Genomic DNA, 57,085 nt, shown 5'->3' on the forward strand with positions numbered 1-57,085 from the left:
GCAGGCGGCGCGACCAGCGGGGCTTCACGTAATCCGCGTGGTAATGCGTCGCCCCGCCCACATCGGCGAGGTAGGTGCGGCCCTCGACCACCGCGTGGGCAACGCGGGTCGCGGTCTGCCACGAGGCGTCGTCGGTGATGCGCAGGGACTTGCCCTCGCAGGCGAAGGAGAACTGGCAGCCCATGTAGCGGTGGCGGTTCTGGTAGACCACGCCGCAGATATTGGCCGGGTAGAGGCCGCTCTTGGCCCGGTTCAGCACCACCTGGGCGACCGCGGCCTGGCCCTGCTCGGGCTCGCCGCGGGCCTCGAAATACACGGCTTCCGCCAGGCAGCGCTGCTCCTTCTCGGCGTTCTCCGGCGTGATCAGGTCGGCATAGCGGCGCTTCGCATCCTCGCCCGGCAGGGCCTCCGGGGCGATGCGGGCCGCGGTGGTGACGGCGGCGCGGGTGTCGCGGTCGAGGCGCGGCGAGATCTGGCCGCCGGCCGCGATCTCGACCGGGGTCGCGTCGGCCGGGGCCGGCGTCGTCGACGACAGGGCGACGGCGCGCGGCACCGCCGGGGTGCTGCCCTCGCGGCCGATGTCGCGGACCTTGGCGGCGGTCTGGCCGCCGGCGGCGGCCCCGCGGGTCGGCGCCGTGGCGCCGGCCGCCGGCGAGCTCGTGCCGGCTTCGCCCCCGGCTTCCGCGAAGGGCACGAAGCCCTCCTGCGCCTCGGCCTCCGGGTTCCAGGTCGCGGTGCCCGGGGTGAAGGTCGAGGCGATGCTCGGGCCGGTGCTGCCGAGCCAGCCCGCATTCGCGGACGCGGCAGGCGCGGCGCCGGCCACCCGGGCCGGCACCAGGGCGTCGCCCTTGTGGCTGCGTTGCGCCAGCGGCCGGGTGCGGGCATCGGCCTTCAGGTCCGGGCGCAGGGGCTCGGCGTCGAGGGCGAGGCGCAAGGGCCCGGCGAGGCTGAACTGCGAGAGGCTGACCGGCGTGATCAGACCGCGCTCGGGCAGCGGCGGCATCCCGCGCGGCACGAGCCGTGCGACTGCGTTCGAGCCCAGCGAGGTCTCGTAGCCGGCCGACGCCGTGAACGAGACCAGGACGCCGAGGCCGACGGCCCAGGGCGCGACGGCCGCGCCGAGCCAGCGCATCCCCTTCGTCCGCCGCTCCTGCCGTCTGCGCAGGTCCCGCTTGCGCAAGTACCGCCTGGCCAAGGTCCCAACCCCACTCCGCACGAGCCCGCCCGGCCCGCGCGGGACCGAAAACCTGACGGCGAGTGTCGCGGGGTATGGTTGAGCGTTGGTTAAGCCGAGGCGGGGCGGCGCAACCGTCCCGCGAGATCGCCGGCCCGTGGGGCGTAGACCACCGGCAGGGGCGCCGCCACGCCGCGCACCGAGACGGTCTCGATCCGCAGGCCGTCGAGGGCGAGGCCGGCCCGCCGCGCGGCCTCCTCGGAGGCGACGAGCTGCATGTCGGCGGCCTTGGCGAGGGATTCGAGCCGGCTCGCCAGGTTCACCGCCGGGCCGATCACCGACATGCCGCGGCTCGCGCCGTAGCCGAGGCGGCCGAGCACCAGGGGGCCGGCATGCAGCCCCATCGCCATCCGGAGCGCCGCCGGCAGCTCGGCGGCGAGCTGGCGGTTGAGCTCGGTCACCGCGGCGTCGACACGGCCGGCCGCCGCGAAGGCGGCCCGGCAGGCCGGGCCGATCCCGTCCGGATGGGTGAACAGGGCGAGCAGCCCGTCGCCGGCATAGCCGCCGATCCACCCCCCCGCCGCCTCGATCTCGCGCCCCGCCGCCTCGAAGAAGCGGTTGAGGATGAACACCACGTCGAAGGGCAGCTTGCGCTCCGAGAGCGGCGTGAAGCCGCGGATGTCGATGAACAGGATCGCCACCTCGCGCTCGATGCCGGCGACGTCCGTGTTGGCGAGGTGCTCGCCCGCCGAATCGCGGCGCGGGTCGAGGATGCGGATCACCGCCACGTCGCCGGCGGGCTTCGCCTGGCAGGCGAGGCGCACGTTGGCCGGCGCGCCGATCGCCCGCAAGGCCGCCGCCTCCTGGGCGCCCGGCGGCGACAGGTGATCCTCGCCGCTCACCACCAGCACCCGGCAGGTCGAGCAGCGCCCGCGCCCGCCGCAGACCGAGACATGCGGCACCCGGTTCGCCCGGCTGATCTCGAGCAAGGTCGGCCCCTCGAGGCTGCGCACGGTCGGGCCGCCGACATAGGTCACGCCGAAGCGCCGGGCCCGCAAGGACGCGGCCGCCCGGACCAGCACGATGCCGAGGGCGAACGCCACGGCGGCGTAGATCGCCCCCGTCACGGTGTCGCCCCAGGCCGCGACCGTCGCATCGAACGGCGGCACCTGCCAGCGGGCGCCGAGATCCGGCGCCTCGAAGCGGCGCGCCAGCACCAGGTCGCGCTCCATGATCCGGCCCTGCGTGACGATGCCGGCGAGCGCCGCCGCCGGCAGGCCGAAGGCCGGCACCGCAAGGAGCGGCGCCATCCGCCGGTAGAGCGGCGACAGGCGCAGCCAGGCATGCAGGCCGAGGCAGCCGTGCAGCCACACCACCAGCAGCAGGGCGGTCTGGAACCCCATGCCGTCGGGCCAGATGCGGACGATCACGTAAGCGTAGTTGGTCCGTGTCCCGTCGACGAGGTTGGCGATCCGGGTGCCGAGCACGTGCGGCACCAGCAGGAACGGAATCGCGAAGCCGAGGACCGTCTGCATCGCCTCCCAGGGCGGCATCCGCAGGGTTCGGCGCTCGGCGAGCCGCACCAGCGAGAAGGCGACGTGGGCGAGCAGCGCGAGGCCGAGAACGAGGCTGCCGGGCATCGAGCGCGTGACCGCGACCCGCCAGCGGGCCACGTCCATCATCGTGTCGAGGCCGACGAGGCCGAGCGCATGGTTGGCGAAATGCGTGGCCGCGAAGGCGAACAGGACGAGGCCCGAGACCAGCCGCAGGCGCTGGGCGAGCGAGCCGCGCCACAGGCGGGCGCCGGCCTCCGGAGCCGGACCGACGGCGGGAGGCGGCTCGCGCATCAGGGTCTCTCTCAGGGCGGCCTGCGCTGACAACGATGTCCGCACGCCTGCGCACGAATGTTAGGCGCTCCCCCTCCCCTTGTGGGGAGGGGGAGCGCTCCACCGTCAAGACCCGCGCGGTTACGCCTCGCCGCGGCCCTTGACCTTCAGCGCCGCCTGCGCGGCAGCGAGACGCGCGATCGGCACGCGGAAGGGCGAGCACGACACGTAGTCGAGGCCGGTCTCCTGGCAGAAGGCGATCGAGGCCGGGTCGCCGCCATGCTCGCCGCAGATGCCGAGCTTCAGCTTGTCCCGCACCGCCCGGCCGCGCTCGGCGGCGAGCCGCACGAGTTCACCGACGCCCTCCTGGTCGATCGACACGAACGGGTCGGAGGCCAGGATGCCGCGCTGCGTGTACGGGCCGAGGAAGCGGCCGGCATCGTCGCGGCTGATGCCGAGCGTGGTCTGGGTCAGGTCGTTGGTGCCGAAGGAGAAGAACTCCGCCGTCTGGGCGATGTCGCCGGCTCGCAGAGCGGCGCGGGGCAGCTCGATCATCGTGCCGACCTGGTACTCGACCGTGGTGCCGGTCTCCGAGGCCACGGCCTTCGCCATGGCGTCGATGCGCTCCTTCACCAGGTCGAACTCGGTGCGGGTGAAGACCAGCGGCACCATCACCTCGGCGATGATCGGCGTGCCGGTCTGCTTGGCGGCCTCGACGGCGGCCTCGAAGATCGCCCGGGCCTGCATCTCGGCGATCTCCGGGTAGAGGATCGCGAGCCGGCAGCCGCGGAAACCGAGCATCGGGTTGAACTCGTGCAGCTCGTTCATCCGGCGCCGCACCTTGTCCTCCTGGACGCCGGTGGCGGCCGCGACCTCACCGATCTCCTTGTCGGAATGGGGCAGGAACTCGTGCAGCGGCGGGTCGAGGAGCCGGATCGTCACCGGCAGGCCCGACATGATGGTGAACAGCTCGACGAAGTCCTGGCGCTGGTACGGCAGGAGCTTGGCGAGCGCCGCACGGCGGCCCTCGGCGTCGTCGGCCAGGATCATCTCGCGCATCGCGACGATGCGCTCCTCCTGGAAGAACATGTGCTCGGTGCGGCACAGGCCGATCCCTTCCGCGCCGTACTTGCGGGCGGTGCGGGCGTCGAGCGGGGTCTCGGCGTTGGTGCGGACCTTCATGGTGCGCACGGCATCCGCCCATTCCATCAGCGCCGCGAAGTCGCCGGACAGCTCGGGCTCGATCATCTCGACCGAACCCTGCATCACCTGGCCGTTCGAGCCGTCGATGGTGATGCGGTCGCCGGCCTTCAGCGTCACGCCGCCGACCGACAGGGTGCGGGCGGCGTAATCGACCCGGATCTGGCCGGCGCCGGAGACGCAGGGCTTGCCCATGCCGCGGGCGACCACCGCCGCGTGCGAGGTCATGCCGCCGCGGGTGGTCAGGATGCCTTCCGCGGCGTGCATGCCGTGGATGTCCTCCGGCGAGGTCTCGATGCGGACCAGGATGACCTTGCGCTCGGCCTTCTTGGCGGCCTCGGCCTCCTCGGAGTTGAACACGATCTCGCCCGACGCCGCGCCCGGCGAGGCCGGCAGGCCGGTGGCGATGACCTTGCGCTCGGCCTTCGGGTCGATGGTCGGGTGCAGCAGCTGGTCGAGGGAGGCCGGCTCGACGCGGCCGACCGCCTCCTGGTGGGTGATCAGGCCCTCCGCCGCCAGCTCGACGGCGATGCGGAGCGCGGCCTTCGCCGTGCGCTTGCCGTTGCGGGTCTGCAGCATCCAGAGCTTCCCGGTCTCGACCGTGAACTCCAGGTCCTGCATGTCGCGGTAATGGTGCTCGAGCATCCCGTAGATGCGCACGAGTTCCGCGTAGGCCTCCGGCATCGCCTTTTCCATCGACGGCTTGTCGGAGCCGGATTCGATGCGGGCGACCTCGGTGATGTCCTGCGGCGTGCGGATGCCCGCCACCACGTCCTCGCCCTGCGCGTTGATCAGGAACTCGCCGTAGAGTGCCTTCTCGCCGGTGGAGGGGTTGCGGGTGAAGGCGACGCCGGTCGCCGAGGTCTCGCCCATGTTGCCGAAGACCATGGCCTGGACGTTGACCGCGGTGCCCCAGCTCGCCGGGATCGCGTGCAGCTCGCGGTACTTGTTGGCGCGCGGGTTCATCCACGAGCCGAACACCGCGCCGATCGCGCCCCAGAGCTGGGCCTGCGGGTCCTGCGGGAAGTCCTGGCCGAGCTCGCGCCTCACCAGCGCCTTGTACTCGCCGATCAGGTGCTTCCAGTCGGCGGCGCCGAGCTCGGTGTCGAGGGTCAGGCCCTTCTCGTCCTTGTAGCGCTCCAGCACCTCCTCGAAGGAGTGGTGCTCCACGCCGAGCACCACGTTCGAGTACATGGTGATGAAGCGGCGGTAGCTGTCATAAGCGAAGCGATCGTCGCCGGCGCCGCGGGCCAGGGCCTCGACCGTGGTGTCGTTGAGGCCGAGATTGAGCACCGTGTCCATCATGCCGGGCATCGAGGCCCGGGCGCCGGAGCGCACCGACACGAGGAGCGGCGCTTCGGCATCGCCGAAGCGGCGGCCGGTCAGCTTGCCGACGGCCTCCAGGGCGCCCGCGACCTCGCTTTCCAGCTCCGGCGGGTATTGCCGGCCATGGTCGTAGTAGTAGGTGCAGACCTCGGTCGTGATGGTGAAGCCCGGGGGCACGGGGAGACCGAGATTCGACATCTCGGCGAGGTTCGCGCCCTTGCCGCCGAGCAGGTCGCGCATCGCCGACTTGCCCTCGGCCTTGCCGTCGCCGAAGGTGTAGACCCACTTCGCCATATCGCTCGTCCGTTCGTAGCGGCTGCCGCCTGACATTCCCGCCGGGTTGGACCATTCCCCGGCCCAACGCAAGCTGAACGGGAATGCCGTCCAAAAGTCTTAGGTGCGTGGTATTTTGGGGGCCTCGGATCCCAGAGCCCGGACGCGGCACCAGATGTAGCGCCCGGCGGGCCGCCGGCGACCGGGTCAGGCGAGCTGGACGATGAGCCCGTTCTGGATCGTCACCCGCCGGTCCATGCGGGCGGCGAGATCCAGGTTGTGGGTCGCGATCAAGGCCGCCACCCCCGAGGCCCGCACCAGCGAGACCAGGATCGCGAAGACGTGACCGGCGGTCTGCGGGTCGAGGTTGCCGGTCGGCTCGTCGGCGAGAAGCAGCCGCGGACCGTTGGCGAGCGCCCGGGCGATGGCGACGCGTTGCTGCTCGCCGCCCGACAGCTCCGCCGGCCGATGGCTCAGGCGATCCTTGAGGCCGAGGAACGACAGGAGCTCGCCGGCCCGCGAACGCGCCTCACCGGCCGACAGGCCGCGGATGAGCTGGGGCAGCACCACGTTCTCCAGCGCCGAGAACTCGGGCAGCAGGTGGTGCGACTGGTAGACGAAGCCCATCTCCTCGCGCCGCATCCGGGTGCGGGCGGCATCGTCCATCCGGGCGCTCGGCTGGCCGCCGATATAGACCTCGCCGGCGTCGGGCCGCTCGAGCAGGCCGGCGACGTGGAGCAGGGTCGACTTGCCGGTGCCGGACGGCGCCACCAGCGCCACGATCTCGCCGGGCCAGATCGCGAGGTCGGCGCCGCGCAGGATCTCGAGATGGCCGGCACCTTGGGCGTAGCGACGCTCGACCTGGGCGAGGAAGAGCGCCGGGACCGGCTGCTGCGGGGTGGCATCCATCGGTGTCAGGCGCCCCTCGCGGGACTGCGCGAAGCGGGCTTTGAGGAGGGGACGTGCAGCGGCATCCGGACGGTACTCGGGTACGGGGTCGGGCGGGAGACGCCCGAGGGATCAGCCGTAGCGCAGGGCCTGCACCGGGTCGAGCCGGGCGGCGCGCCAGGACGGGTACAGCGTGGCGAGCAGCGACAGCACTATCGACATCGCGACGACGGCGACGACCTCGCTCGCGTTGGTCTCGGACGGGATCTCCGACAGGAACCGCACGGTCGGGTCCCAGGCACCGGGAAACAGCGTGCGCTGGATCACCGTGAGGTTCGCCGAGAACACCAGCCCGAGGACGAAGCCGGCGAGCGTGCCGAGGATGCCGATCGAGGCGCCGGTGATCAGGAACACCCGCATGATCGCCCCCCGCGTCGCCCCCATGGTGCGTAGGATCGCGATGTCGCTCGACTTGTCCTTCACCAGCATGATCAGGCCGGAGACGATGTTGAGCGCCGCCACCAGCACGATCAGCGTGAGGATGATGAACATCACGTTGCGCTCGACCTCGAGGGCGGAGAAGAAGGTGCGGTTGCGCTGGCGCCAGTCGGTGATCAGCACCGGGCGCTCGGCCGCAAGCTCCAGCTCTCCCCGCGCCTCCCCGACCGAATCGGCGTTGTCGAGGAAGATCTCGATCACCGAGACGTCGCCGTCGCGGTTGAAGAAGGCCTGCGCCTCGGTGAGCGGCATGTACACGAAGGTGCCGTCGAACTCGGACATGCCGACCTCGAACACCGCGGCCACGTTGTAGCTCTTGATCCGCGGCGCGGTGCCGAACGGCGTCGTCGCGCCCTTCGGCGTGGCGAGCGTGATGGTGTCGCCGGCCTGGAGGCCGAGGGATTCGGCGAGCCGCTTGCCGATGGCGACGCCGCCGCCGCCGTCGAAATTCTCCAGCGTGCCGCCCCGGATGGTGCCCGCGACCGACGGGATCTTCTTCAGGTCCTCGGCCCGCACGCCGCGCACCAGCACGCCCGAGCCGCCGAATTGCGACGAGGCGAAGGCCTGGCCCTCGACCATCGGCAAGGCGAGATGGACGCCCGCCACCTTGCCGAGCCGGTCCGACAGGTCGGCGAAGTCGGTCAGCGGCCGGTCGATCGGGGCGACGAAGATGTGGCCGTTGATGCCGACGATCTTGCTGAGCAGCTCCTTGCGGAAGCCGTTCATCACCGAGAGCACGATGATGAGGGTGGCGACCCCCAGCATGATCCCGAGGAACGAGAACAGGGCGATGACCGAGACGAAGCCCTCTTTCCGCCGGGTGCGCAGGTAGCGCCCGGCGATCGTCCACTCGAACGGCGCGAACGGCAGGGTGCCGCCCCCGCTCTGGGTCCGCCCGCCGAATTTCGGCAGGCGCTCGCGGATGGCGGCGAGGGCCATCGGGTCAGGCCGTCCGGTTCTGGCGCAGGAACGCCGGCACCGCGTCGGGAGCGACGGTCTCCCGGGCGCCGGTGGCGCGGCGCTTCACCTCGACCTTGCCCTCGGCCAGGCCCTTCGGGCCGACGATGACCTGCCAGGGCAGGCCGATCAGGTCGGCGGTGGCGAACTTTCCGCCCGGGCGCTCGTCGCGGTCGTCGTAGAGCACGGTCAGGCCGGCGGCCTCCAGCTCGCCCTGGAGCTTGGCGCAGGCCGCGTCCGTGCCGGCATCGCCGACCTTGAGGTTGAGGAGCGCGACGTCGAACGGCGCCACGGCGTCCGGCCATACGATGCCGGATTCGTCGTGGCCGGCCTCGATGATCGCCGCCACCAGCCGGCTCGGGCCGATGCCGTACGAGCCCATATGGACCGGGCGCTCCTGCCCGTCCGGTCCGGTGACCTTCGCGCCCATCGGCTCCGAGTACTTGGTGCCGAAATAGAAGATGTGGCCGACCTCGATCCCGCGGGCCGCCATCTGCTCCGGGTGCGGCACCTCGGCGAAGGCGGCGGCGTCGTGCATCTCGGAGGTGGCGGCGTAGCGCGAGGTCCAGTGGTCGACGGTCGCCTGGAGGCCCGCGACATCGTCGAAATCGGTCGTCGCGTCGGGGGTCGCGAAGTCGAGATAGGCGCGGTCGCAGAAGACCTCGCTCTCGCCGGTCTGGGCCAGGATGATGAATTCGTGGCTGAGGTCGCCGCCGATCGGCCCGGTCTCGGCCCGCATCGGGATCGCCTTGAGGCCGAGCCGCGCGAAGGTGCGCAGGTAGGCCACGAACATCTTGTTGTAGGAGTGCCGGGCGCTCGCCTGGTCGAGGTCGAACGAGTAGGCGTCCTTCATCAGGAACTCGCGCGAGCGCATGGTGCCGAAGCGCGGCCGCACCTCGTCGCGGAACTTCCACTGGATGTGGTAGAGGTTCTTCGGCAGGTCCTTGTAGGAGCGCACCGCCGAGCGGAAGATCGCCGTGATCATCTCCTCGTTGGTCGGCCCGAACAGCATGTCGCGCTCGTGCCGGTCCTTGATGCGCAGCATCTCCTTGCCATAGGCGTCGTAGCGGCCCGACTCGCGCCACAGCTCGGCCGACTGGATCGTCGGCATCAGCAGCTCGATCGCGCCGGAGCGGTCCTGCTCGGCCCGGATGATGTCGGCGACGCGGTTGAGCACCCGCAGGCCCAGCGGCAGCCAGGCATAGATGCCGGCGGATTCCTGGCGGATCATGCCGGCGCGCAGCATCAGCCGGTGCGAGACGATCTCGGCTTCCTTGGGCGTCTCGCGCAGGATGGGCAGGAAATAGCGGCTGAGACGCATGTCGGACCTTGGCGTGGCAGGCGGTGGCGTAGCGCGGGGCAGGGCCCCGCCGGGGGCGACCCCGGGGAACGCCCTTTTGCACGCTTCCGGCCCCGTTCGCAAAACATGAAACGCGCAGGTCCCGTGCCGCTCGGGCGGCTGCGAGCGCGCCCGCTGCGGGGCGGAGCAGAAAAATGCGCCGGCCATGCAAAAAAACGCATCAACCTGCTCAAAGCCACGTGACAATGCGAATTCTTATTCCTATAAGCGGCATCGCGATGATGCGCAGGCAGGCCGAACGGCGCCGCGCAAGGTCCGAGTCTCGGGAGGAAAAGCCAGCTTCAACGCCCTAACGGGTGAACAACAGATCATAAGCTGGTCAAAACATTCAGAAAGCTAATAAGCAAGGCTTCCGAGCCTTGCTTTTTTATTTTGGACTTCCGGTATCGCGTGCCGTGCGGCAGTCATGCAGGCGGCCGAGCCCCGCTACAGGCCGGCAAGGGGAAACGCCGCCACGGCGACGATGAACACCACGTCCGAGACGAGCGTGGTCCATACGGCCTTGCGGCGCATCTGCGGCTTGTGCGGCGCGCCGAGATCCTGCCCCGGCACCACGACCTCGGTCCCGTCGGGCGCGGCCCGGAACGGCAGCACCGCGAACAGCACGATCCACCATACCACGAAATACAATGCGCCCGCCCCCAAGCCGCTGAGGCGGAAGCCCCAGACCGCCAGTGCCAGCACCGGCAGCATCAGCAGGACGCACACGGCGAGGGTGCGGGGGATCGACGCGGTGGCGCGCGCGAGGAGGGCGTCCACGCTCACGCCTGCTCCAGCTCGACCAGGGTGCCGAGGAAGTCCTTCGGGTGCATGAACAGCACCGGCTTGCCGTGGGCACCGATCTTCGGCTCGCCCGAGCCGAGGATGCGGGCGCCTTGCGCCTTCATCCGGTCGCGGGCCGCCAGGATGTCGTCGACCTCGTAGCAGACGTGATGGATGCCGCCGCCCGGGTTACGCTCCAGGAAGGCGTTGATCGGCGAATCGACGCCGAGCGGCGCCAGCAGCTCGATCTTGCTGTTGGGGAGTTCGACGAAGATGACCGTGACGCCGTGCTCGGGCTGCGGCAGCGGCGCCGACAGCGTCGCCCCGAGGGTGTCGCGATAGACCTTGGCTGCCGCGTCGAGATCCTTCACCGCGATGGCGACGTGGTTGAGCCTGCCGATCATGGGGGTGTTCCTCCGGTGGTCGTTCGGGACGGTCGATATCGTGCGGCGCTGACCGATTCTCTGCGGCCTGGACCCTACTTCAAGTCGGGCGCCGGAGCCCTCCCCCGCAGAGGGGGGGAGGGTTCCGGCGTCGTCCTCAGGAGCGTCCGCTGGGGACGCCCGCCACCCTCACACCTCCACGACCATCACGTGGCAGGCCGGCTTCTTGCCCCAGACCTCGTTCACCGCCGAGCGGATCGACCGGTCGACGGCGTTCTCGACCGCCTCGGAATCGCGCCGCTTGACCCGCGACAGGCCGTTGATCGTCCGCTCCACGGCGTCGCCGATCACGTCGATGATCACCTCGCCCTTGCGGCCGTAGCTCGGCAGGCCCATCAGGTCGATCGAGGGCTCGCCCTTGACCTCGCCGTTCTTGTCGAGCGCGATCGCCACCGAGACGATGCCCGTGAAGGCGAGCTTGCGCCGCTCCGGGATCGCGCGGTCGTTCGAATCGACCAGGACGTTGCCGTCCTTGAAGATCCGGCCGCTCTTGACGTGGGTGACGATCTCCGGCTCGCCGGGCGCCAGCCGGATCAGGGTGCCGTTGCGGGCCTTGACCACCTGATCGACGCCCTGCTTGCGGGCGAAGGTCGCGTGCTCGGCGAGATGCAGCGCCTCGCCGTGGACCGGCACCGCGATCTTCGGCTTGGTCCAGCGGTACATCGCCGCCATCTCGTCGCGGCGCGGGTGGCCGGAGACGTGGACGAGCTCGGTGCGGTCGGTGATGACCTGGATGCCGGCCTCGATCAGGTCGTTGATGATCGCGCCGACCGCCCGCTCGTTGCCGGGAATGGCGCGCGAGGAGAAGATCACCCGGTCGCCGGGCGAGAGCGCGATCTCCGGGTGCTCGTCGCGCGAGACCCGGGCCAGCGCCGCCCGCGCCTCGCCCTGCGAGCCGGTGAGGAGCGCCACCACCTTCTCGCGCGGCAGGTAGCCGTAGGCCTCGGCGCCGCGGATCTCCGGCAGACCGTCGAGGTAGCCGCATTCGCGGGCGACGTCGATCACCCGGTCCATGGCGCGGCCGACCGCCACCACGTCGCGGCCGCAGGCCTGGGCGGCGAGGCAGACGGCGCGCATGCGCGCGACGTTCGACGCGAAGGTCGTCACCGCGACCCGGTGCGGCGAGTTGCGGATCAGCTCGGCGAGGTGCGCGGCGACCTCCGACTCGCTCGGCGAGCGGCCCTCGCGGGTGACGTTGGTCGAATCGCAGACCAGCGCCAGCACGCCCTCCTCGCCCAGCCGCGTGAAGGTCTCCTCGGAGGTCGAGTTGCCGGCCACCGGCGTGTCGTCGAGCTTCCAGTCGCCGGTATGGAGCACCAGGCCGAGCGGCGTGCGGATCGCCAGCGCGTTCGCCTCGGGGATCGAGTGCGCGACCGGCACGTACTCGATCGAGAACGGGCCGAGATCGAGGCGGCCGTCGGCCGGCACCTCGCGCATGTCGACCTTGGGCGCGCCCGGCTCGCCGAGGCGGCGCGCCTCGATCAGGTTCTTGGTGAAGCGGGTGGCGTAGATCGGCACCTTGAGCTTCGGCCACATCTCGCCGATGGCGCCGATATGGTCCTCGTGGCCGTGGGTGATCAGGATGCCGAGCAGGTTCTCACGCTGCTCCTCGGCGAAGCTGAGGTCCGGATACATCAGGTCGACGCCCGGCAAATGTTCCTCGCTGGCGAAGCCCATGCCGAGATCGACCATGATCCACTTGCGCGCCTTCGGCGGCCCGAAGCCGTAGAGGCCGGCATTCATGCCGATCTCGCCCACCCCGCCGAGGGGCACGAAGATCAGCTCATCTCCCTTGTTGGACATCGTTTTCCATCACTGCATGGACCGCCGTCGCGGTCCCACTCGAGGAACGGCCTCGTCTGCCGTCACGGTCACGGCGCCGTCATGTCTCATCCGCGGCCGGAAACGGCCGCGCGGCGGCGGCGCCCGGGGGCGCCCCGCCGCATCATTTCGCATTGTCCGGGGATGCGCCGTCGCCGCTCCGGGCGCCGTGTCGCCTCCCCGTCACGCCGCCGTGGCGGCCGCCCCGAAATGCACCTCGCCGGCCGAGACCGCGACGCGGCCGCCCTCGGCCAGGCGGACGACCAGCCGGCCGCCCTCGTCGATGGTCTCGAAGGTCCCGGCCTCGGTTCGCCCGCCGGTCTGGACCCGGACCGGCCCGCCGAGGCCCGCCGCGGCGGACAGCCAGGCGTCGCGGATCCGCGCGAAGCCGCGCCCTTCGTCCCACAGCCGCTCGGCCTCGACCCAGGACGCGGTGAGCAGGCGGAACAGCCCGGGCGCGTCGACGGCGTAGCCGGCTTCGGCGAGCGAGGTCGCCGCGTAGGGCAGCCCCTCCGGCGCCCCGGCGACGTTGATGCCGATCCCGACCGTCACGACGGCGCCCTGCCCCGGCAGGGTCTCCATCTCGAGCAGGATACCGACGAGCTTGGCGCCGCCGAGGAGCACGTCGTTCGGCCATTTGAGCCGGAAATCCGGAGCGGCGCCAGCGGTTCCCGGGCCGCAGGCCCGGCGGAGCGCCCGCTCCACGGCGACGCCGGCGACGAAGCCGAGCGTCGCGACCCGGTCGGGTGCGAGGCCCGCCGGAACCGGCCAGAGCAGGCTCGCCGCGTGGTTGCCGGGAATCCAGCTCCAGCCCTTGCCGCGCCGGCCGCGGCCGCCGGTCTGTTCGCGGGCGACGACCCAGAGCGGCCCGGGCTCGCCGGCCCGGGCGCAGTCGAGGGCCTGCGTGCTCGTCGAGCCGAGGCTGTCATGGACCTCGATACGGTGTCCCGCGGCCGTGGCCGCGGGGTCGAGCACGAAGGTCATGCGCTAGAACAGCGACTTCGCGGCGGTTCCGGCAATCCCGACCAGCGGCGCCGGCATCAGCCAGAACAGCAGAACCACCACGCTCGACAGGCCGAGCACGATCCGCAGGCCCGGGCCCATCGGCTCATAGGATTCCGCCGGCTCGTCGAAGTACATCACCTTGACGAGCCGCAGGTAGTAGTAGGCGCCGACCACGCTGGTCACCACGCCGATCACCGCCAGGGTGACCAGGTTCGCCTTGATGGCCGCGGCGAAGACGTAGAACTTGGCGAAGAAGCCGGCGAGCGGCGGGATGCCGGCGAGCGAGAACATCATCATGGCGAGCAGGAACGCGACCCAGGGGTGGGTGCGCGACAGGCCCGACAGGTCGTCGATGGTCTCGTACATCTGGCGGCCGCGGCGCAGCGACAGGATCACCGCGAAGGCGCCGAGGGTCATGGCGAGGTAGATCGCCATGTAGATCACGACGCCGCGCACCCCCTCCTGCGTGCCGGCGGCGAGCCCGATGAGCGCGTAGCCGACATTGGCGATCGAGGAATACGCCATCAGGCGCTTGAGGCTGCGCTGGCCGATCGCCGCGAAGGAGCCGAGCGCCATCGAGGCGATCGACACGAACACGATGATCTGCTGCCATTCCGGCGTCACGACCGGGAAGGCGCCGATGAAGACGCGCACGGCCATCGCCATGGCGGCCATCTTGGGCGCCGAGGCGAAGAAGGCGGTGACCGGGGTCGGCGCGCCCTCGTAGACGTCCGGCGTCCACATGTGGAACGGCACGGCGGCGAGCTTGAACGATACGCCGGCGGCGACGAACACGATGCCGAGGATCACGCCGAAGCCCGAGCCCTCGCGGAGCGCCGTGACGATGTGCGGGAACGAGACCGTGCCGGTGAAGCCGTAGACCAGCGAGGCGCCGTAGAGCAGCATGCCGGACGAGAGCGCGCCGAGCACGAAGTACTTGAGGCCGGCCTCGGTCGAGCGAAGGTTGTCGCGGTGGAACGAGGCGATCACGTAGGCCGCGAGGCTCTGCAGCTCCAGGCCCATGTACAGCGCGATCAGATCGTTGGCCGAGGCCATGATCATCATGCCGATCGTCGAGAGGACGATCAGGATCGGGTACTCGAACCGGGCGATCCGCTCGCGCTCGAAATGCTCCTTGGCGAGCAGGATCGCGGCGGCCGAGCCGATCAGGGTCAGCGCCTTCATGATCCGGGCGAACCCGTCGACGATGAAGGAGCCGTTGAAGGTGGTCACCTTCGTGGCGAAAGGCTGGCTGACCACGGCGAACAGGGCCAGGATCAGCAGGATCAGGGCGCCGACGCTGACGCCATCGGTGGAGCGCTCGCCCTTGAACGCACCGTAGAGGATCAGCACCAGGACGCCGACCGACAGGATCAGCTCCGGCAGGGCGGGCCCGATGGCGGGCAGGACGATCTGAGCGGCGTTCATCGCGAAAAACTCAGTGCGGGACCGGCAGAGCCGCGGCGGCGGTCTGGGTCGTGGAGAGGGCGGCCCGCATGCCTTGCATCAGCGCGTCGGTCGAGGGCGCGAAGACGTCGAGGATCGGTCCGGGATGGACGCCGTAGTAGATCGTCAGCACCACGAGCGGCGCGAGGATCAGCATCTCGCGGCGGTCGAGGTCGGTGATCCCCTGCAGGCTCGGCTTCTCGAGCTTGCCGTAGACCACCCGGGCGAACAGCCACAGGGCGTAGGCCGCCGACAGGATGATGCCGAAGACCGAGAAGAACGACACCATCGGGTTGGCCCGGAAGGCGCCCAGCATCGCCAGGAACTCGCCGACGAAGCCCGAGGTGCCCGGCAGGCCGACATTGGCCATGGTGAACACCATCATGGCGACGGCGTAGAGCGGCATCCGCTTCACCAGGCCGCCATAGGCCGAGATCTCGCGGGTGTGCATCCGGTCGTAGATCACGCCGACGCAGAGGAACAGCGCGCCCGAGACGATGCCGTGGGAGATCATCAGGAACAGGGCGCCCTGGATGCCCTGCTCGTTCATCGTGAACAGGCCGAGCGTCACGAAGCCCATATGCGCCACCGACGAGTAGGCGATGAGCTTCTTGATGTCGGTCTGCACCAGCGCGACCAGCGAGGTGTAGATGATCGCCACGACCGACAGCGTGTAGACCATCGGGGCGAAATAGTGCGAGGCGTCCGGGAACATCGGCAGCGAGACCCGGATGAAGCCGTAGCCGCCCATCTTCAGCAGGATGCCCGCCAGGATGACCGAGCCGGCGGTCGGCGCCTCGACGTGGGCGTCGGGGAGCCAGGTATGGACCGGCCACATCGGCATCTTCACCGCGAAGGAGGCGAAGAAGGCGAGCCAGAGCCAGATCTGCATGTTCGCCGGGAAGCGGGTCTGCAGCAGGGTCGGGATGTCGGTCGTGCCGGCCTGCCAGTACATCGCCATGATGGCGAGCAGCATCAGCACCGAGCCGAGCAGGGTGTAGAGGAAGAACTTGAACGACGCGTAGATCCGGCGCTTGCCGCCCCAGATGCCGATGATCAGGAACATCGGGATCAGGCCGGCCTCGAAGAACAGGTAGAACAGCACCAGGTCGAGGGCGCAGAACACGCCGATCATCGTGGTCTCGAGGACCAGGAACGCGACGAAGTACTCCTTCACCCGGTGCTCGATCGAGAGCCAGGAGGCGCCGATGCAGAACGGCATCAGGAAGGTGGTGAGCAGCACCAGCGGCATCGAGAAGCCGTCGACGCCGAGCTTGAACCGGATCGTGTCGGTCAGCCAGGCATGGGTCTCGACGAGCTGGAACTGCGCCGTGGTGGCGTCGTAGCGGCCCCAGGCGACCAGGGACAATAGGAAGGTGGCGAGGGTGGCGATGAGCGCCGCCCAGCGGGCGTTGCGCCGGACCGAGTCGTCGTCGCCGCGGAGCGTCAGGATGAACGCGGCGCCGACGAGGGGCACGATGAGGAGGCCGGAGAGGATCCCGAGGCCGAGCATGATTCTCTGTTCTCCGGTCAGGTCAGTGGGTGGCCGCGGAGACGCCGGTAATCAGGTACCAGCTCACCAGGGCGGCGACGCCGACCAGCATCACGAAGGCGTAGTGGTAGACGTAGCCGGTCTGGAGACGGACCACGCCGCGGGTGATGTCGACGACGCGGGCGGCGATGCCGTTCGGACCCATCCCGTCGATGATGCGGCCGTCGCCGACCTTCCACAGGAACTCGCCGAAGCCCTTGGCCGGGCGGACGAAGATCCGGTCGTAGATCTCGTCGAAGTACCACTTGTTGAGTAGGAAACGGTACAGCAGCGGCTGGCTCGTCGCGAGCTGGTGCGGCAGTTCCGGCCGGCGAATGTACATCCAGAAAGCGAGCAGGAAGCCCAGCACCAGCATCACGAAGGGCGAGTGCTGCACCCAGGCCGGCGCATTGTGGATGTCGTGCATGATGTGGTTGTCGGGCCCGTGCGCCAGCGCGCCCTTCCAGAACTCGTCCATGCCCTCGCCGATGAAGCGGTTCTTGAACACCATCCCGGCGAAGATCGCGCCCAGCGCCAGCACCGCCAGCGGGATGGTCATCACCCGCGGGCTCTCGTGCGGGGTGTGGGCGTGATGGTCGTGGTGCTCGATCGCCGAATGCGAGGCCGGCTCGACGTCGTGACCCTTGTCGTCGTGGGCAACGCCCTCGTGGTGGCCGGGAGCGCCGTCGGCGATGGCCGAGGACGCATGAGCCGGGGAAGCGTGAGCCGAGGCATGGGCCACCGCGTGATGGGCGTCGGCGTGGTGGTCGTCATGCCCATGGCCATGGGCGTTCTGCCAGCGGGCCCGGCCCTCGAAGGTCATGAAGAACAGGCGCCAGGAGTAGAACGAGGTGAAGAAGGCCGCGATGACGGTCGCCAGGAAGGCCAGCACGTGGCCAGGCCGGGTCGACATGTAGGCCGCCTCGATGATGGCGTCCTTCGAGTAGAAGCCGGCGGTGAACGGGAAGCCGATCAGCGCCAGGGTTCCGATCGCCATCATGGCCGTCGTGAAGGGGATGTAGCGGCGCAGCGCCCCCATGTTCCGCATGTCCTGCTCGTGGTGCATCGCGTGGATGACCGAGCCGGCGCCGAGGAACAGCAGCGCCTTGAAGAAGGCGTGGGTGAAGAGGTGGAACACGCCCGCCGCGTAGGCGCCGACGCCGAGCGCGACGAACATGTAGCCGAGCTGCGAGCAGGTCGAGTAGGCGATGACGCGCTTGATGTCGTTCTGGACGAGGCCGACGGTGGCGGCGAAGAAGGCCGTGATGCCGCCGATCACCGTGACCACGATCAAGGCGTTGGGCGCCGCGTCGAAGAGCGGCGACAGGCGGGCGACCATGAACACGCCGGCGGTCACCATGGTGGCGGCGTGGATCAGCGCCGAGACCGGGGTCGGGCCCTCCATCGCGTCCGGCAGCCAGGTGTGCAGCAGGAACTGCGCCGACTTGCCCATCGCGCCCATGAACAACAGCAGGCAGCAGATGGTGAGCGCGTTCCAGTCGTAGCCGAGCAGATGGAACGTCGCGTCCTTGAGCTCCGGCACCTTCGGGAAGATGGCGTCGAAGGACACCGCGCCGAACAGCACGAAGCAGAGGAAGATGCCGAGGGAGAAGCCGAAATCGCCAACGCGGTTGACGATGAACGCCTTCATCGCCGCGGCGTTGGCCGAGGGCTTCTCGTACCAGAAGCCGATCAGCAGGTAGGAGGCGAGGCCGACGCCCTCCCAGCCAAAGAACATCTGGACGAGGTTGTCCGACGTCACCAGCATCAGCATGGCGAAGGTGAACAGCGACAGGTAGGCGAAGAACCGCGGCCGGTGCGGGTCCTCGTGCATGTAGCCCATCGAGTAGAGGTGGACGAGCGCCGAGACGCTGTTGACCACGACCAGCATCACCGCGGTGAGCGTGTCGGCCCGGAAGGCCCAGTCGATGGTCAGGCCGCCGGCGGTGAACCACGTCGCGACGTGGTGCGTCGTGGCGCCGTGGCCGTGCCTGCCGGTCACCTCGAAGAACGCGATCCACGACAGGAGCGCCACGAAGACGAGGATGCCGGTGGTCACCACCTCGCTGGCCCGCGGGCCGATGCGGCGCCCGAACATGCCGGCGATGAGGAAGCCGATCAGGGGCAGGAAGACGATCGCGTGGTACATGCTCGGGGTCCGGCCTCGCGTGATGCCGCTGCGGCGCTGGTTCTGGGGAAAGGGCGTAAGGGCGCTGAGGCCGCGTCAGCCCTTCATCATGTTGACGTCCTCGACGGCGATCGACCCGCGGTTGCGGAAGAACACCACCAGGATGGCGAGGCCGATCGCGGCCTCCGCGGCGGCGACCGTCAGCACGAACAGGGCGAAGACCTGGCCGACGATGTCGCCGAGATGGGTCGAGAACGCCACCAGGTTGATGTTCACCGCGAGCAGGATCAGCTCGACCGACATCAGGATGACGATGATGTTCTTGCGGTTGATGAAGATGCCGAGCACCCCGAGGGTGAACAGGATCGCGGCGACCGTCAGGTAATGGCTCAAACCGATCATCGTGCCTCTCGACCGCGGGCGGCCGCCTTCGTGTCGCGAGGCTCAAAGGCGCCCCGCCGTTCTTGCCATCAGCATTGCGGGATCCGCGGATCCCGCACGAACTCGCGTCGGACCTCGCGGCCGATCAGACCTCGACACCCTGGCCGGTCGGCACGTGGCGGACCTCGACGGCATCGGCCTGGGTGCGGGCGTTCTGGATCGCGATGTCCTGGCGCTTCACGCCCGGCCGGTCGCGCAGGGTCAGCACGATCGCGCCGATCATCGCGACCAGCAGGATCAGGCCGGCGACCTGGAAGAAGAAAAAGTAGTTGGTGTAGAGAACGAGACCGAGGGCCTGCGTGTTGGTGACGGTGTCGCCGCCCGGCGCCACCGCCAGCGGACCGTGGACCAGGCCGGGATCGATCGCCCAGGAGCCGACGACGAGGAGCAGCTCGACGAGGAACACCGCCCCGATCAGCCCGCCGACCGGCAGGTAGTCCTGGAAGCCCTGGCGCATCGCCGCGAAATCGACGTCGAGCATCATCACGACGAAGAGGAACAGCACCGCGACGGCGCCGACATAGACCACGACCAGGATCATGGCCAGGAACTCCGCCCCCATCAGCACGAACAGCCCGGCGGCGTTCACGAAGGCGAGGATGAGGAAGAGCACCGAGGTGACGGGGTTGCGCGAGGCGATCACCATGAAGCCGGAGGCGACGGTGATCGCGGCGAACAGATAGAAGAAGGCGGCGGCTGCGGTCATGCGCTGAATTCATGCCGCCTGGCGGCGGCCTCCTGCCCGACCCCCGGAGCGTGCCGGCGGCTCGTCTATAGAACCCGCTCCCGCGGCGCACAACCGGGGAGCGGCGAATGTCTCGTCGGTTTTGCCGGGGAGAGCGCCGCGCCCTCCCCGGCTGGCGGCCCTAGCGGTACGGAGCGTCGGCCGCGATGTTGCGGGCGATCTCGCGCTCCCAACGGTCGCCGTTCTCCAGGAGCTTGGCCTTGTCGTAGAGGAGCTCCTCGCGGGTCTCCACCGAGAACTCGAAATTCGGCCCCTCGACGATGGCGTCCACCGGGCAAGCCTCCTGGCACATGCCGCAATAGATGCACTTCACCATGTCGATGTCGTAGCGCGTGGTGCGGCGGGTGCCGTCGTTGCGGCGCGGGCCGGCCTCGATGGTGATGGCCTGCGCCGGGCACACCGCCTCGCACAGCTTGCAGGCGATGCAGCGCTCTTCCCCGTTGGGGTAGCGCCGCAGGGCGTGCTCGCCGCGGAAGCGCGGGCCGCGATGGCCCATCTCGAAGGGATAGTTGATCGTCGCCTTGGGCTTGAAGAAGTAGCGCATCGCCAGGGCGAACCCGGTGACGAACTCCTTCAACAGCAGGCCGCGGGCGACCTGGTCGAGCTTCATGGCTCGTTCTCCGACGGTTGGGTTCAGGAGACCGGCGCGAGGCCGGTCAGCTTCAGGACGAAGGCGACGACGAAGACCATGACCAGCGAGAGCGGAAGGAACACCTTCCAACCCAGCCGCATGAGCTGGTCGTAGCGGTAGCGCGGCACCATGGCCTTCACCATGGCGATCATGAAGAACAGGAAGCTGGCCTTGAGCGCGAACCAGATCAGGCCCGGCACCCAGGTGAAGGGCGCGAACGGGATCGGCGAGAGCCAGCCGCCCAGGAACAGGATCGTGCCGAGCGCGCACATCGTGACGATGGCGACGTACTCGCCGAGCATGAACAGCAGGTACGGGGTGGAGGAGTATTCCACCATGTAGCCGGCGACGAGCTCGGATTCGGCCTCGGGCAGATCGAAGGGCGGGCGGTTCGTCTCGGCGAGGGCCGAGATGAAGAACACCACGAACATCGGGAACAGCCAGAGCCAGTACCAGCCGAGGATGCCGAGCGAGGTGTCCTGCGCCCGGACGATCTGCGACAGGTTGAGCGAGCCGGCGCACATCAGCACCGTGATGATCACGAAGCCGAGCGAGACCTCGTAGGACACCATCTGCGCCGCCGACCGGAGCGCGCCGAGGAAGGCGTATTTCGAGTTCGAGGCCCAGCCGCCCATGATGACGCCGTAGACGCCGAGCGACGAGATCGCGAAGATGTAGGTCATGCCGACATTGATGTCGGCGATGGCCCAGCCGTCGGCCAGCGGGATCACCGCCCAGGCGGCGAGCGCCAGGGTGGCGAAGATCAGCGGCGCCAGGAGGAACAGGCTCTTGTTGGCGCCCGCCGGGATCACCGGCTCCTTCAGCACGAACTTCAGCAGGTCGGCGAAGGACTGGAACAGGCCCCAGGGCCCGACGACGTTCGGGCCGCGGCGCAGCTGCACCGCCGCCCAGATCTTGCGGTCGGCGAGCAGCGCGTAGGCGATGAAGACGAGCAGTGCCACGAGGAGCACGACGCTCTTCAGCGCGACGAGGAGGACGGTGCCGAGCACCTCCCAGACGGTCATTGGTCGGTGCTCCTCATTCCGCCGCTTCGAGGGCCCGCCCACGGGCGAGACCCGAGCACTCGGCGAGCACCCGCGAGGCGCGGGCGATCGGGTTGGTGAGATAGAAATCGGCGACCGCCGGCCGGAACGGCTCGCGGCCGGGCTCGCCCGAGAGACCCGCCAGCGTCGTCAGGGCCGCCACGCCATCCGCCGGGGCGACCTGGTCGATGCCGGCGAAGTGCGGATGCGCGGCGTAGAGCGCCTTGCGGAGCGCCGGCAGCGAATCGAACGGGAGGCGATGGCCGACCACGTCCGACAGGGCGCGCAGGATCGCCCAATCCTCGCGGGCGTCGCCCGGCGGGAAGGCCGAGCGGTTGGCGAGCTGCACCCGGCCTTCCGTGTTGACGTAGGTCGCGGATTTCTCGGTGTAGGCGGCGCCCGGCAGGATCACGTCGGCGCGGTGGGCGCCCTTGTCGCCGTGGGTGCCCTGGTAGATCACGAAGGCGCCCGGACCGACCTCGACCTCGTCGGCGCCGAGGTTGAACAGCACGTCGAGCGCGCCCGCCTGAGTCATCTCGGCGAAGGTCAGACCGCCCTCCCCCGGCACGACGCCGAGATCGAGGGCGCCGACGCGGGCGGCGGCATTGTGCAGCACGCCGAGCCCGTTCCAGCCCTCGGCCTTGGATCCGAGGCCCTGGACCAGCTTGGCGACGGCTGAGAGAAGCGCCGCCCCGTCCGGACGGGCGAGCGCCGCCTGACCGACGATGACCAGCGGGCGCTCGGCGCCCTTCAGCGCCTCGGCGAAGCTGTGGCGGCCTGCCGCGACCTCGGCCAGGGTCTCGGGGCCGGCGCCGAGATAGGTGTGGGGATAGGTGAGGTCCGCATCCTCGCCGATCACGCCGATCTGGATCGGCGACAGCCGCCAGCGCTTGCGGATGCGGGCGTTGAGCAGCGACGCCTCGGTGCGCGGGTTGGCGCCGACGATCAGGATCGCGTCTGCCTGCTCGATGCCGGCGATGCCCGGCCCGAAGGTGTAGGCGGCGCGGCCCCAGGCCGGATCGATCGCCGCCCCGTCCTGGCGGCAATCGAGGTTCTGGACCTTGAGCGACGCCATCAGGGTCTTGAGGGCGAAGATCTCCTCGGCGCCCGCCAGATCACCGACGATCGCGCCGACGCGCTTCGGATCGGCGCCCTTGAGCTTCGCGGCGATCGCCCCGAACGCCTCGGCCCAGGAGGCCGGGCGCAGGCGGCCGTTCTCGCGCAGGTACGGCCGGTCGAGGCGCTGGAGGCGCAGGCCGTCGACGACGTGGCGGGTCTTGTCGGAGATCCACTCCTCGTTGATCGCCTCGTTCACCCGCGGCTCGATCTGCATCACCTCGCGGCCGCGGGTGTCGACGCGGATCGCCGAGCCGACCGCATCCATCACGTCGACGGACTCAGTCTTGTTCAGCTCCCAGGGGCGGACGTTGTAGGATTGCGGCTTGTGGACGAGAGCGCCGACCGGGCACAGGTCGGCGACGTTGCCCTGCAGCTCCGATTCCATCGCGCGCTCGAGGTAGGAGGTGATCTCCATGTCCTCGCCGCGGCCGATGGCGCCGAGATCCGGCACGCCGGCCACTTCCGCCAGGAAGCGGACGCAGCGGGTGCAGTGGATGCAGCGGTTCATCGCGGTCCGCACCAGCGGGCCGATATACTTCTCCTCGACGGCGCGCTTGTTCTCGCCGTAGCGGGTCGAGTCGACCCCGTAGGCCATCGCCTGGTCCTGCAGGTCGCAGTGGCCGCCCTGGTCGCAGATCGGGCAATCGAGCGGGTGGTTGATGAGGAGGAACTCCATCACCCCCTCGCGCGCCTTCTTGGTCAGCGCCGACTTGGTCGACACCGCCGGCGGCTCGCCGTTCGGGCCCGGGCGGCAATCGCGCACGGCCCAGGCGCAGGAGGCGACGGGCTTCGGTGCGCCCTTCAGCTCGACCAGGCACATGCGGCAATTGCCGGCGATCGACAGCCGCTCGTGGAAGCAGAAGCGCGGGATCTCGGCGCCCGCGACCTCGCAGGCCTGGAGCAGGGTGTAGTCCGGCGGGACATCGACCTCGATGCCGTCGACGAGGATTTTGGTCATCGGTTCAGCTCAATGTGTCGCGTCGGCGAGATCGAGTCGGCGCTCGATGCGCTCGACGCGAAGCTCAAGGCGGTCGATCCGGCGATGGACGCCGGCCAGGTTCTCTTCGACACCGGACACCCGCCGCTTCAGGTCGTGCACGTCGTCGATCAGGCGATCGACCTTCTCGTCGATGCGCCTCAGGTAGACGAGGACCAGGTTGTCGGGTTCGCCGGTCATGGCACTTACTCCGCCGCCATCGGCACCGGGGTCGGATGCGGGTTGGCGGTGTAGCGGTCGATGCGCTTCTCGATCTCGGGGCGGAAGTGACGGATCAGGCCCTGGATCGGCCAGGCCGCGGCGTCGCCGAGCGCGCAGATCGTGTGGCCCTCGATCTGCTTCGTCACGTCGAGCAGCATGTCGATCTCGCGCTTCTGCGCCCGGCCCTCGGCCATGCGCAGCATCACGCGCCACATCCAGCCGGTGCCCTCGCGGCACGGGGTGCACTGGCCGCAGGACTCGTGCTTGTAGAAATACGCGATGCGGGCGATCGTCGCGACCATGTCGGTCGACTTGTCGAACACCATCACGGCGGCGGTGCCGAGACCCGACTTCAGGTTCTTCAGCGTGTCGAAATCCATCGGCGCGTCGATGATCTCGGCCGCCGGCACCAGCGGCACCGAGGAGCCGCCGGGGATCGAGCACAAGAGGTTGTCCCAGCCGCCGCGCATGCCGCCGCAATGCCGGTCGATCAGCTCGCGGAAGGTGATGCCGAGCTCTTCCTCGACGTTGCACGGCTTGTTGACGTGGCCGGAGATGCAGAACAGCTTGGTGCCGGTATTGCCCGGCCGGCCGAGGCCCGCGAACCACGCGCCGCCGCGGCGCAGGATGGTGCCCGCCACCGCGATCGACTCGACGTTGTTCACCGTCGTCGGGCAGCCGTAGAGGCCCATATTGGCCGGGAACGGCGGCTTGAGCCGCGGCATCCCCTTCTTGCCCTCCAGGCTCTCGATCAGCGCCGTCTCCTCGCCGCAGATGTAGGCACCGGCGCCGTGGTGGACGTAGATGTCGAAGGGGTAGTCGTGGACGTTGCTCTGGCCGACCAGACGGGCCTCGTAGGCCTCGTCCACCGCGCGCTGCAGGGCGTGCTTCTCGGCGACGTACTCGCCGCGGATGTAGATGTAGCAGGCATGCGCGCCCATGGCGAAGCACGCCAGCATGCAGCCCTCGATCAGGAGATGCGGGTCGTGCCGCATAATCTCCCGGTCCTTGCAGGTGCCCGGCTCGGACTCGTCGGCGTTCACCACCAGGTAGTGGGGCCGGCCGTCCGACTTCTTCGGCATGAAGGACCACTTCAGGCCGGTGGGGAAGCCGGCACCGCCGCGGCCGCGCAGGCCCGATTTCTTCATCTCCTCGATGATCCAGTCCCGGCCCTGCTGCAGCAGGAACTTCGTCCCGTCCCAGGCGCCGCGTTTCTTCGCGGCCTCGAGACCGGGGGAGTGGAGACCATAGAGGTTGGTGAAGATCCGATCCTGATCGGCGAGCATGGCGATCGTCCTACAGGCCTGCTGTGACGGGGAGCATCATCGTTGACGGCTTACTTCGCCTTCGGGCCGGGCGGGCCCTTGTCGGCGGCCTTGTCCTCCGGGGTGAGTCCGACGGGCTTGGCCCGCGATCCGTCGGTCTTGCCCGGAGCGGTCGCCGGCTCGGCGCCGGCCTCCGGTGTCGTGCCCTTGGAACCGGCCACGGGCCGGCCGTCCTCGGGCTTCGAAGGGGTCTCGGTGTAGGAGCGGCCGCTCTGCGGCGTGCCAACGGTCTCGGGCCCGGTGCGGGTTTCCGCGACGGTGGTGCGCTCGGGCGCCGCCTGCCCCTTCTCGGCAGCCGGGTCGACGCCGGGCTTGCCGTCTGCCGCGCGCTGGGCCGGGGTGGCGGCCGCCGCGCTCTCGTTCGGCCGGCCGGCATCGGGGCGGGCCGCTTTCGGGTTGGTCGCGGCCGAGGCGTCGGTGCGGGCCTTCTCGCCGGTCGCGTCGGCGCCGGTCTCCTTCAGCCCCTCCTCCTCGAAGCGCTTGCGCCACGCGCCGATGCGCGAGCCGTCGAACAGCGTCTCGTCCTTGAGGGTCGTGACGGCGTCCTTCGGCTCGGAGGAGACGCGGCCGATCTGCGAGCCGGTCTTCACCGGGCGGCCCGCCGCGAGGTCGTCCATCAGCTTGCCGAGGAGCTCGGGCGTCAGGTCCTCGAAATAATCGTGGTTGATCTGCGCCATCGGGGCGTTGCAGCACGCGCCCAGGCACTCGACCTCGAGCCACGAGAAGGTGCCGTCCGGGCTGACATGGCCGGAGGGGCCGAGCCGCTCGTGGAGGTACTGCTTCAGCTCGCGGGCGCCGCAGACGTCGCACGGCGCGGTGCCGCAGACCTGGATCCAGTAGCGGCCGACCGGCTCGAGGGCGAACATCGTGTAGAAGGTCGCGACCTCCAGCACGCGAATGTGCGGCATGCCGAGCTGGTCGGCCACCGCCTCGATGGCCTTCTGCGGCAGCCAGCCGCCATTCTGCTCCTGCGCCTTCCACAGCAGCGGGATCACCGCCGAGGCCTGGCGCCCCTCCGGGTACTTGGCGATCTGCCCCTTGGCCCATTCGGCGTTCTCTGGGGTGAACGCGAAGCTCTCGGGCTGCTCGGATACGGGGGCGAGTCTGCGGTTAGCCATATCTCAAACGTCTCCGACGGGCTCAGGCGCCGAGCGCCGTCACCGGTCCACCTCACCGAACACGATGTCGAGCGTGCCGAGGATGCACGACACGTCCGCCAGCATGTGGCCGCGGCACATCCAGTCCATCGCCTGGAGGTGGGCGAAGCCTGGAGCGCGGATCTTGCAGCGATACGGCTTGTTGGTGCCGTCGGCGACGAGATAGACGCCGAACTCGCCCTTGGGCGCCTCGACCGCGGCATAGACCTCGCCGGCCGGGACGTGGAAGCCTTCGGTGTAGAGCTTGAAGTGGTGGATGAGCGCTTCCATCGAGCGCTTCATCTCGCGCCGCGGCGGCGGCGCGACCTTGCCGTCCTGCGTCGCGATCGGCCCCTGGCCGGCCGGCTCGCGCAGCTTGGCGATGCACTGCTTCATGATGCGCACCGACTGGCGCATCTCCTCCATGCGGATGACCTGGCGATCGTAGGTGTCGCCGTTCTTCCCCACGGGGATGTCGAACTCCATCTCGGCATAGGCCTCGTAGGGCTGCGACTTGCGCAGGTCCCACGGGATGCCGGAGCCGCGCACCATCACGCCCGAGAAGCCCCAGGCCAGGGCCTCCTCGACGGTGACGATGCCGATGTCGACGTTGCGCTGCTTGAAGATGCGGTTGGCCATCACGAGGTTGTCGAGGTCGTCGACCACCTGCGGGAAGGTCTCGCAGAACTTTTCGATGTCGTCGATCAGGCTCGGCGGCAGGTCCTGGTGGACGCCGCCCGGCCGGAAGTAGTTGGCGTGAAGACGAGCACCCGAGGCGCGCTCGTAGAAGATCATCAGCTTCTCGCGCTCCTCGAAGCCCCAGAGCGGAGGCGTGAGGGCGCCGACATCCATCGCCTGCGTGGTGACGTTCAGGAGATGCGACAGCAGCCGGCCGATCTCGCAGTACAGGGTGCGGATCAGCTTGGCCCGGCGCGGCACCTCGATGCCGAGCAGGCGCTCGATGGCGAGGCAGAAGGCATGCTCCTGGTTCATCGGCGCGACGTAGTCGAGCCGGTCGAAATAGGGCGTCGCCTGGAGGTAGGTCTTGACCTCGATTAGCTTCTCGGTGCCGCGGTGGAGCAGGCCGATATGCGGATCGACCCGCTCGACCACCTCGCCGTCCAGCTCCAGCACGAGGCGCAGCACGCCGTGCGCCGCCGGGTGCTGCGGGCCGAAATTGATCGAGAAGTTGCGGATGCTGTGCTCGCCCATCTCGGCTCAGCCTTTCGCCGGTGCCTTGTCGGCCTTCTCGTCACCCGGCAGCACGTAGTCGGTGCCTTCCCAGGGCGAGAGGAAGTCGAAGTTGCGGAATTCCTGCGTCAGTCGCACGGGCTCGTACACCACCCGGGCCTCGTCCTGGTCGTAGCGGACCTCGACGAAGCCGGTGAGCGGGAAGTCCTTGCGGAGGGGGTGGCCCTCGAAGCCGTAATCGGTGAGCAGCCGGCGCAGGTCCGGATGACCCGAGAACAGGATCCCGTAGAGGTCGTAGGTCTCGCGCTCGAACCAGTTCGCGGCCGGGAAGACCGGGATCGCGGTCGGGACCGGGGTACGCTCGTCGGTCTGCACCTTCACCCGGATGCGCCGGTTATGGCGCATCGACAGCAGGTGGTAGACGACGTCGAAGCGCTTCGACCTAGCCGGGTAATCGGCGCCGCAGATGTCGATGAAGGTCGAGAAGGCGCAAGCCGGATCGTCGCGCAGGTGGGTGAGCACCCGCACGATCTCCGATCCCTCGACGATCAGCGTCAGCTCGCCGAAGGCGATCGCCCGGTCGGTGATGGCGGCGCCCAGGGTCTCGGCGAGGGTGTCGGACAGGCGCGCGAGGGCGGCGTCGCCCTGCTCGCTCTGGGTATGGGCCCGGATGGTGATGCCGTTGCTCATGGCTCCGCCTCAGCGCTCGATCGTGCCGGTGCGGCGGATCTTCTTCTGCAGCAGCAAGACGCCGTAGAGCAGCGCCTCGGCGGTCGGCGGGCAGCCCGGGACGTAGATGTCGACCGGGACCACCCGGTCGCATCCGCGCACCACCGAGTAGGAATAGTGGTAGTAGCCGCCGCCATTGGCGCAGGAGCCCATCGAGATGACGTAGCGCGGCTCCGGCATCTGATCGTAGACCTTGCGGAGCGCGGGCGCCATCTTGTTGGTCAGCGTTCCGGCGACGATCATCACGTCGGACTGGCGCGGCGAGCCGCGGGGCGCGAAGCCGAAGCGCTCGCAATCGTAGCGCGGCATCGACATCTGCATCATCTCGACGGCGCAGCAGGCCAGGCCGAAGGTCATCCACATCAGCGAGCCGGTGCGGGCCCAGGTGATGAGATCGTCGGCGGTGGTCAGCAGGAAGCCGCGATCGGCGAGCTCGTCGCTGATCGTCAGGAAGGTCGGGTCGTTGGCGCCGATCGGCTTGCCGGTGGCCGGGTCGAGGATACCCTTCGGCTGCGGCGCGATCGCGGGGGCGCGGACGGTGGTGAGAGACATGGTGGGGTCCGGTGCTTCTCGTCTCGGGGGCGGCTGCGACGCGTCCTAGGCTTCTAGTCCCATTCGAGGGCGCCCTTGCGCCACTCGTAGACGAAGCCGACGGTCAGCACGCCGAGGAACAGCATCATCGACCAGAAGCCGAACCAGCCGAGGTCCCCGAACGTGATCGCCCAGGGGAACAGGAAGGCCACTTCGAGATCGAAGATGATGAACAGGATGGCGACGAGGTAGAAGCGCACGTCGAACTTCATGCGCGCGTCGTCGAAGGCGTTGAACCCGCACTCGTAGGCCGAGAGCTTCTCCGGGTCCGGGCTGTTATAGGCCACCAGGAAGGGGGCCACGAGGAGCGCCGCGGCGATGAAGAGAGAAACGCCGATGAAGATCACCAGCGGCAGGTAATCCGACAGGAGGCCGTTCATCGAGCATCCTCAAGGGTTGGCGCGAAGCCTTGTGAGCGCGGGCCTTGGCGCGTGCCCGGGCCGCAACCCGGCCGCCGGGGCCGTTCTCGGAACGGTTCCAAAGCCCGGAAGGTGCCGCGAGGCTTAAACGAGCGGGTATTGCGAAACAAGGGGCGTTCGCACCGCACAAACCGCGAACGTCTGCGAGGAAGATAGGGGTTCGCGCCGCAGACACAACGCCCGGATGTGCCGCTGCCGAGGGGAGCATCGTCGCAGGCCCCTCCCCTTTCCGGGCGTTTTTCCGCCGTTTCCCCTGATGCTGCGCTGCGAAAGGCGGCGTCAGCCGTCGGAGAGGATCAAGGCCCAGTAGCGCTTGTAGCGGCTGCCGGGCGCGTCGACGCGGGCGATGCCGATCCGCCTGACCTGCGGCATGAGCATGTTGCGGTTGTGCTCAGGGGAGACCTGCCAGCGCCGCAGGACCTCGTCGAAAGTGGTCGAGCCGGCGCTCAGGTTCTCGGCGGCGTAGCGGCCGCCGAAGCCGGCTCGCTTGAGCCGCGCATCGAAGGTGCCGCCGGCCTCGTGCGAGAGGTATCCTGCCTTGGCGTTGGCCTCGGCCTGGAACGAGGCGGCGCGGATCAGCGAGGAATCGATGCTGACCGGCCCGAGGCCGTGACTTGCCCGGTAGCGCGAGATCGCCGCGGCCGCCGAGGCCTCGTCGAGGATCACCGGCGTGGTGGGAAGATCGGGAGCGGGCAGGATCGCCGAGCCGCTGCAGCCGGCAAGCGCCAGCGATGCGACGACCAGCATGCAGGCGGCGGCCCTGCGCAGGCCGCCTCCACCGCCGCGGGCTGCCCCCGCCGTCGCGAGGGCGGGACCGGTCGAACGGAACGGATGCGACATCGTCTGCCAAAACCCTGACTCAGGCCGCGCCGTGCGGGACGGCGCCACCTGTCGGGCGATTGTGGACATTTTCGGGGCGCAGGGGCGCCCCAGGTCTCAGGCGGCCCGCAGCGTGCCGAGGAAGCGGTGCACCTCGGCCCCGATGCTGGCCGAGTGTTGCGCCACGGTGTCGGCGGCGGCGAGCACGTGCCGGGCGGCCTCCCCGGTGGCCTCGGCATCGAGAGCCAGCCCCTCGACCGAGCCGCTCACCGTCGCGGTCCCCGAAGCAGCCTGGGCAACGCTGCGCACGATCGCCTGCGTGGCGCCGACCTGGGCATCGACCGCGCCAGCGACCCGGGCCGAGACGCCGCTGATCGCGCGGGCCTGCACGGCGACCTCGCCCATCGCAGCGGCGGCCCGCCGCGTGGTATCCTGGATCGCCGCCACCTGCGCCGAGATTTCCTGGGTCGCCCGGTCGGTCTGGCCGGCGAGCTGCTTGACCTCGGCGGCGACGACCGCGAAGCCCCTCCCCGCCTCTCCGGCCCGGGCCGCCTCGATCGTGGCGTTGAGCGCCAGCAGGTTCGTCTGCGCCGCGACGCCCGCGATGACCGAGACCACGTCGCCGATGCGCGTGGCGGCCTCGCTCAAGGTCAGCATCACCGCCGTGGTGCGGTCGGTGCCGGTCACGGCGTCCCGCGCCATCGCGGCGGCCTCGCGCATGTCGGCGCCGACCGCGGCGATCGAGCGGCCGAGCCCTTCGGCCGCGTCCGCGAGGCTGACGGCCTCCTGCGAGGCGGCGGCGGCCGAACTGGCCGCGGTCCCGGCCCGGCTCACGGCCTCGGCGGCGGTGCCGGACATCGCCCGGGCGGTGGCGTCGAGGTCCCGGGCGGCGGCATCGACCTGCGCCAGCACGTCCGCGACCTTCTTCTCGAAGGTCTTGACCTCCTGGCTCATCTGCGCGGCGCGGCGGGCCTCCGCCTCGCTGGCGTCTCGGGCCGCCGCCAGCGCCTCGCGCTCGACGAGGACGAGCCGGAAGCCGTCGATCGCCCGGGCGATCCGGCCGATCTCGTCCCGTCGCCCGGTCCCCGGGACCGCGACGTCGTAGTGCGACTCGGCCAGGGACGCGGTGGCTCCGGTCAGGCCCGCCAGGCCGCCGACGATCGAGCGCCAGCCGAGCACGCCGAACAGGCCGACGCCGGCGAGCGCCGCGCCCGCGATGGCGCAGAGCCACAGGGCCTGGCGCCAGAACGTCGCGCCGATATCGTCGACGTAGACCCCGGTGAAGATCGCGACGTTCCACGGCGCGAAGCCCTGGATGTAGCTCAGCTTCGGCACCGGATCGCCGCCGCCCGGGCGGGTGAAGAGGTAGCGCAGGGTACCGGGCGTGCCGGACCGGGCGATGTCGGTGATGGCCTTGACGAGCAGCATCCCGCCCGCGTCCTTCAGGCCGCTCATGTCCTTGCCGACCCAGTCGGGCTTGGTCGGGATCACCAGGGCGGTGCCGGCGAAGTCGTAGACCGCGATGTAGTTGTCGCCCTCGTAGCGCATGTCGTTGGCCCGGCTGCGAAACGCCGTCATCGCCGCCTCGCGGCTCATCGTGCCGGCCCTTACCTGCCCCTCGAGGCCGGCGGCGACGGCGAGCGCCACGTCGGAGAGCGCCCGCATCTTCGCCACGCGCTCGGCCATCAGGCTGTCGTGGTTGGCCCGCAGGGCGTAGGCCACGACGGCCCCGAAGCCGATCACCGCCGCCGCCATCATGACGGCGAACTTTCGGCTGACGCTCATGTTAGACCAAGACATCCGCTCGCTCCGAACCGTGTTCGGCATGACCTTAGGATCGGATGCTTGACGCTGCCTTAGCGTCATCGACTTTGGTATGAATTTCGGCGGTCTTGCTGTGAGAGGGCTGTCGGTGAGTGGCGCGGGCGACGGGGCTCGAACCCGCGACCTCCGGCGTGACAGGCCGGCACTCTAACCAACTGAGCTACGCCCGCGCGGCGTGCTCGCTTCACCATGCAGCCTCGGCTGCCGCTTCCCCAAGGGGGAAGTGGCGCGGACGACGGGGCTCGAACCCGCGACCTCCGGCGTGACAGGCCGGCACTCTAACCGACTGAGCTACGTCCGCACATGGCGCCTTGCACTACAGAAACGCCTTATCCCGAGAGGGAAGTGGCGCGGACGACGGGGCTCGAACCCGCGACCTCCGGCGTGACAGGCCGGCACTCTAACCGACTGAGCTACGTCCGCCCGGCGTCTCGCAGTGCTGCGATGGCCGCGGTGTATGGGGAGCCCCCTGCCCTGTCAAGCCGCCGGCTCAAGAAAGGCGGGAGGGGGCGAGGAGCCAGGATCGGCGCATCCGGCAACCCCGCGCGCGGGCCTCTGCGCACGCGGTGCGTCGCGCACGAAGCCTTGCGCGCCCTTGCGCTCGCGGCCCGGGGCCCTTAACGATGCCGCATCCGGGCGGTTAGCTCAGTCGGTAGAGCATCTCGTTTACACCGAGAGGGTCGGCGGTTCGAGCCCGTCACCGCCCACCAGTCTCTTCGAGGTGTCCGCGCTGTCTTGCGCGCCCGGCAGCTTTTTCCCGCCGGTGAATCGCCTCGCACGCCTGACGTTCGATCGCATCCGGCTCGTCGATGGTGTGGGCGAGCGGTCAAATGGCGAGCGCCAGGACGACGTTGATCCGTGTCCGCCATCCGGGGCCGGTCGCGTAGAATGCGTCGGCTCCCTCCGGATCCAGGCGCGGGGTGACGAAGAGCACCCTCTTCTCCGTCTTGGGGCGGTCGCTGCGTCTGGGGAGCGCCTCGACCAGCTCCGGCGGTCGCGGTCAAAGCAGCGCGAGAGGTCCGCGACAGCGAGCCCGTGCTTCTCGACATTGCGCGGCCGCGTCAGCTCGTCGAACTCGATCCGTATGGACGAACGGAACGACGCATCGACGGACGGCGCAAACGGTTCTCGTCACGACGGACCGGCGGTGAAACGCGACGATCGGCACGCGCCTGCGTGACACCCCCACGCCCTTGCCGAACGCAAGACCCGCGGACCCTCGACATGCGGACCCTCGACCTGCGGACCCTTGGGGCTTCGCACCAGGGACCATGGGGGCGCTGTCCGCCTCGTCGTTCAACGTCGGCGGCAACGGATCCCGGAGCTCTTGCCTGCGGCGAGCCCCGGGGTTGCCCTGCGCGGGGGAAGCGTGGCGGCTCGCCTCAGCGATACGCCGCCGCGATGCCCAGGAAGTCCTCGGCCTTCAGGCTCGCCCCACCCACGAGCGCGCCATCGACATTGGCGACGCCCATCAGCTCGGCGGCGTTCGAGGGCTTCACCGAGCCGCCGTAGAGGATCCGCACCTTCGCGCCTTCCGCGCCGAGGCGGCTCTCGAGCTCCCGCCGGATCAGGGCGTGGACTTGCGCCACGTCGTCCACCGTCGGGGTGAGTCCGGTGCCGATCGCCCAGACCGGCTCGTAGGCGATCACCGTGTCGGCGGCTTTGGCGCCGTCGGGCAGCGAACCGGCGAGCTGGCCGCGCACCACGTCGAGGGTCCGGCCGGCCTCGCGCTCCTCGCGGGTCTCGCCGACGCAGATGATCGCCACGAGGCCGGCGCGGCGGGCGGCCAGCGCCTTGGCGCGGATGTCGGCGTCGCTCTCGCGGTGATAGGCGCGGCGCTCGGAATGGCCGACGATGGTGGCGGTCGCGCCGGCATCGGCGAGCATCTCGGCCGAGACGTTGCCCGTATAGGCGCCGCTCGCCTCGGCATGGACGTCCTGGCCGCCGACCTTGACCGGCGAGCCCTTCAGCGCCGCAGCGGTGGCGCCGACCAGGGTCGCGGGCGGGCAGACCAGCACGTCGATGCGCTCGGCGAGGCCTGCATCGAGGCCGTCGCGGACCGCCTCGGCCACCGTCAGCGAGGCCTGGAGGCCGTTCATCTTCCAGTTTCCCGCCACCAGCGGGCGCGGCCGTTCGGTCGTCATCGTGTCTCCCCCGATCGTCGGATCAGCGATCCTGGACAAGCGTCGCCGGGTATCAGGTCCGCCGCCGGGCGGCAAACCGCAGGGGAGCGCCGCTCTTTGCCTAGCGGCGCTTATGCGGTATCGCGGCCGGAACCGGGCGCCCCCTCGCGGCAGGCGCCCTCACGGGTGTTTCTGAGGATCGCGATGCTCCAGGGGTTCCGCGCCGCCAGCCAGAGCTGGCTCGGCAAGATCGTGGTGACGGTGGTGTTCGGCCTCCTGATCGCGGGCCTCGCCATCTTCGGCATCGCCGACATCTTCCGCGGCGGCGGCAGCAACGCGGTCGCGACCGTCGGCAGCACGCCGATCCCCGCCGAGGCCCTGCGCAACGCCTACCAGAACCAGCTCCAGCGCCTGTCGCGCCAGAGCCGCCGGCCGATCACGCCGGACCAGGCCAAGGCTCTCGGCCTCGATCGGCAGGTTCTGGCCCAGCTCATCACCGAGGCCTCCCTCGACCAGAAGACCAAGGATCTGGGCCTGCGCATCCCCGATTCCGCGGTGGTGCGGCTGATCCAGGAGGAGCCGGCCTTCAAGGGGCCGAACGGCGCCTTCGACGTCAACACCTTCCGGGACACGCTGCGCCAGGCCGGCCTCACCGAGCAGGGCTTCGTGCAGGAGCAGCGCGCCGTCGCCGCCCGCCTCCAGCTCGCCGACGCGATCACCGCCGAGCTTCCCGTCTCCCTCGCCGCCCGCGAGGCGATCCACCGCTACACGTCCGAGCGCCGTGCGGCCTCCTACTTCACCCTGCCCGAGGCGGCGGCCGGCGAGATCCCGGCCCCGACGGAGGAGGAGGTCACGACCTTCTACACCGAGCGCAAGAGCGCGTTCCGGGCACCCGAGTACCGGAGCGTCAACCTGCTCGTCCTGGATCCGGCGACCCTGGCGAAGCCCGATGCCGTGACCGACGCGGAGGCCCGCGCCCGCTACGAGAGCGAGCAGAGCAAGTTCGGCACGCCCGAGAAGCGCGCGATCCAGCAGATCGTGTTCCCGAACGACGCCGACGCGGCGGCGGCTCTGGCCCGGATCCGCAAGGGTGAGGTGACCTTCGATCAGGTCGCGACCGAGCGCGGCCTCGACGCCAAGGCGCTCGACCTCGGCACCTTCTCGAAATCCGAGTTGTTCGACCCGGCGGTGGCGGATGCCGCCTTCGCGGCCGAGCCGGATGCCGTGAGCGAGCCGGTGAAGGGCCGCTTCGGTACCGTGCTGCTGCGGGTCACGTCGGTGCAGCCGGCGGCGCGCAAGCCGTTCGAGGCGGTGGCCGGCGAGGTCCGGCAGGAGATCGCCCTCGAGAAGGCCCGCGACGGGCTGGAGAAGGTCCACGACGCGATCGAGGACCAGCGCGCCGGCGCCAAGCCGCTCGCCGACATCGCCCGCGAGCAGGGCCTGTCCCTGGTCACCGTGCCCGCCGTGGACGCGCAGGGGCGCGACCCGCAGGGCAAGGCGGTCGAGGCGATCCCCGACAAGGACGCGACGCTGGCGGCGATCTTCCGCAGCGACATGGGCGCCGACAACGAGGCCCTGCGCACCCGCTCCGGCGGCTACGTCTGGTATGACGTGACCAAGATCGACCCGGCCCACGACAAGCCGTTGCCTGAGGTCCGCGACGCCGTGACGGCGCAGTGGAAGACCGACGAGGTCGGGCGCCGGCTGGCCGTCAAGGCCCGCGAAGCGACCGAGCGGCTCGACAAGGGCGAGGCGATCGACGAGGTGGCGAAGTCCCTCGGGCAGGAGGCGAAGACCGTCGCCGACCTCTCGCGCGGCCGCGGCCGCGACGGGCTGACCGCCGAGGCCGTCTCCCGCGTCTTCGCGACGCCGGTGAACAAGGCCGCCTCGGCCTCCGGCGAGGGCGTCGCCCGGGTGGTGTTCCGGGTGACCAGCGCCACGGTGCCGGCCTTCGTGCCGACCGCGGCCGGTGCCGTCGCGGTCGAGCAGCAGTATCGCACGGCCCTCGCCGACGACATCCTGGCCGAGTACATCGCCGACGTGCAGAAGCAGGCCGGCGTGTCGGTCAACGAGGCGGCGTTCCGGCGCGCCATCGGCGGCGAGTACTGATGCTCACGGTCCCCTCCCCCGAGATCGCCGCTTCGGCCTACGCGGCGGGCCGCCCGGTCCTGCTGCGCACCACTCTGGTGGCCGACCTGGAGACCCCGGTCGCCGCCTTCCTGAAGCTGAAGGCGGGCCGCGAGGGCGCCGCCTTCCTGCTCGAGTCGGTCGAGGGCGGCGCGGTACGCGGCCGCTACTCGATGATCGGCCTCGATCCCGACCTGATCTGGCGCTGCGCCGCCGGCCGGGCCGAGCGTGCGGCGTCGCCCGATCTCGCCGCCTTCACGGCGGAGGAGGCCGCCCCCCTCGCCAGCCTGCGGGCGTTGATCGCCGAGAGCGCGATCCCGGCGGAGCCCGGGTTGCCGCCGATGGCGGCGGGCCTGTTCGGCTATCTCGGCTACGACATGGTGCGGGAGATGGAGCGCCTCGACGCCCCCCATCCCGACCCGATCGGCGTACCGGACGCGATCCTGGTCCGTCCGACGGTGATGGTGATCTTCGACGCGGTGCGCGACGAGATCGCCCTCGTGGCGCCGATCCGGCCGGTCGCGGGCGTCTCCGCGCGGAGCGCCTACGAGGCGGCGATGGCGCGGCTGGAGCGCGCCGCCGACGCGCTGGAGGGCCCATTGCCAGTCGAGGCGCGGCAGAACCCGACCGAGATCCCGACGCCCGAGCCGGTCTCGAACGTCACCCCCGACCAGTTCCTCGGCATGGTCGCCCGGGCCAAAGAGTACATTGCCGCCGGCGACATCTTCCAGGTGGTGCTGTCGCAGCGCTTCGAATCGCCGTTCACCTTGAGCCCGCTGGCGCTCTACCGGGCGCTGCGCCGGGTCAATCCGGCGCCGTTCCTGTGCTACCTCGATTTCGGCGGCTTCCAGATCGTCTGCTCGTCGCCGGAGATCCTGGTGCGGGTGCGCGACGGCGCGGTGACGATCCGTCCGATCGCCGGCACCCGCCGCCGCGGCGCGACGCCGGAGGAGGATCGGGCGCTCGCCGACGAGCTGCTCGCCGATCCGAAGGAGCGCTCCGAGCATCTGATGCTGCTCGATCTCGGCCGCAACGATGTCGGCCGCGTCGCCGAGATCGGCAGCGTGCGGGTGACGGATTCGTTCTTCCTCGAATTCTACAGCCAGGTCATGCACATCGTGTCGAACGTCGAGGGCCGCCTCGACGCGCGCCACGACGCTCTCTCGGCCCTCGCGGCCGGGTTTCCGGCCGGCACGGTCTCGGGCGCCCCGAAGGTGCGGGCGATGCAGATCATCGACGAGTTGGAGCGCGAGAAGCGCGGGCCCTATGGCGGCTGCATCGGCTATTTCGGCGCCGACGGCCAGATGGACACCTGCATCGTCCTGCGCACCGCCATCGTCAAGGATGGCCGCATGCATGTCCAGGCGGGTGCCGGCATCGTGCACGATTCGGATCCGGCGTCCGAGCAGCAGGAATGCATCAACAAGGCCAAGGCCCTGTTCCGGGCCGCCGAGGAGGCGGTGCGGTTCGCCGCGCAGGCGCGGCGGGGGCAGTAGCGGTTCGCGGCCCGTGCGACCGACCTCGCGTGTCGCAGAGGGTGACGGTCACTCTCCTCCCGCCGCGCCGTCGAACGGATCGGTTCGAGGGCGCAAGGCAAGCCCGAACGGGCGCCGGCGCTGATGCGCCGGACGCCTTGGCATCGACGTGTCGATGCCAAGACGCGAGGGTATGAGACGTCATCCCGGGTCCCGCTCCGCGGCCCCAGGATGACACGCACGGTGGAAGCTCCCCCCGTCGATAATGCTTGCCGCCTACTTCCGATTCGTGATGAGGCGATCGACGTTGTGGTTGGCCTCCCTGTTTTCCGTGTTCTGCTGTTTGATCTGGTTCTCAGTATATTTCTGCGACATCTCATCCCGCTTGCCTTGCGGGATCGTGTTCTCGGCGGCGAAGACCGGGGTCACCGACAGCAGGCAGGCGGCGCACACGGTGGCGGAGATCAGCGATTTGATCATGGCCTCTTCCTCTCGGTCAATGCGCGATCAACCCGCATGAATTCGGCGCAGTTCCGTTACAATTCGTCCATCATCCGTGCGGGTTGACCAACCCTTTGCTTGCGGAATGGCTTGCTGCGCGGAAGAGTTGAGTAGGGGTCGATCGCCCAATCCCTCCCGTCAGGCTCGAGACTGTTCGGGACGTGAGGAGCCACGGGCTTCTCCTCTCCCGGCCCGCCGGCAGAGGAGAAGCCCGTGCCTTGTCTTGCACGAGAGAGTTCTTGCGCCGGACGCCCGGCGGCCCGCCCCGCCCGCTACTCCGCCGGCGCCGGCCGATGCGCTCCCTCGTGTCCCGGCGGCTCGTCGACCGCGCCGACGAACCGGCCGAACAGGCGGCCCATCAGCCGCGAAAGGTCGTCCATCAGCAGGAAGATCGCCGGCACGAACAGCAGCGACAGCAGGGTCGAGACGATCAATCCCGAGATCACCGCGATCGCCATGGGCGAGCGGAACTCGCCGCCGATGCCGAAGGCCATCGCGCTCGGCACCATGCCGGCCGCCATGGCGATGGTGGTCATCACGATCGGGCGGGCGCGCTTGGCGCCGGCCTGGGTGATGGCGGTGACCCGGTCGACGCCGCGGGCCATCTCCTCGACGGCGAAATCGACCAGCATGATGGCGTTCTTGGTCACCACGCCCATCAGCATCAGGATGCCGATCACCACCGGCATCGAGATCGGCCGGTTGAAGATCAGAAGTCCGAGGATCGCGCCGCCGATCGACAGCGGCAGCGAGAACAGGATGGTGAGGGGCTGGAAGAACGAGGCGAAGAGCAGGATCAGCACGCCCAGCACCATCATCAGGCCGGCGCCCATCGCCAGGGCGAAACCCTCGAACACCTCGCCCATCACCTCGGCATCGCCGGTCTGGCGCAAGCTGATGCCGGGCGGCAGGTTGCGGGCGGTGGGCGTGTTCATCGCGAGCTTGATCTGCTCGCCGAGGGCGTCGGAGCCCTGCATGTTGGCCTCCAGCGCCACGCGGACCGCCCGGTCGTAGCGGTCGATCGCGGTCGGCCCGCGGCCGAGGCTGATATCGGCGACCGCCGAAAGCGGCACCGAGGCGCCGTTCTTCGCCGGGACCTTCAGGCTCTCCAGGGCCGGGAGATCGCCGCGCACGCTCATCGGCAGCTGCACCCGGATCGGGATCTGCCGGTCGGTGGCGTTGAACTTGGCGAGGTTCTGGCCGATGTCGCCGATCGTGCCGACCCGCACCGTCTCGGCGATGGTGTCGGTCGAGACGCCGAGATCGGCGGCCACGCCGGGTTTCGGGCGGATGCGCACCTCCGTGCGATCGAGGGGCGCGGTCGACATCACGTTGACGAGGTTCGGCAGGGCCGCGACCTCGCGCTGCATCCTCTCCGCCACCTCGGTCACCTGGGCGGTGTCGCCGCCGGCGACGATCAGGGTGAAGTCGCGCTGGCCGCCCTCGCGCAGGGACCAGTAGCGCACGTCCGCCTCGTCGCGCATCAGGTCCATGATCGCCGCCTCCACGTCGGCCTGCTTGCGGGCGCGCGCGTTCTTGGGCGTCAGGTTGATGGTGAAGGTGGCGAGCCGCACCTCCTTCTTGCCCGGCAGCTGGCGGCCGCCATCGACGAAGACCGATTTCACCTCCGGCAGGGTGCGCAGGCGCTGGGCGATCCGGTCGGTGACCGCGATCGTGTCGTCGAGCCGCGCGCCCGGGGGCAGCTCCACCACCATCAGGGTGCGGGCCGCGTCCTCCTTCGGCAGGAAGCCGGCGGGCAGGAGGCCGGTGGACAGGATCGAGGCGGCGAAGAGCGCCAGCCCGACCACCAGCGTCACGTATTTGTGCCGCACCGACCACAGCACGAGGCGGTTGTAGACCCGCATCACCGGCCCCTCGCGCTCCTCGTGGTGGCCGTGGTCGCGCAGGAAGTAGGCCGCCATCATCGGGGTGATGAGGCGGGCGACCAGCAGCGACATGAAGACCGCGGCCGCGATGGTGAGGCCGAACTGCTTGAAGTACTGGCCGGCGATGCCGCCCATGAACGAGACCGGCGCGAAGATCGCGATCAGGGTCGCGGTGATCGCGATGACCGCGAGGCCGATCTCGTCGGCGCCCTCGATCGCCGCCCGGTAGGGCGACTTGCCGAGCCGCATGTGGCGGACGATGTTCTCGATCTCGACGATCGCGTCGTCGACCAGGATGCCGGTGACGAGGGTGATGGCGAGCAGGCTGACCGCGTTGAGCGAGAAGCCCATCGCGCTCATCGCCCAGAAGGTCGGGAAGACCGAGAGCGGCAGGGCGACCGCGGCGATCAGCGTCGCGCGCCAGTCGCGCAGGAACAGGAACACCACCAGCACCGCCAGGGCCGCACCCTCCATCAGGCTGTGCATGGCGGATTCGTAGTTGCCGATGGTGTTGGTGACCGAGGAGTCGATCCGGTCGAAGTGGACGCCCGGATAGGTTTGTCCCAGCTCCTCGATCTTCTTGACCACCACCTCGCTCACCGAGGCGTCGCTGGCGCCGTTGGCCCGCGAGATCGCGAAGGCAACGACCGGCTGGCCGTTGAGGCGGGCGAAGGTGCGCGGCTCCTCGGCGCCGTCGCTCAAGGTGGCGAGGTCGTCGAGGCGCACCTTGCGGCCGCCGGGCAGGACGATCGTGGTGGCGGCCAAGGTGTCGAGGCTGGCCGACGCCGCAAGCGTGCGGATCGACTGCTCCTGGCCGCCGACCTCGGCCCGGCCGCCGGCCATGTCGGCGGAGGTGAGGCGCAACTGCCGGTTCACGTCGGCGGCGGTGATGCCGAGCGCCAGCAGCCGGTCGGGCTTCAGGGTCACCCGCACCTCGCGGGCGACGCCGCCGAGGCGCTCGACGCCGCCGACGCCGCGCAGGCCCTGGATCTGGCGCGCCACCACGTCGTCGACGAACCAGGACAGGTCCTCCGGCGTCATCGCGGGCGCCGAGGCGCCGTAGACCATGATCGGCAGGCCGGCGATCTCGACCCGGGCGATGATCGGCTCGTCGATCGTCCGCGGCAGGTTCATCCGGATCTTGGCGATCGCGTCCTTGACGTCGTTGACGGCGCGATCGGTGTTCACCTCGAGCCGGAACTCGATGGTGGTGGCCGAGGTGCCCTCGGTGATCGCCGAGGTGATGTGCTTGACGCCCTTCACCCCCGCCACCGCGTCCTCGACCCATTTGGTGACCTGGGTCTGCAATTCGCTCGGCGCGGCACCGGCCTGGGTCACCGTCACGGAGACGATCGGCACGTCGATGTTGGGGAAGCGGGTGATCGGCAGGCTGCGGAAGCTCACGAGGCCGAGCAGCCCGAGCACCAGGAAGAGCACGATCGAGGGGATCGGCTTGCGGATCGCCCAGGCGGAAACGTTCAGGCGCATCGAGCGGACCCGGTCAGGAGAGGATCAGGAGAATCGGTGTCGTCAGGGCCGGCCGGCTTCGGCGGTGGCGGGCATGGCGGGGTAGATCGGGCGGACCCGGTCGCCGTCGCGCAGGAAGCTGCCGGCGCGTGCCACCACCGCCTCCCCGGCCCTGACCCCGTCGCGGGCCTCGATGAAGCCGCCGGCCGAGAGGCCGGTGCGGATCGAGCGCGCCTCGACCCGGTCGCCGGTGACCACCAGGACGGTCGGGCCGGACGGCCCGTAGACCACCGAGGCCAGGGGGACGGCGACGCCGGTGCGGCGCGCCGCCTCGACGGCGCCGCGGGCGAAGGCTCCGATGCGCAGGCGCGGATCGGCGTCGAGCTTGATCCGGACCTTGCCCAGCCGCGTCGCCCGGTCGATCTCCGGATAGACCACCCGCACCTTGCCGGACACCGTCACCGGCCCGTCCGGCGTGTCGAGATCGAGGCTCGCGGGGGCGCCGGCGCGCAGGCGCGTCAGGCCGGTTTCCGGCACCTCGCCCTCGAGTTCGATCTCGCCGCGGGCGATCAGCCGGAACAGCGGCTCGGCGGTGGCGGTCGCGGTGGCGCCGACCCGGGCGGTGCGGCGGCTGACGATGCCGCCCTCCGGCGCCCGGATCTCGGTGCGGGCGAGCTTCAGGTCGAGCTCGGTGCGCTGGGCGCGGGCCTGGGCGAGATCGGCCTGCGCGATGGCGAGGCCGTTGCGGGCGGCCGACAGCTTGCCGTCCGCGCCCTTCGCGGTCGATTCGCGCTGCTCCAGCACCGCCGCGGTGGCGTTGCCGGTCTTTGCCAGCGACCGGGCGCGCTCCAGCGACAGCGACGCCTCGACCTGCGCGGCCTCGGCCTGCACGATGGTGCTGCGGGCCTGCGCCACCGCGCCCTCGGCCCGCGCGATGGCGGCGGCGTTCTGGGCGAGCTGGGTGTCGATCATCTCGCGCGACAGCCGCGCCAGCACCGCGCCCTTGGCGACGCGGTCGCCCTCCTCGACCAGCAATTCGGTGATGCGGCTTCCCTCGATCTCCGGCGAGACCAGGATCTCGTCGCGCGGCACCAGGGTGCCGGTGACGACGGCGCGCTCGACGATCTCGCGCTCGGCCGCCACCGCGACGGTGACGGCCGGGGCCGGCGCGGTCGCGACCACGGGACCGGCCGAGGGCACGGTCTCGGCGGCATGGGCGGAGCCCGGTTGGCCCGGCGCGGTCGCGGCGGCGAGGACGGCGAGAGAGCCAGCCAGGAATCCGGCGAGGTGACGGGGGCGGGTCATCGGGCGGGTTCCGGGTTGGACGACGAGAGGCCGGCGGGGTGGGCGCCGGCCGGAGTGGCGCCGGTGGGGTCGAAGCGGCCGTCGAGCGCCGCACCGATCAGGGTCAGCATGGCGTCGATGACCGGGCCGGGGGCGAAATCGGGCGAGAGGGCACGTCGCACCATGATGCCGTCGGCCATCACCATGGCGAGGCGGGCGAGCGCCTCCGGGTCGGTCCCGGGCGCCGACGCCTCGGCCCGCGTCTGGGCCTGGCGGTAGAGGCCCGAGAGCCGGGCCGCGATCTCGCGTTCGAAGTCGCGGCAGATGGCCGCCATGGCGGGGTTGCGGGTCGCCTCGGCCCACATCTCGAGGCAGAGCACCGCCTTCTCGGCCGGCGCCTCGGCGAGGTGGCGCCGCGCCAGGGCCGCGAAGGCCTGCATCAGATCCGGGGCGGCCTCGATGCCCGAGAAGTCCTCGGCCACGGCCGCACGGTCGCGCTCGGCGAGGCCGGCGACGATCGCGTCCTTCGACGGGAAGTAGCGGTAGAGGTTGCCCGGGCTCATGCCGGCCTCCACGGCGACGTCGCTCATCGTGGCGCGGTGGAAGCCGTGGCGGACGAAGCAGGCCTCCGCCGCATCGAGGATGCGGGTGCGGCGCTCCTCGGTCGAATCGAGGCGGGCGGGGGTCGGGCTGGGCGGCACGCGGAATCGCCTTCCTGGGGGGCGCCATGAGAATGAACGTTCATTCTCTACACCGGGAGGCTACGATCGCCAAGACCTTGTTATGCCAAGGGGCCGTCCGTTCCGGGCCCATCCCCCCAAGTGAGGACTTCCTGCACCCTTCGATCCGTCGCAACTTCCGCCGACCGGCGTGCGTTAGAGGACCGGATTAAGGCTTTAGCGGGAGGACGTGTTTCATGGCCATCTTCCAGGTCAGGCAGGCCGCGACCGGCGCGATTCTCTGGACCGGCGGCGCCGAGAACGAGCAGCAGGCCCTCGACGCGATGGCGCGTGAGGCGGGCTATTCCGACTTCTCGGCGATCCCGGAATCGCTGCGCGGCGCGGGCACCCAGGTCGACCGGCTCAATCTCGGCTGAGCCGCGGCCCTCGACCGATCGGCACCGACGGAGAGCCGGGGTCCGCCCCGGCTTTTTCATGCCCGGATGGTGGGAGCGGCATGGTTAAGAAACGGTGACGTGCCGTTCTCGCGCGCCGACCCGGGATGACGATGGGGGCCGTCCTCAGGGGGCGTCCCCGGGCAGGGGCGGGTCTCGCGCCGACCGCCCGCTCCGCGCTCACGCCCCGACCAGCAGACTTTGCCCCAGAAAGCCATTCGGCTCCGGCACCCCCGGCAGGGCGTAGAAATAACCGCCCCCCACCGGCTTGATGTATTCCTCGAGCGGCTCGCCGTTGAGCCGGTTCTGCACCGTCACGAATCCGGCATCGAGGTCGGACTGGTAGCAGATGAAGAGCAGGCCCATGTCGAGCTGGCCCGACGCGGTGATCCCCGCTGAGTAGTTGTAGCCGCGGCGCAGGATCAGGCTGGCGGCGGTGTCCGGCCTGCGTGGGTTGGCAAGGCGGATATGGGCGTCCATCGGCGTGCGCGAGCCGGCCGGGTCGGAGGCGTAATCCGGCAGGGCGTGCTCGGCGGTCTCCCCCAGCGGCGCCCCGCTGTCCTTGTGGCGGCCGACGATCCGCTCCTGCTCGCGCAACGGCGTGCGGTCCCAGCGCTCGACGAAGTTCCGGATGATCCGTACCACCTGGTAGGAGCCGCCCGCCGCCCAGGCCGGCTCGGGCCCGCCGGGCGGCACCCAGACCTGGCGCCGCATCAGGTCCGCGTCGCTCGCATCGAGATTGGCGGTGCCGTCCTTGAAGCCGAGGAAGTTGCGCACCGTGTCCTTGCCCGGGCGCTTGACCACCTGCGGCGGCAGCATGCCCTCGCGTTTCCAGCGGGGGGAGACGAGGCCCGGGGTGTGGCGGATCACGTCGCGCAGGGCGTGCAGGTTGGTCTCGGCGGTGTTGGCGCAGAATTGCAGCAGCAGGTCGCCATGGCAAAGCTTGCCGTCGAGGGAATCGTTCGGGAAGCGGTCCATCGGCCGCAAATGGCGGGGCTTGGCGCCTGCCAGGCCGTAGCGGTCGTCGAACAGGCTGGCACCGACGCTGAGCGTGGCGGTGAAGTTGTCGGGCAGGACCTGCGGCCCGAGGATGCCGGAATCCGCCGGCGGCAGACGCGGATCGAGGGGCGGCACCGGCCCGCCCTCGGCCAGGAAGGCGAGGCGCTCGGTCAGGAGGCGCAGCAGCGTGGCGAGCTCGCCGCGATCCTCGGCCAGCACGTCGAGGGCGACGACCAAGGCCGCGGCCGGCTGCGGCGTGACGATGCCGGCCTGGTGCGGACCGTGGAACGGCTGACGGTCGAGGGTGCCGTCGCTCGCCGCGGAGGGCGTCGCGTCGGCGGCGCGGGCTGGAGCCGGCCCGAGCGCCGCCGCACCGGTGCCGGCGGCCAAGCCCCGCAGCAGGGCGCGGCGGGAGGTCGAGAACGGGCAGGACGCCGTGGGAAACCGGGCCATGGCGGGGTGCCTCAATCCAGGCCGAGCTTGGCGCGCAGGGTCGAGAGATCCTCGGCCAGCACGGTGATCGGGCCTTTCAGGGCGGTGCGATCACGGTCGCTCAGATGGTCGTAGGGGGTGAAGCCGCCCTCCTCGGTCCGGTACTTCGCCAGCAGCGCGTCCACCCGCGAAAAGTTCTTCTCGGTGCGGGCGACGAGATCGGGATCGCGGGGCGCCACCAGCGGGCGCAAGAGGTCGAAGATCTTGCGCGCGCCCTCGATGTTGGCGTGGAAGTCCCACAGGTCGGTGCGGCTGTAGCGGTCTTCCTCGCCGGAGATCTTGGTCGCGGCGACCTCCTCGATCAGGCCGGCCGCACCCCCGACCATCTTGGCCGGCGGGATGGTGAGGTCGGCGATGCGCCGTTTCAGCTCGGTGGCGTCGGCGACGAGCCGGTCGGCGTGCGGCCCGAGGCCGTCGGTGCTGTTGTCGACCCAGAGCCCTTTCTCGATGCGGTGGAAGCCGATGAAGCCCGGATCGGCCTCCTTGGTCTCGAAGTCGTCGGCGCGGACGTCCATGCTCTTGTCGAGGTCGTTGAACAGGGACGCCACCGGCTCGATGCGCTCGTAGTGGCGGCGCGCCGCCGGATAGAGCGCCTTGGCCTGTGCGATCCTGCCGGCCTTCACGGCATCCGCGAAGGCGGCGGTCTGCATCTGGAACGCCTCGACCTCGGCCATCACGTAGAGCTTGTAGGCGGCGAGCGGGCCGACGAGCGCCATCGGGTCGGGAGCGCCGGCCGCCGCCGTCGTGGCCGCCGTCACCGTCAGCGTGCCCCTCGGGTTGCTGAGCAGCCCGCAGGTCATCGCGTAGGTTCCCGGCTGCAGGGTCGCCGACAGCGACTGCACGAAGCCCGGGATGATGTTCTCCCGCTCCTCGACGATCATCGTGCCCTGGAGGATCTCCCATTCCAGCACGCGCCGGCTCTTGTTGCTGATCTTGAACACCGATTTGCCGGCCGGGACCGTGAGCGCGGCGGGCTCGCAGCCCTTGTCGGTCACCGTGACGGCGACGGGCTCGGGCGCCTGCGCCCGGGCGGGCACGGCGACGAGGAGGAGAACGGCGAGAGCGGCCGGCCGGCGGGCGGTCATCGAAAGTGTCCTAGCGGGGGATCAGGCGTGATGCGGCTGGGCGGCGGGGGCCGGCCGGGCGCCGGCCAGGAAGGCCCATAGGGCCGGGACCAGGAAGCCGAGATAGACCAGCACCTCGCCCCAGGCCGGTGCTTCCTGGTAGCCGAAGATGCCGGTGAGGAGCGTGCCGAGCACCGTGTCGGCGGGCAGGATGGGGCCGAGATCGAAGGCGGTGGCCTGGAGGTGGTTCCAGAGGCCGGCCTCGTGGAAGGCCTTCAGCGCGCTGGCGAGCAGTCCGGCGGTCACGAAAAGGATGAACACCCCGGTCCAGCGGAAGAAGCGGCGCAGGTCGATGCGGACCGCGCCCTTGGCGAGCGCGATGCCGATGACGACCGAGAGCGCGATGCCGAGCCCCGCCCCGACCGGAACGCCCCAGCCGACATCCTGCTGCACCGTGGCGAGGAGGAAGAACACCGATTCGAGCCCCTCGCGGCCGACCGCCAGGAAGGCCATCGCGGCGAGCGCGAGCCCGCCCCGGCCTCTGCCATTCCCGCCGCGGCCGAGCGCGTGGTCGACGGCGCCGTGCAGCTCGGCCCGTACCGAGCGGGCGGCCTTGCGCATCCAGAACACCATCGTGCACAGCATGCCGGCGGCCAGCAGCGCGATCACGCCCTCGGCCATTTCCTGCTGCTTCTGCGGGAACTCGGCGCCGATCGCCTGCAGCCCGAGACCCAGCGCCAGGCACAGGACGGCCGCCAGCACGACGCCGCCCCAGACCGCCGGCATCCAGGCCCGCCGCCCGGTCTGGACCAGGTAGCCGGCGATGATGCCGACGATCAGCGCCGCCTCGATTCCCTCGCGTAGCATGATCAGGAACGCAATCAGCACGGGCGTCTTTCCGGGTGCGATCGAAGAGGCCGGTCTCTAACCCAAAATCCCGCGAAATCAAAGCCGACGACTACTTTGTATCTTGAGTGTAAATTTTGTTTCTTGTCTGTATATTATTGAACTTGAAATAAGTCTAATCTGGTGGCCGGCCGCCGGAGGCGGGGGGACGCGGCCGGCCGGCGCCGGACGGGCCGGCTTCTCAGATTCGCCGCTTTTGCCGCCCAAGGAAGAGCTTGCCGGCCGCCGCGGCCGGCCTCGTTAACCGTGCGGATGCCGGCTCGGCGCATGATCGGACAGGCTGACACAAGCCCGCCCGTCGCCCGCCCGGACGGCGGACGCACCCCTTTCGAGCGTGCTTTCCCGCCGATGATCCGCCTCGACAACGTTACCAAGATCTACAAGACGGACGGATACCGCCGCACCATCCTCGACCAGGCGTCGCTGACCCTGAAGCCCGGGGTGAGCTACGGCATCCTGGGGATCAACGGCGCCGGCAAGTCGACCACGTTGCGGCTCCTGGCCGGCTGCGAGCTGCCGACCAGGGGGCGCGTGATCCGTACCACCCGGATCTCCTGGCCCCTCGGCTTCGGCGGCGGGTTCCACCCGATGATGACGGGTCGAGAGAACGTGATCTTCGTCGCCCGCATCCACGGCGAGGACCCGCGCCGGGTATTGGCCTTCGTGGAGGACTTCGCCGAGCTCGGCGATTACATGAACGTGCCGATCCGCAACTACTCCTCCGGCATGGGCGCCCGGCTCGCCTTCGGCATGAGCATGGCGATCCCGTTCGACTGCTACATCGTCGACGAGATCACCGGCGTCGGCGACGCCCGCTTCGCCAAGCGCTGCGAGGAGGTGTGGAGCAAGCGGCGGGAGAACGCCGACATCATCATGTGCTCACACTCCATGGAGACGATCCGGGATTACGCCCAGCAGGGGATCGTGCTGGCGAACGGCCGCGCGGTGATCTATCCGGACATCAACGACGCGATCGAAGTCTACCAGCGCCTCAACCAGTGAGCGCGGCGCCGAGCCGCCCCGCTCCCTCCGTCCTCGGTCCACCCGTGTTCCTCGCCGGCCGGCGCCCCCCGCGCCCCGGCCCCGCCCGCAGCCGGAATCTCCCGTCATGACGATCGACGCCCGCAATCCGGAAGGCAAGGCGCTCAGCCCCGCCGACCGCTCCCGGATGATCGGCGAGGCCCTGCGGCAGGCGGCGCGGGTCTCGCGCTTCTCGAACCCGAGCAAGACCACCATCCGGACGATCCGGGCGCATCGCCGCCGGGACCTCGTCACGCCGCTCCTGTGCCTGTTCCTGTTCGTCATCCCGGCGATCGGCAGCACCGTCTTCTTCGGCCTCTATCTTTCGGACCGCTACGTCACCGAGGCGCGCTTCGCCCTGCGGCCGGCGATCGGCGGGGCCGAGAAGGCGGCGCCCGATTCGGTCGGCACGACGTCGAGCATCCCGGCCCAGATGATCGCCCAGGATTCGATGATCGTCGGCGAGTACATCAAGAGTCGTACGATGGTCGAGACGCTGGAGCGCTCGCTGCCGCTGCGCCAGATGTTCTCGCGCGACGACATCGACCGGTATTCCCGCTTCGATCCGGAGAAGCCGATCGAGAAGCTGGTCCGCTACTGGGGCGAACGGGTCAAGACGAGTGTCGAATCGTCGGGCCTGATCGAGGTCACGGTCAACGCCTTCGATCCCGAAGACTCGCTGAAGCTGAGCCGGGCGATCCTGGCCGAGAGCGAGCGGCTGGTGAACCAGCTCACGGAGCGGGCCCGCACCGACGCCCTGGCCGAGAGCGAGCGCGAGATGAAGCGCGCCGAGGCGCGGCTGACCAAGCTTCACCTCGCGGTGCGCGACCTGCGCAACCGCGACGGCGTGCTCGATGCCCAGAAGAGCAACGACACCAACCTGAAGATGGTCGCCGAGATCCGCACCCAGCGGATCGGGCTCGCGGTGAAGCTCAGCCTGCTCCAGCGCGACCTGCGCGACGACAGCCGTAGCGTCCAGGACCTGAAGGCGCAGATCGCGCAGCTCGACGACACCATCGCGCGCATCGAGCGAGAGGCGGCCAACCAGGATCCGGAGCAGCGCCGGGTGCTCTCGGCCACGCTGACCAAGTTCGAGGAGCTCGATGCCGAGCGCAAGACCGCCGAGAAGTACTACGCCGCGACCATCGCCGCGCGGGAGCGCTCGCGGATGATCGCCGACCGGCAGATCGAGTTCTTCAGCATGATCGTCGAACCGGTGCGGGCGGAATCGGCCCAGCAGCCGCGGCGGATGCTGTTCATCACGCTCTCGATCGCCTTCTCGGCCCTGGCCTTCGGGCTCTCGGTGCTGATTCGCAAGGCGCTCGCCTGAGCCGCTTCCGCCCGCCGCCCGGCGGGCGCCTCCTCCAGCACCCCGCCACACCGGTCCGGCGGGGCACGGACCGACCATGCTCTCCCCTGCCCCGTCCGGCTGGACGCTCTTTCGCAACCGCGACTTCCGGCTCTTCGGCGGTGCCCGCTTCCTCACCGGCCTCGCCTATCAGATGCAGGCGGTGGCGGTGGGCTGGTTCGTCTACGACCTCACCCGCAGCGCCCTGGCGCTGGGCTTCGTCGGCCTCGCGAGCTTCGCGCCGGCGATGCTCGGGGCGCTGGTCACGGGCCACGTCGCCGACACCTACGACCGGCGCCGGATCGCGGCGCTCGCCTACGGGCTCCTGGCGCTCGCCGGCCTCGGCCTGATGGGGCTCGCGGCGTCCCACGCCGCACCGGTCTGGCCGGTCTACGCCCTGATGGTGCTGGTCGGCACCGCCCGCGCCTTCGCCAACCCGGCGAGCCAGGCGCTGCTGCCGACGCTCGTCCCGCGCGAGCAATTCGGCAGCGCCATCGCGCTCAATGCCTCCTTGTGGCAGAGCGCCTCGGTCACCGGTCCGGCCTTCGGCGGCCTGCTCTACGCCCTCGGGCCGGCGGTGGTGTTCGGCCTCGCGGCCGCCTGTTTCGGGCTCGCGGCGATCAGCATCATCCGGATCCGGCCGCGGCCCGCCGCCGTCACCACCCGGCCGGCCGTGACCTGGTCCACCTTGCTCGCCGGCCTCACCTACATCCGTTCGCAGCCGGTGGTGCTCGGTGCCATCACCCTCGACCTCGTGGCGGTGCTGCTCGGCGGCGCCACCGCCTTGCTGCCGATCTTCGCCCAGGAGGTGCTGTTCGTCGGCCCGCTCGGCCTCGGGCTCCTGCGCAGCATGCCGGCCCTCGGCTCGGTCGCGACGGCGATCTTCCTCGCGCAGCGTCCCCTCACCCGGCAGGTCGGCCCGCGGCTCCTGATCGCCGTCGGGGTGTTCGGCCTCGCCACGGTGGGCTTCGGCCTCTCGACCTCCCTGCCCCTGTCGATGGCGTGCCTGTTCGTCACCGGAGCCGCCGACATGGTCAGCGTCTACGTGCGCCAGAGCCTCGTGCAGGGCGAGACCCCCGACGCGATGCGCGGCCGGGTCGCGGCGGTCAACACCGTGTTCATCGGCGCCTCGAACGAGCTCGGCGAATTCGAATCCGGTACGCTCGCGGCCTTCATCGGAGCGGTGCCGGCGGTGGTGGTCGGCGGCGTGGCAACGCTGGCGGTGGCGGCCCTGTGGGGCCGGCTCTTCCCGGCCCTGCGGCGGCGGGACCATCTCGTCACTCTGAAATAGGCACCGGCCTGGCGCCGCCCGATCGACCTGCAATCGGACCGCGCGCTCGGTCCTCCACCCTGCATCATTGTCTCCGACGAGGCGGTCATCCGCTGCCCCGGTAGCGGCTCTGGCATCGACGCCGGCTGACCCGGCCAAATCCGCTTCCGCTCACAGAAGGAGCGGAAGCGGACGTTCACGGGGAGCGTCGGTGTCTCGCGCGCAGGCGACGGATCGGTTCAGGCGGCGCGCACGGTGGCGAGGAACCGGGACACTTCCGCACCGAGGTGCTGAGATTGACGCGACAGTTCCGAGGCCGAGGTGAGGACCTGTCGCGCCGCCGCACCGGTCTCCTCCGCCGCGCCCGCCACGCCGGCGATGTTGCCCGTCACCTCGCCGGTGCCGGCGGCGGCCTGGGCGATGTTGCGGACGATTTCCTGCGTCGCCGCGTCCTGCTCCTCCACCGCCGTGGCGATCGAGGTCGCCACCCCGGAGATCTCCTCGATCCGCGCCGCGATCGTGCCGATCGCGGTTGCCGTCTGACCGGTGGTGGCCTGGATCGCCGCGATCTGGCTCGTGATCTCCTCGGTGGCCTTCGCGGTTTGGCCGGCCAGTTCCTTGACCTCGGCGGCGACCACCGCGAAGCCGCGGCCGGCGGCGCCGGCCCGCGCCGCCTCGATGGTGGCATTGAGCGCCAGCAGGTTGGTCTGCGCGGCGATCGAGGAAATCAGCTCGACCACGTCGCCGATGCGGGCGGTGGCCTCCGTCAACGCACGGACATGCCCGGCGGTGTGCCCGGCTTCGGCCACGGCGGCACCGGCGAGGCGTGCCGAACCATCGACCTGACGTCCGATCTCCCGCACCGAGGCGCCGAGCTCCTCGGCCGCCACCGCCACGGCGTCGACATTCGAGGACGCCTGCTCGGCCGCCGTCGCCACGGCGCCGGACTGGGTCGCGGTCCGCGTCGCGGTGGTGGTCATGGTCTGGGCGGTGGCCTGGAGCGCGGAAGACGACGCCGAGACCTGGTCGACGATGCCGCCGACGCTCCGTTCGAAAGCCTCTGCCATCTGGCGCATGCCGGCGCGGCGCTGTTCTTCCGCGGAGGCGCGAGCGAGGGCCGTCTCGGTTTCGAGAGCCTTCATGCGGATCAGGCTGTCCTTGAAGCCCTGGACGGCGCCCGCCATCGCGCCGATCTCGTCGCGCCGACCCAGCTCCGGCACGAGCACAGCGAGATCTCCATGGCTGAGCCTGGACATCGCACCCTGCATGGCGGTCAGCGGCCTGGTCACGCGGAACAGCGTGACGGCCAAGCCGCCCAGGGAGACGATCAAGGCGGCGAGGATGACGGCGGACATCACCATCATCTCCCGCCTCGCCCGCGCGACCGCACTCTCCGTCACGGCCACCACCTGATCCATCGCGCTCGTCGCGACGGTCAGGATCGTGCGTTGCCGCACGCCGTTATCGGCCTGAAACTCCATCAGCGAAACCGGGAGGTGTCCACTGACCAGGCCGTCGCGGATCGACTGCCTGAACCTGGCGTTCTCGTCCGAGAACATGGCCGCCTGCGCGGTGGCAATATTCTGCCGGATTGCATCCGTGATCCCCGACCGATGGGCTTCGGCCTGAACGGATGCCCAATGGGCATCGGCTTTGCCGAGCTCGCCCGCGACGGCCTCCACCTCGGGCGCCGTTAGCGGCCTGCGCTGGGCGACGGCTTGCGTGAGGATGGCATAGGCCGATCCGACCGTGGAGCGGGCATGCCACGCGGAGTTCTTGATGTTGACGAGCGCTCGTGTTTCCGACGTGAGCCGCTTGATCCTGTCTCCGAGGGCGGTCGAGAGGCTGGCGAGCGTGACGAGTGTCTGGTCCGCCTGCTTCGCCCAGCGATCGGCCAGCGTGGCATCTCGACCGTCCACCTTGCCGAATGCGTCGTCGAGCGCGGAACGCAATGTGATGAGCGCGCGATACTCCGACCGTACCGCGGTCGCCGTCGTGGCGAGCCTTGCTTCCACGAACCCGGAGGCTTGCCCATCGATCTCCCGCATCGCCGAGTCGAGGTCCGACCGCATCTGCGCGAGCTTCTGACGGGCCGCCTGCATGCCGCTGCTATCCACGCGCAGGGCGGCAAGGCTGTTGGTGCGCTCGAACCGCAGCGCCTGCAACGCATTCAGGACAGCCTTGTCCGCGGCGGCATCCCGTTTGGCGATATCCGCGGTGGTCACGACCTCCCAGGCGCTCCAGGCACGCACCGCCAAATCGGCGATGAGGGCGAGGCCCAGGAACCCGACGATGAGGAACAGGCTGCCTCGAACAGACAGGATCAGCGTACGCATGTCTGGGTTCCTCGATAAGAAGTCAATGCAAGCGCTGATCGCGAGGTGCATGCAGGGACAGGATTCGGCTCTCGAATATACTCACACGTAAACTAACCAACCCTTAAAAAATGCAGAACGCGAAGATGTCACGAATAGATACAGCTTCTGGTGCAAGCCCCAACCGTCGCCGAATCGGCCCTGACCCCCGCATGGGGAGACGATCGGGCGCCGCGTCGGGGGGCAAGCTCGCGCCGTCCGAGCATTCCCTGGTGGAGCATCCCCGGATAACGGCGGCCGACGCGACGTATGCCGTCTGCGGCCGGGATCAGCGCGGGACCATCTTGGGGGCCGACCGCGCGGCCTGGCCTTCCTGCTTGCCGGCTCCATCGCGATGGAAAGACGGGCGTCCCCTCATTCCAGGGCAGCGCCCGATCGCGTTGCCATCCGGCGCCGCTCCAGGTCTCTGATGCTGCAGTATTCTCAAACGAACCGGGATCCGCCTCGCCGGACCATGGTCGAGGGGAAGCGAAGGTCTGGATCCGGTCCCCGGCGATCCGTGGGGACCTGCGCCGGCCGCCCGCCTCATCGACCGCTGCGAGCCGGACCCTCGCGCGCACCGGAGCGCGACGGTCGGAGGACGGCCATGACCGCGCGGCGCCGGGAGCCGGTCTCGGGTCGCCCGGCGTCGGACCGCCGGTCCCGGCCGTCGGCGATCCCCGCTCACTCCGGCCGGCGCCGGATCCTCGGTCTTCAAGCTCCGCTGGCCGGATGCAGCGACAGCACCCGCCCCACCCGCTCGCGCAGCGGCGCCCCGTCCCGCCGGCACTCGGCCACCGCGGCGCGGGCGGCATCGACCGCCAGGATCAGCGCGCTCATCGTGCGGACGTCGGTATCGTGGGCGCGGGCATGGCGCACGACGTCGATGACGAGGCCGTCGATCTCCACCGCGAGCGCCTCGAGGGCGGCCGGATCCTGCGTCGCCCGCGCCTCGATCAGGATCGCCAGCAGCCGGTCGAGGACGGCGTCGACGCGGGCGCGCTGCTCGCGGGCGAGGCGCTGGCCGAGCCATGCCACCGCCGAGCCGAGGCCGCCGCCGAAGAACGCCACCAGGTAGACCCAATCCTCGTAGCGCTGCAGGAAGGTCTGCTGCTCGCGCTCGTAATAGTCGACCGCCCCGGGATGGATCGGCAGGCGGGCGCTCGTCGCCTCGGCGGCGCTGTCGAAGTCGGGCGCCTTCATCAGGTTGGCGGTCGGCGTCATCGCGGCGAGGCGCGAGCGCAGCTCGAACAGGTGCTGGGTCACGCTCGCGGCGGTGTCGCGGCTCAGGGAGGCGCGGGCCATCAGCCGGTAGGACGCGCCGACCGTCTTCACGTCCTCGTCCGGCCGCTTCGGGCGTCCGCCGAAGGTGCCGGCCGCGATGGTGACGGCCTGCAATTCGGGCAGGCGTTGCACGATCGCCTCGCCGTCCGGAATGGCGACGATCGTCGCGCCGTGGCTGGCCGAGGCCGCCTCGACCGCCTGCACCACCCGGGCGGCGGATTTGTCGGAAGGCGCGGCGATCACCGCGGCGGCGTCGATCCGGTGCTCGGCGAGCGCCGCGGCCACCTCGGAGGCCCGCATCGGCACCAGGGCGACGCTGCCGGCGCCGGCGGGCCCTGCGCCACCGGGATCGGCCGGGGCCGGCGCGGCGCCCGCCGGCGCTGGCGTCAGGGCGTAATAGGCGAGCAGGCTCGCGACCAGCGGCTGGTCGGCACCGTGATGGGCGACGAGGCCGAGCCGCTTGCCGGCGAGATCGGGGAAAGCCTGGATGCCGGCATCCGGGGGAGCCGCCACCACCAGGGCCTCGTCGTGCAGCACCGCCAGGGTCAGCCCGTTCTCGGGCAGGCGCACGTCGGGCCGCACCACGGCGAGGTCGGCCCGGCCGCTCTGCAGGGCCGCGGCGCTGTCGCGCACGTCGTCGTAGTGCACGACCTCGAGGCGTATATCCTCGCGAGCGCGGGCGAGCGCGTCGGCATAGGCCTGGATCAGGTGCGACTCGACGCGGTCCCGCGGGCCCACCGCCACCCGCAGGGTGGTCGGCCGCGACAGGTAGAGCACCCCGCCGGCCACCGCCCCGAGGGCGAGGGCCACCAGGAGGAAGAAGGATTCACGCTTGTGGAGAAACGCCGGCATCACCCCTCGCACGGGCCCGGGGCGGACGCCCCCGCCGGGACGGCGGCGCTCCGGGACGGGGCCGATGAACCCGGCCGCGATGGCGGTTTGAGGGCGGCGCGGCCGATCACGCCGGCCTATCTCGAGCGCGCGGCCCTCTACTACCTGGAACGCTACGGCGCCTCGGCCGAGATGCTGCGCCGGGTGCTGAAGCGCCGGGTCGAGACCCGCTGCCGCCTGCGCGGCGAGGCGCCGGAGGATTTCTCGGAGATGGTCGAGGCGGTGATCGCCCGGGCGCTCGGCGCCGGCCTCGTCGACGATGCCGCCTTCGCGGCCGCCAAGGTGCGCTCGTTGCGCCGGCGCGGCGGCTCGGCCCGGGCGATCGGCGCCAAGCTCGCCGCCAAGGGGGTCGACCGCGACACCGTCGGGGCGGCGCTCGCCGAGGGAGATGCGGGGGACGAGGACGAGGCCGCCCGCGCCTACGCCAAGCGCCGCCGGCTCGGGCCGTTCCGTCAGCCGGGCGCGCGCGCCGCCGCGCGGGAGCGCGATCTTGCCGCGATGGCACGGGCGGGGTTCTCCCTCACCCTCGCCCGCCGGGTCGTCGATGCGGAGACGGAGGACGACCGTCCCGACGGATGATCCGTCCCGAGGGTTGATCGGCCGAGGGTGATTTGGCGGCGCGCTGACCTACCTGTGGCGGCGAGCGGGCGCCATGGCGGCGCCGCCGAGCGCGAGGCCGGCATGGTCCCGGCCCCGATCCACGGGAGACGAGCATGAACCGCAAGGCGAACGCCGTGTGGCAGGGCAGCGGCAAGGACGGCAAGGGTCAGCTGACCACCCAGTCCGGCGTGCTGTCCGCGAACCCCTACGGGTTCAACACCCGCTTCGAGAACGAGCCGGGCACCAACCCCGAGGAGCTGATCGCGGCGGCGCATGCCGGCTGCTTCACCATGGCGCTGGCCTTCCAGCTCCAGGGCGCCGGCTTCACCGCCGACGAGCTGCGCACGGAAGCCGTGGTGAGCCTGGAGAAGGACGGCGACGGCTTCACCATCACGGCCTCTGCCCTCACCCTCACGGCGAAGATCCCGGGCATCGACCAGGCGAAGTTCGACGAGCTTGCCGGGGTCGCCGAGAAGAACTGCCCGGTCTCGAAGGTGCTGAACGCCAAGATCAGCCTGAAGGCGACGCTTCAGGCGTAAGGAGCAGGGAGCGCCCGACCGGAGCAGAGGCCGGGCGCATCCTGCGATGACGCCGTCCGCATCGCTCCGGGCTCCGCTGCGCGGTCCCGGAGCGACGATGGCGGGGACGCAACCGGAGACCGGGCAAGTCCGGGCCCTCGCCTCACAGCATGCTGGGCAGGATCCGGTCCGGCGGCCGGTGGCCGTCGAGGAAGGTCTTGATGTTGATGATGACCTTCTCGCCCATGTCGACGCGGCTCTCATGCGTCGCCGAGCCCATGTGAGGCAGCAGCACGACCTTGCCGGCCCGGGCGAGCTTGACGAGGCGCGGGCTCACCGCCGGCTCCTGCTCGAACACGTCGAGCCCGGCGCCCGCGATGTCGCCGACCTCGATCAGGCGGGCGAGCGCGGTCTCGTCGATCACCTCGCCGCGGGCGGTATTGACCACCACCGCCTCGGGCTTGAGCAGCTTCAGGCGCCGGGCCGAGAGCAGGTGGTAGGTCGCCGGGGTAT

General features: G+C 70.3%; 47 protein-coding genes and 4 tRNA genes (2 of these 51 only partly in view). 9 read left to right on the forward strand and 42 right to left on the reverse strand.

Annotated features, from left to right (window positions below; all coding sequences use genetic code 11):
• The 30 genes from FF100_RS06395 to FF100_RS06540 all read right to left on the reverse strand — a co-directional run.
• Positions 1-1,132 carry the 5' portion of a cell wall hydrolase gene (locus tag FF100_RS06395; protein ID WP_139034716.1) on the reverse strand. It extends 59 nt beyond the left edge of the window, so the window shows 1,132 of its 1,191 coding nt (coding positions 1-1,132); the start codon lies at positions 1,130-1,132; its stop codon lies beyond the left edge, outside the window.
• 152 nt (positions 1,133-1,284) lie between these two features.
• Positions 1,285-3,021, reverse strand: coding sequence for an adenylate/guanylate cyclase domain-containing protein (locus FF100_RS06400; RefSeq protein ID WP_139034717.1), 1,737 nt, complete (start codon positions 3,019-3,021; stop codon positions 1,285-1,287).
• 120 nt (positions 3,022-3,141) lie between these two features.
• Complete coding sequence (gene ppdK, locus FF100_RS06405; protein ID WP_139034718.1) at positions 3,142-5,820, reverse strand: pyruvate, phosphate dikinase; 2,679 nt, start codon at positions 5,818-5,820, stop codon at positions 3,142-3,144.
• A gap of 186 nt (positions 5,821-6,006) precedes the next feature.
• Positions 6,007-6,708, reverse strand: coding sequence for an ABC transporter ATP-binding protein (locus tag FF100_RS06410; protein ID WP_139034719.1), 702 nt, complete (start codon positions 6,706-6,708; stop codon positions 6,007-6,009).
• A gap of 111 nt (positions 6,709-6,819) precedes the next feature.
• On the reverse strand, positions 6,820-8,124 hold the full coding sequence (locus tag FF100_RS06415; RefSeq protein ID WP_139034720.1) for a lipoprotein-releasing ABC transporter permease subunit: 1,305 nt from the start codon (positions 8,122-8,124) through the stop codon (positions 6,820-6,822).
• A 4-nt stretch (positions 8,125-8,128) separates the two neighbouring features.
• Positions 8,129-9,463: a proline--tRNA ligase gene (proS, locus tag FF100_RS06420; protein WP_139034721.1), complete on the reverse strand. Its 1,335-nt coding sequence runs from the start codon at positions 9,461-9,463 to the stop codon at positions 8,129-8,131.
• Between the two features lie 465 nt (positions 9,464-9,928).
• Complete coding sequence (locus FF100_RS06425; protein WP_246101941.1) at positions 9,929-10,267, reverse strand: DUF1467 family protein; 339 nt, start codon at positions 10,265-10,267, stop codon at positions 9,929-9,931.
• Entirely contained in the window at positions 10,264-10,668 is a 405-nt protein-coding gene (gene mce, locus FF100_RS06430) for a methylmalonyl-CoA epimerase (RefSeq protein ID WP_139034722.1), read from the reverse strand. The genes FF100_RS06425 and mce overlap by 4 nt, the downstream gene beginning before the upstream one ends.
• A gap of 168 nt (positions 10,669-10,836) precedes the next feature.
• Entirely contained in the window at positions 10,837-12,510 is a 1,674-nt protein-coding gene (locus FF100_RS06435) for a ribonuclease J (protein ID WP_139034723.1), read from the reverse strand.
• Between the two features lie 201 nt (positions 12,511-12,711).
• A complete protein-coding gene (locus FF100_RS06440) occupies positions 12,712-13,512 on the reverse strand; it encodes a biotin--[acetyl-CoA-carboxylase] ligase (RefSeq protein ID WP_139034724.1) in 801 nt (266 codons plus the stop codon).
• 3 nt (positions 13,513-13,515) lie between these two features.
• Positions 13,516-14,961 carry an NADH-quinone oxidoreductase subunit NuoN gene (nuoN, locus tag FF100_RS06445; RefSeq protein ID WP_139034725.1) on the reverse strand — a complete coding sequence of 482 codons (1,446 nt, stop codon included), beginning with the start codon at positions 14,959-14,961 and terminating at the stop codon, positions 13,516-13,518.
• 10 nt (positions 14,962-14,971) lie between these two features.
• A complete protein-coding gene (locus FF100_RS06450) occupies positions 14,972-16,492 on the reverse strand; it encodes an NADH-quinone oxidoreductase subunit M (protein ID WP_139034726.1) in 1,521 nt (506 codons plus the stop codon).
• A gap of 22 nt (positions 16,493-16,514) precedes the next feature.
• Entirely contained in the window at positions 16,515-18,659 is a 2,145-nt protein-coding gene (nuoL, locus tag FF100_RS06455) for an NADH-quinone oxidoreductase subunit L (RefSeq protein ID WP_139034727.1), read from the reverse strand.
• Positions 18,660-18,734: 75 nt separating this feature from the next.
• Positions 18,735-19,040: an NADH-quinone oxidoreductase subunit NuoK gene (gene nuoK / locus FF100_RS06460; protein WP_048425446.1), complete on the reverse strand. Its 306-nt coding sequence runs from the start codon at positions 19,038-19,040 to the stop codon at positions 18,735-18,737.
• 124 nt (positions 19,041-19,164) lie between these two features.
• Positions 19,165-19,785, reverse strand: coding sequence for an NADH-quinone oxidoreductase subunit J (locus FF100_RS06465; protein ID WP_139034728.1), 621 nt, complete (start codon positions 19,783-19,785; stop codon positions 19,165-19,167).
• A gap of 160 nt (positions 19,786-19,945) precedes the next feature.
• Positions 19,946-20,434: an NADH-quinone oxidoreductase subunit NuoI gene (nuoI, locus tag FF100_RS06470; RefSeq protein ID WP_048431985.1), complete on the reverse strand. Its 489-nt coding sequence runs from the start codon at positions 20,432-20,434 to the stop codon at positions 19,946-19,948.
• 23 nt (positions 20,435-20,457) lie between these two features.
• Complete coding sequence (nuoH, locus tag FF100_RS06475; protein WP_109959551.1) at positions 20,458-21,480, reverse strand: NADH-quinone oxidoreductase subunit NuoH; 1,023 nt, start codon at positions 21,478-21,480, stop codon at positions 20,458-20,460.
• Between the two features lie 13 nt (positions 21,481-21,493).
• The gene (gene nuoG, locus FF100_RS06480; RefSeq protein ID WP_139034729.1) at positions 21,494-23,575 is read right to left on the reverse strand and encodes an NADH-quinone oxidoreductase subunit NuoG; all 2,082 of its coding nucleotides are present in this window, start codon (positions 23,573-23,575) and stop codon (positions 21,494-21,496) included.
• Between the two features lie 9 nt (positions 23,576-23,584).
• Positions 23,585-23,794 carry a hypothetical protein gene (locus tag FF100_RS06485; protein WP_139034730.1) on the reverse strand — a complete coding sequence of 70 codons (210 nt, stop codon included), beginning with the start codon at positions 23,792-23,794 and terminating at the stop codon, positions 23,585-23,587.
• A 5-nt stretch (positions 23,795-23,799) separates the two neighbouring features.
• The gene (gene nuoF / locus FF100_RS06490; protein WP_139034731.1) at positions 23,800-25,101 is read right to left on the reverse strand and encodes an NADH-quinone oxidoreductase subunit NuoF; all 1,302 of its coding nucleotides are present in this window, start codon (positions 25,099-25,101) and stop codon (positions 23,800-23,802) included.
• Between the two features lie 50 nt (positions 25,102-25,151).
• Positions 25,152-26,258, reverse strand: a complete 1,107-nt coding sequence (gene nuoE, locus FF100_RS06495; protein ID WP_139034732.1) for an NADH-quinone oxidoreductase subunit NuoE — start codon at positions 26,256-26,258, stop codon at positions 25,152-25,154.
• 39 nt (positions 26,259-26,297) lie between these two features.
• Positions 26,298-27,488, reverse strand: a complete 1,191-nt coding sequence (locus FF100_RS06500) for an NADH-quinone oxidoreductase subunit D (protein ID WP_139034733.1) — start codon at positions 27,486-27,488, stop codon at positions 26,298-26,300.
• Between the two features lie 6 nt (positions 27,489-27,494).
• Positions 27,495-28,157 (reverse strand): NADH-quinone oxidoreductase subunit C, encoded by a 663-nt coding sequence (locus FF100_RS06505; RefSeq protein WP_139034734.1) that lies wholly within the window; start codon positions 28,155-28,157, stop codon positions 27,495-27,497.
• Between the two features lie 9 nt (positions 28,158-28,166).
• On the reverse strand, positions 28,167-28,748 hold the full coding sequence (locus FF100_RS06510; RefSeq protein WP_048447558.1) for a NuoB/complex I 20 kDa subunit family protein: 582 nt from the start codon (positions 28,746-28,748) through the stop codon (positions 28,167-28,169).
• A gap of 53 nt (positions 28,749-28,801) precedes the next feature.
• A complete protein-coding gene (locus FF100_RS06515; RefSeq protein ID WP_048453080.1) occupies positions 28,802-29,167 on the reverse strand; it encodes an NADH-quinone oxidoreductase subunit A in 366 nt (121 codons plus the stop codon).
• Between the two features lie 318 nt (positions 29,168-29,485).
• Positions 29,486-29,953, reverse strand: coding sequence for a CAP domain-containing protein (locus FF100_RS06520; RefSeq protein ID WP_171070083.1), 468 nt, complete (start codon positions 29,951-29,953; stop codon positions 29,486-29,488).
• Between the two features lie 189 nt (positions 29,954-30,142).
• Positions 30,143-31,810, reverse strand: a complete 1,668-nt coding sequence (locus tag FF100_RS06525) for a methyl-accepting chemotaxis protein (protein ID WP_246101942.1) — start codon at positions 31,808-31,810, stop codon at positions 30,143-30,145.
• Between the two features lie 132 nt (positions 31,811-31,942).
• Positions 31,943-32,019, reverse strand: a tRNA-Asp gene (locus FF100_RS06530).
• 54 nt (positions 32,020-32,073) lie between these two features.
• A tRNA-Asp gene (locus FF100_RS06535) sits at positions 32,074-32,150 on the reverse strand.
• Positions 32,151-32,195: 45 nt separating this feature from the next.
• Positions 32,196-32,272: transfer RNA gene (locus FF100_RS06540), tRNA-Asp, on the reverse strand.
• Between the two features lie 211 nt (positions 32,273-32,483).
• Here FF100_RS06540 and FF100_RS06545 point away from each other — a divergent pair.
• Positions 32,484-32,559: transfer RNA gene (locus FF100_RS06545), tRNA-Val, on the forward strand.
• A gap of 116 nt (positions 32,560-32,675) precedes the next feature.
• On the opposite strand, the gene FF100_RS06550 is transcribed toward FF100_RS06545, so the two are convergent.
• Both FF100_RS06550 and tpiA read right to left on the reverse strand, forming a co-directional pair.
• Positions 32,676-32,834 carry a BrnA antitoxin family protein gene (locus tag FF100_RS06550; RefSeq protein ID WP_139034736.1) on the reverse strand — a complete coding sequence of 53 codons (159 nt, stop codon included), beginning with the start codon at positions 32,832-32,834 and terminating at the stop codon, positions 32,676-32,678.
• A gap of 397 nt (positions 32,835-33,231) precedes the next feature.
• Positions 33,232-33,993 carry a triose-phosphate isomerase gene (gene tpiA / locus FF100_RS06555; protein ID WP_139034737.1) on the reverse strand — a complete coding sequence of 254 codons (762 nt, stop codon included), beginning with the start codon at positions 33,991-33,993 and terminating at the stop codon, positions 33,232-33,234.
• Positions 33,994-34,176: 183 nt separating this feature from the next.
• Here tpiA and FF100_RS06560 point away from each other — a divergent pair, with 183 nt between their 5' ends.
• Both FF100_RS06560 and trpE read left to right on the forward strand, forming a co-directional pair.
• The gene (locus FF100_RS06560) at positions 34,177-36,081 is read left to right on the forward strand and encodes a peptidylprolyl isomerase (protein ID WP_139034738.1); all 1,905 of its coding nucleotides are present in this window, start codon (positions 34,177-34,179) and stop codon (positions 36,079-36,081) included.
• On the forward strand, positions 36,081-37,595 hold the full coding sequence (gene trpE, locus FF100_RS06565) for an anthranilate synthase component I (protein WP_139034739.1): 1,515 nt from the start codon (positions 36,081-36,083) through the stop codon (positions 37,593-37,595). Before FF100_RS06560 ends, trpE begins: the two co-directional genes overlap by 1 nt.
• 255 nt (positions 37,596-37,850) lie before the next feature.
• Here the strand turns inward: trpE and FF100_RS06570 are convergent, their stop codons facing one another.
• The 4 genes from FF100_RS06570 to FF100_RS06585 all read right to left on the reverse strand — a co-directional run bounded on the left by FF100_RS06570 (position 37,851) and on the right by FF100_RS06585 (position 43,413).
• Complete coding sequence (locus FF100_RS06570; RefSeq protein WP_139034740.1) at positions 37,851-38,054, reverse strand: hypothetical protein; 204 nt, start codon at positions 38,052-38,054, stop codon at positions 37,851-37,853.
• A gap of 293 nt (positions 38,055-38,347) precedes the next feature.
• Entirely contained in the window at positions 38,348-41,449 is a 3,102-nt protein-coding gene (locus FF100_RS06575; protein ID WP_139034741.1) for an efflux RND transporter permease subunit, read from the reverse strand.
• Between the two features lie 42 nt (positions 41,450-41,491).
• Positions 41,492-42,733, reverse strand: coding sequence for an efflux RND transporter periplasmic adaptor subunit (locus FF100_RS06580; RefSeq protein ID WP_139034742.1), 1,242 nt, complete (start codon positions 42,731-42,733; stop codon positions 41,492-41,494).
• The gene (locus tag FF100_RS06585; protein WP_139034743.1) at positions 42,730-43,413 is read right to left on the reverse strand and encodes a TetR/AcrR family transcriptional regulator; all 684 of its coding nucleotides are present in this window, start codon (positions 43,411-43,413) and stop codon (positions 42,730-42,732) included. The genes FF100_RS06580 and FF100_RS06585 overlap by 4 nt, the downstream gene beginning before the upstream one ends.
• 215 nt (positions 43,414-43,628) lie before the next feature.
• Here FF100_RS06585 and FF100_RS06590 point away from each other — a divergent pair, with 215 nt between their 5' ends.
• Entirely contained in the window at positions 43,629-43,808 is a 180-nt protein-coding gene (locus FF100_RS06590) for a hypothetical protein (protein ID WP_139034744.1), read from the forward strand.
• A gap of 198 nt (positions 43,809-44,006) precedes the next feature.
• Here FF100_RS06590 and efeB read toward each other — a convergent pair whose 3' ends face one another.
• The 3 genes from efeB to efeU are packed head-to-tail and all read right to left on the reverse strand — an operon-like array spanning position 44,007 to position 47,269.
• Positions 44,007-45,278, reverse strand: a complete 1,272-nt coding sequence (gene efeB, locus FF100_RS06595; protein WP_139034745.1) for an iron uptake transporter deferrochelatase/peroxidase subunit — start codon at positions 45,276-45,278, stop codon at positions 44,007-44,009.
• Between the two features lie 11 nt (positions 45,279-45,289).
• Positions 45,290-46,402, reverse strand: coding sequence for an iron uptake system protein EfeO (efeO, locus tag FF100_RS06600; RefSeq protein WP_139034746.1), 1,113 nt, complete (start codon positions 46,400-46,402; stop codon positions 45,290-45,292).
• Positions 46,403-46,423: 21 nt separating this feature from the next.
• Positions 46,424-47,269, reverse strand: coding sequence for an iron uptake transporter permease EfeU (efeU, locus tag FF100_RS06605; RefSeq protein WP_139034747.1), 846 nt, complete (start codon positions 47,267-47,269; stop codon positions 46,424-46,426).
• 366 nt (positions 47,270-47,635) lie between these two features.
• Here efeU and FF100_RS06610 point away from each other — a divergent pair, with 366 nt between their 5' ends.
• The 3 genes from FF100_RS06610 to FF100_RS06620 all read left to right on the forward strand — a co-directional run bounded on the left by FF100_RS06610 (position 47,636) and on the right by FF100_RS06620 (position 50,946).
• Entirely contained in the window at positions 47,636-48,289 is a 654-nt protein-coding gene (locus FF100_RS06610; protein ID WP_139034748.1) for an ABC transporter ATP-binding protein, read from the forward strand.
• A 106-nt stretch (positions 48,290-48,395) separates the two neighbouring features.
• Positions 48,396-49,637 carry a KpsE/RkpR family capsule polysaccharide export protein gene (locus FF100_RS06615; protein WP_139034749.1) on the forward strand — a complete coding sequence of 414 codons (1,242 nt, stop codon included), beginning with the start codon at positions 48,396-48,398 and terminating at the stop codon, positions 49,635-49,637.
• A 76-nt stretch (positions 49,638-49,713) separates the two neighbouring features.
• Positions 49,714-50,946: an MFS transporter gene (locus tag FF100_RS06620; protein WP_139034750.1), complete on the forward strand. Its 1,233-nt coding sequence runs from the start codon at positions 49,714-49,716 to the stop codon at positions 50,944-50,946.
• A 218-nt stretch (positions 50,947-51,164) separates the two neighbouring features.
• Here FF100_RS06620 and FF100_RS06625 read toward each other — a convergent pair whose 3' ends face one another.
• Entirely contained in the window at positions 51,165-53,261 is a 2,097-nt protein-coding gene (locus FF100_RS06625) for a methyl-accepting chemotaxis protein (RefSeq protein ID WP_171070068.1), read from the reverse strand.
• Positions 53,262-53,993: 732 nt separating this feature from the next.
• The gene (locus FF100_RS06630; protein ID WP_139034752.1) at positions 53,994-55,415 is read right to left on the reverse strand and encodes a TAXI family TRAP transporter solute-binding subunit; all 1,422 of its coding nucleotides are present in this window, start codon (positions 55,413-55,415) and stop codon (positions 53,994-53,996) included.
• Positions 55,416-55,520: 105 nt separating this feature from the next.
• Between FF100_RS06630 and FF100_RS06635 the strand changes: the two genes are divergently transcribed.
• Together FF100_RS06635 and FF100_RS06640 are read left to right on the forward strand one after the other, a co-directional pair.
• On the forward strand, positions 55,521-56,033 hold the full coding sequence (locus FF100_RS06635) for a regulatory protein RecX (protein ID WP_139034915.1): 513 nt from the start codon (positions 55,521-55,523) through the stop codon (positions 56,031-56,033).
• A gap of 134 nt (positions 56,034-56,167) precedes the next feature.
• On the forward strand, positions 56,168-56,593 hold the full coding sequence (locus FF100_RS06640) for an OsmC family protein (protein ID WP_139034753.1): 426 nt from the start codon (positions 56,168-56,170) through the stop codon (positions 56,591-56,593).
• Positions 56,594-56,735: 142 nt separating this feature from the next.
• Here the strand turns inward: FF100_RS06640 and FF100_RS06645 are convergent, their stop codons facing one another.
• Positions 56,736-57,085: the final stretch of a 2-hydroxyacid dehydrogenase gene (locus tag FF100_RS06645; protein WP_139034754.1), read on the reverse strand. 652 nt of this gene lie beyond the right edge of the window; 350 of the gene's 1,002 nt are visible here — the last part of the coding sequence; the start codon falls outside the window, past its right edge; its stop codon occupies positions 56,736-56,738.

Source organism: Methylobacterium terricola, from assembly GCF_006151805.1.
Taxonomy (GTDB): Bacteria; Pseudomonadota; Alphaproteobacteria; order Rhizobiales; family Beijerinckiaceae; genus Methylobacterium; species Methylobacterium terricola.

What these genes read in the sequence shown, in the direction of transcription:
- FF100_RS06400 (WP_139034717.1), bottom strand. Translation starts at nt 3,021, where the DNA reads ATGCGCGAGCCGCCTCCCGCCGTCGGTCCGGCTCCGGAGGCCGGCGCC.
- ppdK (WP_139034718.1), bottom strand. Translation starts at nt 5,820, where the DNA reads ATGGCGAAGTGGGTCTACACCTTCGGCGACGGCAAGGCCGAGGGCAAG.
- FF100_RS06410 (WP_139034719.1), bottom strand. Translation starts at nt 6,708, where the DNA reads ATGGATGCCACCCCGCAGCAGCCGGTCCCGGCGCTCTTCCTCGCCCAG.
- FF100_RS06415 (WP_139034720.1), bottom strand. Translation starts at nt 8,124, where the DNA reads ATGGCCCTCGCCGCCATCCGCGAGCGCCTGCCGAAATTCGGCGGGCGG.
- proS (WP_139034721.1), bottom strand. Translation starts at nt 9,463, where the DNA reads ATGCGTCTCAGCCGCTATTTCCTGCCCATCCTGCGCGAGACGCCCAAG.
- mce (WP_139034722.1), bottom strand. Translation starts at nt 10,668, where the DNA reads ATGATCGGCAGGCTCAACCACGTCGCCATCGCGGTGAAGGATCTCGAC.
- FF100_RS06435 (WP_139034723.1), bottom strand. Translation starts at nt 12,510, where the DNA reads ATGTCCAACAAGGGAGATGAGCTGATCTTCGTGCCCCTCGGCGGGGTG.
- FF100_RS06440 (WP_139034724.1), bottom strand. Translation starts at nt 13,512, where the DNA reads ATGACCTTCGTGCTCGACCCCGCGGCCACGGCCGCGGGACACCGTATC.
- nuoN (WP_139034725.1), bottom strand. Translation starts at nt 14,961, where the DNA reads ATGAACGCCGCTCAGATCGTCCTGCCCGCCATCGGGCCCGCCCTGCCG.
- FF100_RS06450 (WP_139034726.1), bottom strand. Translation starts at nt 16,492, where the DNA reads ATGCTCGGCCTCGGGATCCTCTCCGGCCTCCTCATCGTGCCCCTCGTC.
- nuoL (WP_139034727.1), bottom strand. Translation starts at nt 18,659, where the DNA reads ATGTACCACGCGATCGTCTTCCTGCCCCTGATCGGCTTCCTCATCGCC.
- nuoK (WP_048425446.1), bottom strand. Translation starts at nt 19,040, where the DNA reads ATGATCGGTTTGAGCCATTACCTGACGGTCGCCGCGATCCTGTTCACC.
- FF100_RS06465 (WP_139034728.1), bottom strand. Translation starts at nt 19,785, where the DNA reads ATGACCGCAGCCGCCGCCTTCTTCTATCTGTTCGCCGCGATCACCGTC.
- nuoI (WP_048431985.1), bottom strand. Translation starts at nt 20,434, where the DNA reads ATGAAGCTCGACCAGGTCGCCCGCGGCCTGCTGTTGAAGGAGTTCGTC.
- nuoH (WP_109959551.1), bottom strand. Translation starts at nt 21,480, where the DNA reads ATGACCGTCTGGGAGGTGCTCGGCACCGTCCTCCTCGTCGCGCTGAAG.
- nuoG (WP_139034729.1), bottom strand. Translation starts at nt 23,575, where the DNA reads ATGACCAAAATCCTCGTCGACGGCATCGAGGTCGATGTCCCGCCGGAC.
- FF100_RS06485 (WP_139034730.1), bottom strand. Translation starts at nt 23,794, where the DNA reads ATGACCGGCGAACCCGACAACCTGGTCCTCGTCTACCTGAGGCGCATC.
- nuoF (WP_139034731.1), bottom strand. Translation starts at nt 25,101, where the DNA reads ATGCTCGCCGATCAGGATCGGATCTTCACCAACCTCTATGGTCTCCAC.
- nuoE (WP_139034732.1), bottom strand. Translation starts at nt 26,258, where the DNA reads ATGGCTAACCGCAGACTCGCCCCCGTATCCGAGCAGCCCGAGAGCTTC.
- FF100_RS06500 (WP_139034733.1), bottom strand. Translation starts at nt 27,488, where the DNA reads ATGGGCGAGCACAGCATCCGCAACTTCTCGATCAATTTCGGCCCGCAG.
- FF100_RS06505 (WP_139034734.1), bottom strand. Translation starts at nt 28,157, where the DNA reads ATGAGCAACGGCATCACCATCCGGGCCCATACCCAGAGCGAGCAGGGC.
- FF100_RS06510 (WP_048447558.1), bottom strand. Translation starts at nt 28,748, where the DNA reads ATGTCTCTCACCACCGTCCGCGCCCCCGCGATCGCGCCGCAGCCGAAG.
- FF100_RS06515 (WP_048453080.1), bottom strand. Translation starts at nt 29,167, where the DNA reads ATGAACGGCCTCCTGTCGGATTACCTGCCGCTGGTGATCTTCATCGGC.
- FF100_RS06520 (WP_171070083.1), bottom strand. Translation starts at nt 29,953, where the DNA reads ATGCTGGTCGTCGCATCGCTGGCGCTTGCCGGCTGCAGCGGCTCGGCG.
- FF100_RS06525 (WP_246101942.1), bottom strand. Translation starts at nt 31,810, where the DNA reads ATGAGCGTCAGCCGAAAGTTCGCCGTCATGATGGCGGCGGCGGTGATC.
- tpiA (WP_139034737.1), bottom strand. Translation starts at nt 33,993, where the DNA reads ATGACGACCGAACGGCCGCGCCCGCTGGTGGCGGGAAACTGGAAGATG.
- FF100_RS06560 (WP_139034738.1), top strand. Translation starts at nt 34,177, where the DNA reads ATGCTCCAGGGGTTCCGCGCCGCCAGCCAGAGCTGGCTCGGCAAGATC.
- trpE (WP_139034739.1), top strand. Translation starts at nt 36,081, where the DNA reads ATGCTCACGGTCCCCTCCCCCGAGATCGCCGCTTCGGCCTACGCGGCG.
- FF100_RS06570 (WP_139034740.1), bottom strand. Translation starts at nt 38,054, where the DNA reads ATGATCAAATCGCTGATCTCCGCCACCGTGTGCGCCGCCTGCCTGCTG.
- FF100_RS06575 (WP_139034741.1), bottom strand. Translation starts at nt 41,449, where the DNA reads ATGCGCCTGAACGTTTCCGCCTGGGCGATCCGCAAGCCGATCCCCTCG.
- FF100_RS06580 (WP_139034742.1), bottom strand. Translation starts at nt 42,733, where the DNA reads ATGACCCGCCCCCGTCACCTCGCCGGATTCCTGGCTGGCTCTCTCGCC.
- FF100_RS06590 (WP_139034744.1), top strand. Translation starts at nt 43,629, where the DNA reads ATGGCCATCTTCCAGGTCAGGCAGGCCGCGACCGGCGCGATTCTCTGG.
- efeB (WP_139034745.1), bottom strand. Translation starts at nt 45,278, where the DNA reads ATGGCCCGGTTTCCCACGGCGTCCTGCCCGTTCTCGACCTCCCGCCGC.
- efeO (WP_139034746.1), bottom strand. Translation starts at nt 46,402, where the DNA reads ATGACCGCCCGCCGGCCGGCCGCTCTCGCCGTTCTCCTCCTCGTCGCC.
- FF100_RS06610 (WP_139034748.1), top strand. Translation starts at nt 47,636, where the DNA reads ATGATCCGCCTCGACAACGTTACCAAGATCTACAAGACGGACGGATAC.
- FF100_RS06615 (WP_139034749.1), top strand. Translation starts at nt 48,396, where the DNA reads ATGACGATCGACGCCCGCAATCCGGAAGGCAAGGCGCTCAGCCCCGCC.
- FF100_RS06620 (WP_139034750.1), top strand. Translation starts at nt 49,714, where the DNA reads ATGCTCTCCCCTGCCCCGTCCGGCTGGACGCTCTTTCGCAACCGCGAC.
- FF100_RS06625 (WP_171070068.1), bottom strand. Translation starts at nt 53,261, where the DNA reads ATGCGTACGCTGATCCTGTCTGTTCGAGGCAGCCTGTTCCTCATCGTC.
- FF100_RS06630 (WP_139034752.1), bottom strand. Translation starts at nt 55,415, where the DNA reads ATGCCGGCGTTTCTCCACAAGCGTGAATCCTTCTTCCTCCTGGTGGCC.
- FF100_RS06640 (WP_139034753.1), top strand. Translation starts at nt 56,168, where the DNA reads ATGAACCGCAAGGCGAACGCCGTGTGGCAGGGCAGCGGCAAGGACGGC.